We start from the raw sequence: 54,804 nt of genomic DNA, 5'->3' as shown, positions 1-54,804 counted from the left end.
CCTGGTCGACGGTGCAGTGCCTCCAGACTTGGCCGGTTACGACCGGGCGGTATTCCTGTTCGACGGACATGATGCCGGACAAGTTGAGGCTGCACGCAGCCACTGGAAGGATATGAAGAGTGCCGGCCACACCGTAACCTATTGGCAGCAGACCGCAGACCGGCGTTGGGAACGCAAGGCATGACATTGCGTAGGGGCACGCCGCACTCTATGGCATGAGCCATGCGCAAATTGTTTCTGCTTATCATCCTGGCTGGCGTTGCCCTCAGTTTTCTCTATCCGTGGGCGGTTCGAAATTTCTCCGGCGAGGATCTTGGCACCTGGCATGTCTACCAGGACGGCCGTTTCAAGCCCGCGACGGTGTCGCTCAAGGCCGGAACCGGACCGGTTCGGGTTTTCGTCGACCTGACGAGTGATACCGATCGCATCAACGCTTTCGACCGGACGGTTCTGACGCTGACAGCTTCTGCCAGCAACAAGACGGTGCTTGCCGAACGCTTAAGTTTCAGCGGCAATCCGTCGCCGCGCGAACAGAGCCCTCAGTTGACCGACAAGGTGTTTCGCGATGAAGCAGGGCTGATCGATGTGGAAGAGGCTGGCACCTATGTCTTTACCATCGGACCAGGGGACGCCGACAACATCCGGATCAAAGCCGTGGATCTTGTGTTGCGTGCTGGTGCCGCGGTCCCCGACAAGCGAGCCATTCAAATTGGTTTTGGATTGATCGCGTTTGGGCTGATCGGCCTGATGCTGGCGATCCGTTTCGGCAGGGCACGACCTTCAACTAAACCTGAAATTCCGCCCAAGCCGCGTTGGGGCAGGGGTGGCGGCGCCTGAGACATGAATTATCGCCACGCCTACCATGCCGGAAATTTCGCCGATGTCGTCAAACACATCGTGCTGGTACGCCTGATCGAATATCTGAAACGGAAGGACAAACCGTTTCGCGTCATCGATACTCATGCCGGTATCGGCCTCTATGATCTCTCCTCGAAAGAGGCCCAGAAGACGGGTGAATGGCGCGATGGTATCGCCCGATTGGCCAGGATCGATCCCGGCATTCAGGCGACCACGTTGCTCGGGCCCTATCTCGAAGCGGTCAATGCCTGCAATATGGATGGCGGCATTCGTTTCTATCCGGGGTCTCCATGGCTTGCGCGGCGACTCTTGCGCAATCAGGATCGACTGACGGCGATCGAATTGCACCCTAAGGACGCTATCCGATTGAGAGAGCAATTCGAAGGCGATTTTCAGACCCGCATTATAGAACTGGACGGCTGGCTGGCGCTTGGTGCGCACTTGCCGCCGAAGGAAAAGCGCGGTCTGGTTCTGGTTGATCCTCCTTTTGAGCTTGAAGGGGAGTTTGAGCGTCTCGCAGATGGTGTCGAAAAGGCCTACAAGCGCTGGCCGGGCGGTATCTATGCCCTCTGGTATCCGATAAAGGACCGGAGCAGCGTTGCCGATTTCCGTAAACGGCTGGCGGCATCGGGCATAAGCAAGATACTCGATATAGTCTTCGAAGCGCGGCCGGCTTCAAACAGCGAGCGGCTGGACGGTACCGGCATGGTCGTCGTGAACCCGCCTTTCACATTGGAGCAGGAACTTCGCCTCATACTGCCTGCACTGCAGGCGGCAATGGCTGAGCCCAATGCTGCCGGCTGGCGGCTCGATTGGTTGGCACGCGAGGGCGGCACCTGATTTGATCGAGGGTGATACTTCCCGGCTTGACCGTGTGACGGCAAATCCGCACAGTGCCGCCGATCAGCAATGAGGCACCGCCATGACTCGCTCGTTCAAATCCCTTCTCGCCGGACTGATTGGCCTGGCTTCAGTCCTGACTGTTGCCCCGATTGCGCAAGCCGCCGACCTTTCCAGTTATTCGGGCGATCCGGGGGTCTGCGGGGAGGCGTGGGTGCTGAATAAGATCACCAGTCGCTTTGCGCACCAGGTGCGCAACGTTCCGCACTTGCCTGATGTGCAGATCACGGACTTCCGTCGCATCAATGAGCGACGGTACCAGCCGGCTGAAGAAAACTGGCCGATCGGTCGCCGCTATTGCGACGCGAGAGTTGTGCTCTCGGACGGACACGAGCGCACCATCTGGTACCTGATCGAAGAAGGACAGGGCTTCGCAGGCGTCGGGGACAATGTCGAATTCTGCGTCTCGGGATTCGACCGCTGGTATGTCTACAACGGTGCCTGCCGCATTCTGCGCTAAAGATCAGCGCCTAAAGCATCTCCGGGATTATTGCCTGGTCTTGACCCTGCCTCTCGGCAGGGTCTTTCAATTGTGCCCGGCATCAGGACACGACCACAATGCGAGGAACCATGCCAAGCCTGCTCTACGCAACCACATCTCCTTACAGTTCCAAGGTTCGTATGGCCGCTGCTTATGCCGGCATCGCGTTGGAATTGAAGCCAGTCAAGACGGAGGAGGATCCTGCCGATTTGATTGGCGCGAACCCGCTGGGCAAGATTCCAGTGCTGGTTCTGGAAAACGGTCAATCGATCTTCGACAGCCGAGCCATCACCCAGTATCTCAACCGGCAAACCAAGAATGCGTTGTTTCCACGCAATGCCGACAAGCGTACGGAAGCCGAAGCGCTTGAGGCATTGGCGGACGGCATTTGCGATTCGGCACTGTCGATGGTCTATGAGCGGAGGGTCCGGCCCGAGGACAAGGTATTCCAGCCTTGGCTTGACAGGCAGTGGGTCAAGGTCACTCGATCACTCGATAGCCTCAACGCCAATCCACCCAAGCTGCCGAAGAAGATCACGGTCGGCCAGATCGCGCTGCGTGCCGCGCTTGGCTATCTGTCGCTGCGTTTCGCCGGCAAATGGGAGAAGGGGCGTGGCCGGTTGGTGCGCTGGGCGGCCCGTTTCGACGAGAAGTTCCCTGAATTGAAGGGCTGCATACCCTGAACTAAAAATCGTCTGTTCACCGCATTGACTGGTGTCGGTCCGCATAAAACAAAAAAGCCGGGCTCGCGCCCGGCTTTTCATGTCGATCGGATAACGATCAGAACTTCATACCGACACCGAACTGGATGCGGTTGTCGCTGCTCTTGACCTTGCCGATACCGTTGTCGAAGTTCTTGGAACCGTAGTCGGAGTAACGGTACTCGACACGACCGAAGACATTCTCCGTGAACTTGATGTCGGTACCGACACCCGCGGTCCAGCCGAACATGGTCTTGCGATCGTCGAGACCGGTGACCTCGTCGGTGACCTTCAGGCCCTGGCCGGCGCCGCCGGCAGTGCCGTAAAGCAGGATGTCGGGGCTGACGGAGTAGCCCAGACGAGCGCGGAGCGAACCTTCCAGCCCCGACTTCGACTTGAAGCCGTTTTCCGATCCCTTCGTGCCATTGTAGCCAAGGTCGCCTTCGAGACCGTACACGAAGTTATCCTGTTGCCAGTTGTAACCGGCAAAGGCACCGCCGACGAAGCCATCAGTCTTGATGCTGGTGTCGAAGTCTTCGACCTTGGTGCGGCCCGAGAAGCCATAGCCGAGATTCACACCGGCATACGCACCAGCCCAGGAAGCGACCGGCAGTTCTGCAACCGGCATCGGAGCCGGCGGTTCTTCCGAGACGACGTCCGCAGCAAAAGCTGGAACCGTGCCGAGGACGGCGAAAAGCCCGATCGCAGCAACCGACGTCCGCGCGAATTTGTGGTTGATAGACATAGTTCTTACTCCATAAAGCCAAAGACGCTGGCTTGTTCCTTGCGAACCAGACCCGCCGGGGGAGGAAACGGATCACGCGTTCAACGGTTCCGGAATTTGGGCGGCAAATGCGGCGGAAGCGAACCTGAACTTGGGTCTTTAGCTGGCGCGAATGAGGCTGAAGCATGACGTTGCACTAGTGCAACAAAGTTGTCAGGAGGGTTTGCTCGAGGATGCTGAACCCGGCTTGGTGCAAGGGGTTGCGGGCCCTATATTGGACCTTCGATCAGACTGCAGGATTCGAGTCGAGGCCTTTCACTTCAGGGCCATCGACACAATATGGCCACAGGAACGAACAGCATTTTATTATTGAGCGGTCTCATTTGCTGGCTGCCATTATCGCGTGGATGAAAGCCAGATGAAGGACAAAGCCATAACAACGGCCCTGGTGACAGGGGGAGCGAAACGGATCGGCAGGGCTATCGTCGAGGATCTTGCTGCGCACGGGTTCGCCGTCGCCATCCACTGCAATCGCTCTCGCGAGGAGGCCGAATCCCTTGCAAGCGTGGTTGTCGCTTCCGGCGGACGCGCTGCCGTGGTGGCTGCGGACCTCACCGACATGGCCATGACGGCCGGGCTGATCGAGGCTGCCACGAGGGCGCTCGGACCGGTCAACCTTCTTGTCAACAACGCATCGCTGTTCGAGGAAGACACAATCGATGATTTCAACTGGTCCGGCTGGGATCGCCATTTTGCTGTTCATGTCAAAGCGCCGGCGCTTTTGACGCAGCGTTTCGCCCAGTCCTTACCCGAGGAGGAGGACGGGCTGGTCGTCAATATGATCGACCAGCGCGTGTGGCATCCGACGCCGCGCTACTTTTCCTATAGCCTGTCTAAATCGGCATTGTGGGCCGCCACACAAACCATGGCACAGGCGCTAGCGCCGCGCGTTCGGGTCAACGCGATCGGCCCGGGACCCACTTTGAAGGGAGCGCGCCAGCAGGATCATGACTTCCAGGCCCAACTCGACGGCGTGCTGCTGAAGCGCGGCGCTGAACTTGGCGAGTTCGGCAGAACGATACGATATTTATGGAATGCGCGGTCGGTCACTGGCCAGATGATCGCGCTGGATGGCGGCCAGCATCTTGCATGGCAAACGCCCGATGTGACAGGCGTAGTGGAATGAGTTCCGGCAAAGTGAAAAACGGACGCGCGGTGGGCGAGGACTTGCCCGACGTCGATCTGGATGAAGACGAAAACGGTGAACTGGAAGTTGCTCCCTCGGGACCCGAGGTCGCCTTTACTGCGATCGACTGGACCCAGCACGTCGGTGACACCGACGGCAAGGTTGGCGCGGAAGTCATCCAAGCGTTGGTCAAACGCCTGCCCAATGCGCCGGGCGTCTATCGGATGATGAACGTGACCGGCGACGTGCTCTACGTCGGTAAGGCGCGCAGCCTGAAAAAGCGCGTAACGCAATATGCACAAGGGCGTTTTCACACCAATCGCATCGGGCGCATGGTGCGCGAGACGGCGACGATGGAGTTCGTCGTCACCCGCACCGAGATTGAAGCGCTGCTGCTGGAAGCGAATCTTATCAAGCGCTTGCGGCCGCGCTTTAACGTCCTGTTACGCGACGACAAGTCATTTCCCTATATCTTGCTGACGGGCGACCACCCGTCGCCCGGTATCTACAAACACCGTGGGGCACGTTCGCGAAAGGGCGATTATTTTGGCCCTTTCGCGTCGGCGCAAGCCGTAGGGCGCACCATCAATTCCCTGCAGAGGGCCTTCCTGCTGAGGAGCTGCACCGATTCTTTTTATGAAAATCGGACGCGACCCTGTCTGCTTTTTCAAATCAAAAGGTGCGCGGGACCGTGTACGGGTGAAATCTCGCATGGCGACTACGCCACCTTGGTTGCCGAAGCGAAGGATTTTCTGTCGGGTCGCAGCCAGAAGGTGAAGACCGAGATTTCCGCCGCCATGCAGGTCGCCGCCGAGAATCTCGATTTCGAACACGCTGCGATCTACCGAGACCGTTTGGCCGCGCTCGCTCATGTGCAGAGCCATCAAGGCATTAATCCGCAGTCGGTGGAGGAGGCCGACGTGTTTGCCATCCATCAGGAAGGCGGGCAGGTTTGCATCCAGGTGTTCTTCTTCCGCACGGGTCAGAATTGGGGCAACCGCGCCTATTTCCCAAAGGCCGACCCGGCGATGGAACCGGCCGAGGTGTTGGGTTCCTTCCTGGCCCAGTTTTACGACGACAAGCCGACACCGCGTGCGGTGCTGCTTTCGCATGCGGTGGACGAGCAGGAACTGCTTGCCGACGCGCTCTCGACCCGCGCCGGCCGCCGAGTGTCGATCTCGGTGCCTCAGCGCGGCGAGAAGAAGGACCTGACCGACCACGCGCTCCAGAATGCGCGCGAAGCGCTGGGCCGGCGGTTGGCGGAAACGTCGACGCAGGCGAGACTGTTGACCGGCTTTGCCGAGACATTCGGTTTGACAAAGCCGCCGGTGCGCATTGAGGTCTACGACAACTCGCACATCATGGGAACCAACGCCGTCGGTGCTATGGTGGTCGCGGGACCCGAGGGTTTCGTCAAGAATCAATACCGCAAGTTCAATATCCGCTCGACGGAGATCACGCCGGGCGACGACTTTGGCATGATGCGTGAGGTGATGGAGCGCCGCTTCTCGCGTCTCATCAAGGAATATGGCGACGTCACACCGGACCAAGGCGGCGAGGAGCCGGACGATCTCGTCTCCAATGGATTCCCAGCCTGGCCGGACGTCATCCTGATCGACGGCGGCCAAGGCCAGATGTCGGCAGTGCGCAAGATCTTAGCCGATCTTGGTGTCCAGGACCGGGTTGTTGCCATCGGCATCGCCAAGGGGCAGGATCGCGAGGCCGGTCGCGAACGCTTCTTCGTCGAGGGCAAGCCATCCTTCACATTGCCGGTGCGCGATCCGGTGCTCTATTTCATCCAGCGTCTGCGCGACGAAGCCCATCGTTTTGCGATCGGTTCACACCGAGCCCGTCGCAAGAAGGAGATGGTGAAAAGTCCCCTGGACGAGATCGCCGGCATCGGTCCAGGCAGGAAGCGGGCGCTGCTTCTGCACTTCGGCACCGCGAAAGCGGTCAGCCGCGCCGCGGTCGAGGACCTGATCGCGGTCGACGGGATCTCGGAGCAAATCGCGCGGCTTGTTTACAACCATTTTCACGAGAATTGACGTTCTGTGTGTTGTTTTACGCTGGCCAGTCGATTTTCAATGGTTGACCCCTGATATCGGCTTCTGATTTGAGTACGGAAGCAAAGAGAAACGACCGTGAAAGTCTCAGGCACGTATGGCGAAACACGCATTCAATCTGCCTAACATACTCACCTATGCCCGCATCATCGCGGTGCCGATGGTTGTAGTGTGCTTCTTTCTCGAGGGGCATTTGAAGTCGAGTGATTTCGCGCGCTGGCTGGCGCTGGCGATTTTCCTTGCCGCTTCCATTACGGACTATTTCGACGGCTATCTGGCGCGCGCCTGGCAGCAGACGTCCAATATCGGGAAGATGCTCGATCCGATCGCCGACAAGCTGCTGGTTTCCACATGTCTGCTTCTGTTGGCTGCCGACGCCGATGGCATTGCCGGCTGGTCGCTGTGGGCGGCTATCATCATCTTGTGTCGCGAAATCCTGGTTTCAGGACTGCGTGAATATCTCGCTGCCTTGAAGGTTTCGGTGCCGGTGACGCAACTCGCAAAATGGAAAACGACCATTCAGATGGTGGCGATCGCTTTCCTGCTTGCCGGGCCAGCCGGCGACAAGATTTTCCCCTTCACCACCGAAACCGGATTGGTGCTTCTTTGGATCGCCGCAGTGGTGACGCTATATACCGGCTATGACTATTTCCGTGCGGGATTGAAGCATATCGTCGACGAATAGCGGGAAAAGGCCATGAAACTCATTTATTTTGCCTGGGTGCGCGAGCGCGTGGGCAAATCCGAGGAAGACGTTGATCTTCCCGGGGATGTGACGACGGTGGCAGAGTTGCTTGCCTGGCTGAAATCGCGTGGCGAGGAGTATGAACACGCTTTGCAGCATCTGCGCTCCATCCGCGTCGCCATCAACCAGGAACATGTCGATCACGGCGAGAAGATCGCCGGTGCGCGCGAGATTGCGCTTTTCCCGCCGATGACGGGAGGCTGATGCGGTGGCGGTTGCCGTCCAACCGAAAATCAGCATCCAGGCTCAGGACTTCAATGTTGCTGACGAGATCGCTGCCATGGCTACAGGGCACACCGATGTCGGCGCGGTGGTAACTTTTTCTGGTCTCTGCCGCGACGAAGCAGGCACGCTGGCAGCGCTTGAGCTGGAGCATTATCCAGGCATGGCCGAAGCCGAGATCCGTCGTATAGCCATGGAGGCGGCCGGACGATGGCCGCTGCGGGGTGTGACTGTCATCCACCGGCATGGTCGCATTCGACCAGGCGAAAATATCGTCTTGGTGGTGACGGCATCCGCGCATCGGCAGGCAGCGTTCGAGGCGGCAGATTTCCTGATGGATTACCTAAAATCCCGCGCGCCCTTCTGGAAGAAGGAACATCGCGCCGACGGCACCGAAGGCGGCTGGATCGAAGCCAAGGACAGCGACGACGAGGCTGCGGCGCGCTGGCGCTAGAACTGTGCGCAAGTCGCCGTCGGGGCGTGAAAATACCCCAGATTGGCCATTGATTGTCCGTAATCGCAGCGGATTTTAGCATTGGCGTCGTGTCTCGCGCGCCAATGGAGCAGCAGCTGTATGTTGGACAGGATCACGAAATTCCTGATCTTCGGGCTTGCACCGTTAATGGTAGGTATCCTCACCACGACGGATATGTCTCTGGCGGCCGAACGCCGATTGACTGGCGAAGTGATCTATCGCGAGCGTATGATCTTGCCCGGGAATGCGGTGCTCACCGTACAATTGCTTGACACTTCGCAACCGGATGCTCCGGCGCGGATAATCTGCGAGCAAAGGGTCGCGCTTACCGGCCGGCTGCCTGTGCGTTTCACGCTGAAATTCGATAGCCGGGACATCCGCCCGAAAACGACCTATGCGGTGGATGCCAGCATCACCGTCGATGGACAGGCAGTGTTTGAAACCAACGCACGTCATTATGTCGATCCACTCGCCGACACGCCAATGACGATGGTCTTGAAGCAGGTGCAAGACCAGCAGAGTGAGGTCGGCACACCCGGCTGACGGGAAAATCCGGCGCGCACCGTGTTTCGGACGCGCAAAAAGAAAAGCCGGGCTAGGCGCCCGGCTTTCGTGAAGCTCGATTCGAAATCAGCCGACGATCTCAGTGCCCGAGAACCAGTAAGCGATTTCCTGAGCTGCAGTTTCCGGCGCGTCGGAGCCATGCACCGAATTCTCGCCGATCGACAATGCATGCACCTTGCGGATGGTGCCTTCTGCGGCGTTGGCCGGATTGGTAGCGCCCATCACTTCCCTGTTCTTGGCGATCGCGTTTTCGCCCTCCAGGACCTGCACGATCGTCGGGCCGGACGACATGAATTCGGTCAGTTCGGCGAAGAAGGGACGATCCTTGTGGACGGAGTAGAAGCCCTGGGCTTCACGCAGGCTCATCCACACACGCTTGGAAGCGACGACGCGCAGGCCGGCGTCCTCGAGCATCTTCGTGATGGCGCCCGTGAGGTTGCGCTTGGTAGCATCTGGCTTGATCATCGAGAAAGTGCGTTCGATCGCCATGGGTCGTCCTTTGGTGATGGGGGTGAGTTTGGCGGCTCTATACAAGGCGTCCGACCTATTGCCAAGGGGAGCGTCTATCATCCCGCTGACGCAAATGGCCTTGGCTTTGCCCTTCATGACATTCTAGACCAAGGGTCTCGCCGGATAGGCGCAAATTGTGTGCGGTATACCGAGGTTTGGGATGAAAAGGCATTTCATGATGTTTGCGGCCTACAATCAGTGGGCCAACAATCGTCTCTATGATGCCGCCGAGGATCTGACCGACGAAGAATTCACACGGGATAGCGGCGCTTTCTTCGGGTCGATGATGGGCACGCTCAACCATCTGCTGGTCACCGACCGTATCTGGATGAAGCGTTTCACCGGCCAGGGCGATGCCCCTGCCAGCCTTGATGCCATCATCCAGCGGGCATTGCCGGCGCTCCGAATGGCACGCGAGGTCGAAGATAGGCGCATTGTCGAATGGGTCGATGGCTTGAACGACAAGGATATTGCAGGGCGGTTTTCCTACGTGACCACGGACATGCGTACAATCTCGCAGCGTCTGGCGCCGGCACTCGATCATCTCTTCAATCATCAGACGCATCACAGAGGCCAGGCCCACATGATCCTGACCGTTCTTGGCAGGTCTTCGCTGACTTTGGATCTGATGCATTTCCAGCGTACAGAAGACGGACGCGCTTTCGCGTAAGGAAGCGATGGTCCTGCGGTACTAAACGCCGTCGATTTGTGGCCCCACAGCTCGGCAGGTCGCGGAACCTGGTCCATATCTTCGTTCGATGTTCTCCATTGCGCGGTGGCCTTGCCAATGCGAACCATGACGGACCAACCACCGCTTTGCTGGTAATCTCTTCGAGACGTCCGTGAACAGCTATTCCGAAAAGACCGGGCGCATGATTGCGCTGCTCTTGATTGCCGGTTCTGGCGTTGTCGCCATCGCCAAAGGCATGAGCCTGTCGTTCCTGGCGATCCGGCTGCAGCAGGACTTCGGACTTGGGCCGGCGGGCATCGGCGCGTTGATCGGCATAGGGCCGTTGCTTGGCGCGATGGTCAGCCCGCTGGCCGGAGCGATTTCCGATCGGCTTGGACGACGTACGGTCCTGGCCATAGCCATATCTTTTGCCGGCCTCGGCATGGCTGGCCTTGGGCTTGCCCAGTCCGTCGCCGCTTTCACATTCGCTCACATCGTGGCCTCCATTGCCGGTGCGGTCTACGAGCCGGCTGCACGCGCGATGATGAGTGATGCGGCGCCTGAAAGACTCCGATTGAAGGTGTTTTCCTGGCGCTATCTTGCCATCAATGCCGGCTGGGCGATCGGTCCGATGATCGGTCTAGCTTTCGGTGCGACTTCCGACATCCTGTTTGTCGTGGCCGGCCTGGTTCATCTTGCGTTCGGAGCAATCATTTTTCTGTTCGTACCGGAGATCGCGGCCAGTGCAGAAAATGCTGCCGTGCGGCACGTCGGCGGCTGGCGACGCCTTGTCGGTGCATTCCGCGACCCCAGGCTTATGTTCTTCGCGGGTGGCGGCACGTTGCTGGTTGCCGTCTACGGGCAATGGTCGGTGCCGCTGTCGCAATACATCATCAAAGACTTCGCCAAGGGCGTCGAGATCTTCGCCTTGTTGGTCAGCACCAATGCGGCGGCCGTACTGGTGGCCAGCACGCCGGCGCGCATCGTTATTGAGCGGATCGGCGCGCTACGCGCGCTGGTACTGGGTTGCGTGCTGTTTCTCATTGGCAATCTCGGCTTCGCCGCATCTTCCGGTGTCGAAATGCTGGTCGTCTCGATGATTGTCTTCACCGTCGGAGAGGTCTTGGTCGTCCCGGCCGAGTACATGCTGGTTGACGGCATTTCCACGGCTGCCAACAGAGGCACCTATTTCGGAGCACATTCGCTGTCCACCGTCGGCAATTTCTTCGGCCCCTTGCTGGCCGGAATGGCGCTCGGAGCCCACGGCGGAACAGGCATGTTCCTGCTTTTTGCGGTGTTTTCGGCAGGCAGCGCGCTGCTTTTCGCTATTGGTCATTCGTTGCCGCCACCACGGCGGCTCGGTGCCGGCGCTCCGACGGAAGCCGTGGATACGGCACTGAGCGACTTGTTGCGGGCTGGCCGGCTAGCGCCTGTCCGGACAGCATAGCGGCGTCGCATCGCCTCCGACCGCCGTTCACGCCGAAACAGCTGACCACATCCCCTTGCCATTGTTGGCTATACGGGCCAAAACCGCGCCGCCATGCTTATCATCAACGACCTTTCGCTCCGCATCGCCGGACGCCTGCTTCTCGATCACGCTTCGCTAACGCTGCCTACCGGCACGAAAGCGGGTCTCGTCGGCCGTAACGGCACTGGCAAGACCACGCTGTTCAAGGCGATCACCGGTGATCTTGCTTCGGAGACCGGCTCGATCAGCATTCCGAAGAACACACGCATCGGCCAGGTTGCTCAGGAAGCGCCCGGCACCGAGGATTCACTTCTGGAGATCGTGCTGGCGGCCGATAAGGAGCGTGCCGCACTGCTGGAAGAGGAGAAGACGGCGACCGATCCCAACCGGATTGCCGAAATCCATATCCGGCTGGCCGACATCGATGCCCATACAGCAGAATCGCGTGCTGCCACCATCCTCGCCGGCCTCGGCTTCGACGAAGCGGCCCAGGCGCGTCCGGCATCCTCCTTTTCGGGTGGTTGGCGCATGCGCGTTGCGCTGGCAGCTGTGCTATTCTCCGAGCCGGACCTTCTGCTGCTCGACGAGCCGACCAACTATCTCGATCTGGAAGGTACGCTCTGGCTCGAAAACTACGTGTCGAAGTACCCGCATACCGTGCTGCTCATTTCGCACGATCGCGATTTGCTGAACCGTGCGGTCAACTCGATCGTGCATCTCGACCAGCAGAAGCTGAGTTTTTGGCGCGGCGGCTACGATCAATTCGAGCGGCAGCTTTCCGAGCAGCAGGAACTGCAGGAGAAGAGCCGGATCAAGCAAGAGGCGCAGCGTAAGCACCTGCAGTCCTTCGTCGATCGCTTTCGCGCCAAAGCCTCAAAGGCAAGGCAAGCGCAGTCGCGCATCAAGGCGCTGGAGCGCATGAAGCCGATTGCGGCGCTGGTCAACGATTCCGTCAAGCCGTTTTCCTTCCCGGAGCCGGTGAAGACGGTGGCTTCACCGATCGTGGCGCTGTCCGGCGTTGAAGTCGGCTATGCGCCGGGCAAACCGATATTGAAGAAGATGACGTTGCGCATCGACGCCGACGATCGCATCGCGCTGCTTGGCGCCAACGGCAACGGCAAGTCGACCTTCGCCAAGCTGCTTGCCGGGAGGCTCAAGGCAGAAACGGGCACGATGACGATCGCCCCCGGCTTGAAAGTGGCGATCTTTGCCCAGCATCAACTCGACGACCTTCGCCCCGACGAGAATGCCTACGAACATGTGCGCCGTCTCATGCCGGATGCACCCGAGGCGAAGGTGAGGGCGCGTGTCGCCCAGTTCGGCCTGGCGACGGAGAAGATGAACACCGCCGCCAAGGACTTGTCCGGTGGTGAAAAAGCGCGCCTTTTGATGGGACTGGCTGCCTTCGATGGCCCGAACCTGTTCATTCTCGACGAACCGACCAACCATCTCGATATCGATTCCAGGGAATCGCTGATCCATGCACTCAACGATTTTCCCGGTGCGGTGATTTTGATTTCGCACGATCGCCATCTGCTCGAGGCAACGGCCGACCGCCTGTGGCTCGTAAAGGATGGCGCGGTCAATCCGTATGATGGCGATCTGGATGACTACAAGACGCTGGTAACCGGCGTTTCAGTCGATCGGCGCGAGAAGCGCGAAGCGGACAAGGCATCCAAGGCCGATCGTCGGAGGGAGGCAGCGGCAAGGCGCGCGGCATTGGAACCGCTGGCCAAGGAGATCCGCGCGACCGAGGGGTTGATGGATCGACTGCGCAAGCGCATCGACCTGATCGAGGACGAACTCGCTAATCCGGCACTCTATGAAAAGGATCCGATCAAGGCGACGCGGTTCGCCAAGGAGCGGTCAGAACTCGCAGCTCAGCTCAATGCGCATGAGGAGCGCTGGCTGACGATGTCGGCCGAATATGAGGAAGGCACCGCGGAATAGTTTGTCGGTCCTGTCACGGGGGGCCAGGACTACGGATCCGTTGGCTGCAGATTTGTAGGAAACAGATTTCCTCTGGCCCCAGCGGGAGATTGGGTTGCCTCTCATCCTTGTGCAACTGGCCCTACACTCGGAGCCGGCGAACAGGTAGAAGAGCGACATGAACACCCATGCCAAGATCCGCATCGGCCATTCTGCCTGTCCGCATGACTGTCCGTCCACCTGTGCGCTCGACGTCGAGCTGCTGGGGCCAGACCGCATAGGACGCATCCATGGCGCCAAGGACAACAGCTACACGGCGGGCGTCGTATGCGCCAAGGTCGCGCGCTATGCCGATCGCGTGCATCATCCCGACCGGCTGCTGAAGCCGCTGGTGCGCGCTGGTGCCAAGGGCGATGGCCACTGGAAGGAAGCGAGCTGGGAGGCTGCTCTCGACCTCGTCGCCGAAAAATTCGTCGCCGCGGAAGAGAAACATGGCTCCGAGACGGTCTGGCCGTATTTCTATGCCGGCACGATGGGCTTGGTACAGCGCGACGGCATAGAGCGGCTGCGGCACGCCAAGAAATATTCCGGCTTTTTCGGCTCGATCTGCACCAACCTGGCATGGACCGGGTATGTCATGGGTACAGGCGCTCTGCGCGGCTCTGATCCGCGGGAAATGGGCCGTTCGGACTGCGTCGTCATCTGGGGCACGAATGCTGTCGTCACCCAGGTCAATGTGATGACCCATGCCATCAAGGCGCGAAAGGAACGCGGCGCAAAAATCGTCGTCATCGACATCTACGAAAATGCGACGATGAAGCAGGCCGATATCGGCTTGGTGGTGAAGCCCGGCACGGACGGCGCGCTCGCCTGCGCGGTCATGCATGTGCTGTTCCGCGAGAACATGGCCGACCGTGTCTATCTCGAAAAATACACCGATGATCCAAAAGGGCTGGAGAGGCATCTCGCCGACAAGACGCCGGAATGGGCCGCGGCGATCACGGGATTGACCGTCGCCGAGATCGAAGCCTTCGCGCGGCTGGTCGGAACCACCAAACGCACATTCTTCCGGCTGGGGTACGGTTTTGCGCGCCAGCGCAATGGATCGGCCAACATGCATGCTGCTCTATCGATCGCCGCGGTGACCGGCTGCTGGCAATATGAGGGGGGTGGCGCTTTCCATTCAAATTCAGGCATTGCGGGCTTCAAGTTCAACAAGGATCTGCTTGAAGGCGACCGCTACCGCGACCCTAAGGTGCGCTATCTCGACCACTCGCGCATCGGCCCAGTCCTTACTCATGCGCCTGATGCGCTTTTCGGCGGTCCGCCGGTGACGGCACTGCTGATCCAGAACACCAACCCGATGAATGTCGCGCCCCAGCAGCGGCTGGTGAAGGAAGGATTCCTGCGCGAAGACCTGTTCACCTGCGTGCACGAGCAGTTCATGACCGATACGGCCAAGGTAGCTGACGTCGTTCTGCCGGCCACTATGTTCCTGGAGCATGACGATATCTACAAGGGTGGCGGCAACCAGCACATTACGCTCGGCCCGAAGCTGATTGAGCCGCCTGCCGGTCCACGCACCAATCATTATGTCATCGAGCAGTTGGCCGAGCGCCTGGGCGTTTCGCACATGCCCGGGTTCGGCCTGACCGAAAAAGAACACATCAATGCGCTGCTCAAGAACCGAGAACTCGATTTCGACACGTTGCGCGAACAGCGCTGGGCCGACATGCAACCGGATTTCGAGACCGCGCATTTCCTGAAAGGTTTCGGCCATCCGGACGGCAAGTTCCGTTTCAAGCCGCAATGGAACGGCGGCTATGCGCCTAATAAGCCACCCAAGAGCATGGGCATTTTCGGTCCTGTCGAACAACTGCCGGAATTTCCAGATCATGTCGACCTGATCGAGGTGGCGGATGCCCAGCATCCTTTCCGACTGGCAACGTCGCCGGCGCGTAACTTTTTGAATTCCTCCTTTGCCGAAACCCCGGTGTCGCAGGCCAAGGAAGTGCGGCCGGAACTTTTGATCCACCCGGAGGATGCAGAAGCGCTTGGACTTGTCGATGGTGCTCGCGTGGAAGTCGGCAATCCGCGTGGCGAAGTCGTGCTGCACGCAAAGCTGTTCGCAGGCCTTAAGCGCGGCGTCGTAATCGCCGAGGGTATCTGGCCGAATTCGGCGCATGAGCGCGGCGAAGGCATCAATGTGTTGACCGGTTCCGATGCACCCGCGCCTTACGGCGGAGCTGCCGTACACGACAACAAAGTTTGGGTGAGGGCGGCTTAAGGCGAAATCAGCTGTTGCTGCTTTGGTGGGAATGCGCGCCATGGTTCGATGGCGCGCATTTTCTCTGGTGAAAGCTAGGCCGCGAGTGCGCTGCTCGTCTCCCGCAGCACATCGGCGAGTGGGACAAGTCCCTTCATCGCGCCGCTGCCAATGGCCGGACGGCCATCCTCTACTGCCACCGCAAAGCGGAATGCCGGATCGGCTTCGATGCGTTGGCGCAGCGCCAGGATGCGTGGATAGTCGTTCGGATCGACGGCCTTGTGGAAGTCCACCCAGCGGGCCACGCCGGCGAACACCGCATCGGCCAGCGTCGGCTTGTCGCCGATCAGATAGGCGCTGCTGTCGCCGATCATCGCCTCCAGCTGTTCATGTCGTTTGGCGACGAAGTCACGGCCGAATTTCCGTAATGTCTCCCGCTCCTGTTCCGTTGCCTCTTCGGCTTCCAATGCCACCCAAAGTGGTGTGAATGCGCCGGTGAAGCCCGTATTCAGGAAGGCGATATACTGATGCATCCTGTCAGCTTCCGGCGTGCCGGGTTCGAAGCTGATGCGACGTTCGGTATCGCGTGCCTCCAGCCAGAGCGCGATTGCCATTGTCTCGGTGAGTACGCGGCCTTCGCCGGTGATCAGCACTGGAGTTTCCACCCTGCCGTTTAGGCGCTTGTAGGCGTCCGTGCGCATCTCGCCCAGCATGTCCACCCGGGTGAGGCGATAAGGTTTGCCAAGCCACTCGAAGGCTGCGACGAGGCCGGCCGACGAGCCGAGCGGGAAGCCGGAGGTGAAGATTGGTTCGGATGTCATGTCGTTTCTCCATTGTCGATACGATGGATATAAAGACATGGACTTTGATGCTGTAGACTGGCATTTTCGAACATAATGTCCACGAGCGTAGACTTTGATGTTAAATCTTAACGACCTTCATTTCTTCACCCAGGCGGTCGACAATGGTGGCTTTGCGGCCGCCGCCAGGCGTCTGGGGTGTCCGAAATCGACGGTGAGCAAGCGGGTCGCGGCTTTGGAAGCGGCGCTCGGTGCGCAACTGCTTTACCGAAGCTCGCGCAGTTTCACGCTGACCGATGTGGGGCGCGACGTCTACGATCATGCTAGCGCTGCGATGATCGAGGCGGGGGCAGCCGAGATGGTGGTGCAGCGGCGTCTGGCTGAGCCGAGCGGTATCGTTCGGATCACGGCTTCGGTACCGAACGCGCAATTCCGGCTTGCGCATCGCTTGCCGGAGTTGGCGCGGCAATATCCCAAGCTGACGGTCCAACTGCATGTCACCGACCGCTTCATCGACCTGGTGCAGGATGGTTTCGATATCGCCATTCGAAGCCATTTCTCACCACTGCCGGATTCCGATCTGGTACAGCGGCGAATGAGCGAGGATCCGATAACGGCAGTGGCAGCGCCATCCTATCTGGCCGAGCGCGGTGAGCCGACAACTCCCGAGATGCTGAGCGGCCATGACGGGTTGATGAGCGCGATGGTCGCGAAGGTCTGGCGCTTGAGAGATGGGCGTGGCCACACTGTGGAAGTCGCACCCCGGCCCCGGCTTCATGCCGACGAATCGGTGCCTTTGTTGAAGGCTGCCGAAGCTGGCCTCGGTATTGTCTGCCTGCCTGAATTGATCTCGGCCGACGCTGTCGGACAGGGACGGCTGGTACGGATATTGCCGGATTGGACGGCGGGCCACGTCATGACGACGATCCTGACTCCGCACAAGCGTGGGCAGCTCCCTGCAGTGCGCGCTGTGATCGATTTTCTGCTGAAGAAGGACGCAACAGAGCCGCTCCTCGCGGCATAGAGGCCGGTGCAACTGTTTGTCACGGGACGGTGCCGTGTCTTTCAACGGGTATCCATATCATTCTAGCGTAGCTGATATCCAACGTGGAGATTTCGATGAGCGGCGATCATCAGCACGGCGACCTGGAGACCACGCCGGCTTCGCGATTGTGGATGGCACTTGGGCTGACCGGGACGTTCCTCGTCGCCGAGGTCGTCGGCGGCATCGTCACCGGCAGCCTGGCGTTGATTTCCGATGCCATGCATATGGCGACCGACGCCATGGCACTGGTCATCGCGTTGATCGCGATCCGGCTTGGTCGCCGCGAAGCGGATCTTCTGCGAACCTATGGTTACGCACGCTTCGAAATCCTTGCCGCCGCCTTCAACGCCATGCTGTTGCTCGCAGTGGCGTTCTATATCCTGTACGAGGCCTATAAACGCCTGTTCGAGACCCAGGAGATCGCGTCTGTCGGCATGCTGGTGATTGCCGCCATTGGCTTGGTCGTCAACCTGATCTCGATGCGGCTGTTAACCAGCCATGCCGACAAAAGCCTCAACGTAAAAGGCGCCTACCTCGAAGTCTGGGCCGACATGCTGGGCTCGATCGGTGTCATCACCGGCGCGGTGATTATTTATCTCACGGGTTGGCAATGGGTGGATTCGTTGATTGCGGTAGGCATCGGCTTCATGGTGTTTCCCCGAACCTGGCTGCTGCTCAAGGAGTGCATCAGTATTCTGCTCGAGGGCGTGCCTCCCGGTATGAAACTGACGGAGGTCGAAGCTGCCATCAAGGGCGTTCCGGGTATAGCCTCCGTGCACGACCTGCATTTGTGGGCGATCACGCAGAGCAAGCCATCACTGAGCGCGCATGCGGTGCTGGATGAGGGGGCAGATGCAGAGACCGTGCGCCTGGACGTAGAGACCATGCTGCGTGAGAAATACGATCTTCACCACACCACGCTCCAGATGGAGCGTGAGGCTTGCACGCATAGGGAAAGCATTCACTAGCGCAGCCGAAAAAAGGGCTGTGTTTTGGCGGTCTGCTCCTATAGCCACCGGAGGAGCGGGGGTTAGCCGAGATCTTTCGGTCGAAGGAAATGCGTGAGCGTAGCCGTGCCGATGTCGAGGTCGGTCCAGTCGCCATCGAACTCGAACACTGCCAGGGCACCGGTCGGGAATTTCTTCTTCAGCAACTTCACCAGTTTGCCAGGCGAGGCCCTTCCCGTTAGGCGATCGGCCAGATCGCCGAGTCCCGGATTGTGGCCGAGCACGAGCAACGTTGCGGCGTCTCCGCCATTGCGCTGGATTTCACCGAGGATGGCCTCGGCCGGCACCTCGTAGAGTGCCTGAGAGAAATTCGGTTCGGGCCGCGACAGCCACTCGCCTGCTGCCAGACGCCAGGTCTCGCGGGTGCGTTCAGCGGTGGAGACCAGCGCGCGGTCAGGCAGCCAGTTGCGTTGCGCGATGGTGTGACCAATCAGAAGCGCTGCCTCGATGCCGCGTGGCGCGAGAGGACGCTCGATATCTGCCAGATCGGGATTATCCCAACTCGACTTGGCGTGACGCAGCAGAAGAAGCCGTTTCATGACGTGATCCTCGCGTGACGCTTTCAAGGTCGATTGGAGCAACACCCTAGCCTAAGGCGTGATGCGCGCCAATTGCTCCAGGTCAACGATGGTGCGCAGCGGGGCGGGCGCCGCAACGACCGTTTCGGCGGCCGCGTCATTGTCAGCGAAGCCTGCGAGCACGGTGCGGCCACCTTCCATGCGCGCCTTGCCTTCCGCCACAAGCTTCAACGCCATGGGATAAATCTGATGCTCGGCCTTGAGCACGCGAGCGGCGAGGCTGGCCTCATCGTCGCCCAGCATGACGGGAACCGCCGCCTGGGCGATGATCGGCCCATCGTCCATGGCAGGGGTCACGAAATGCACGGTGCAACCATGGATCCGCATGCCAGCTTCCAATGCGCGCCGGTGCGTGTCCAGCCCTTTGAAGGACGGCAGGAGGGCAGGGTGGATATTGATCATCCGGCCCTGCCATTTTTCCACGAAGGGTGTGGTGAGCAGGCGCATATAGCCGGCCAGCGCCACCAGCTCAGCGCCGAAGCCAGCCAGGGCACCGTCGATCGCTGCATCATGCGCGTCTTTGCCTGGATGATCGGCGCGGGCAACGACCTTTGTTGGAATGCCTCGCGCGATTGCGACGCCGAGGCCCGCTGCATCCGGCTTGTCGGAAATCACACCGACGATCTCGGCCGGGAAATCCGGGTCGCTCGCGGCTGCGATCAGCGCGGTCATGTTGGAACCGCGGCCAGAAATCAGAATCGCCGTGCGCTTGCGCTGTATCATAGGTTGATCGAGCCCCGGTAGATGACGCCGGTGTCGCGGCGCGGCACGATGCGGCCGATCGGCGCGACCGTCTCGCCGGCCTCCTGCAGAACGGCGGCGACCTGCGCAGCCTGGCCCGAGGCCACGACGACGATCATGCCGATGCCGCAGTTGAAGGTACGCATCATCTCCGCCGGCACAACCCCGCCCGTCTTGGCGAGCCAGGAGAACACCGGCGGCACGTCAATGGCATCGAGATCGAGTTCGGCGGAGAAATCCTTGGGCAGGACACGCGGAATGTTATCGGGGAAGCCGCCGCCGGTGATGTGGGCAAGCGCCTTGATGCCATGGGTGTTGCGGATCGCCTTCAGGATTGACTTCACATAGATGCGGGTGGGCTCGAGCAGCGCTTCCGCCAGCGTCAGACCCGGCGCGAACGGCGCTCCGGCATCCCAGGCGAGGCCACTGGCAGCGACGATGCGGCGGATCAACGAATATCCATTGGAATGGGGACCGGAAGAAGCAAGGCCAAGCAGAACGTCACCCTCGACGACATCGTCGGTCGGCAGCAGCTGGCCGCGCTCGGCAGCGCCTACGGCAAAACCAGCGAGATCGTAGTCCTTCTCCTGGTACATGCCGGGCATTTCAGCAGTCTCTCCACCGATCAACGCGCAACCGGCCTGACGGCAACCTTCGGCGATGCCGCTGACGATCGCGACACCCTGATCGGGATCGAGTTTGCCGGTGGCAAAGTAATCGAGGAAGAAGAGCGGTTCGGCGCCCTGGACGACGAGGTCGTTCACACACATGGCGACGAGATCGATGCCGATGGTGTCGTGTTTGCCAGCGTCGATGGCGATCTTGAGCTTCGTGCCGACCCCGTCATTGGCTGCGACCAGAACCGGATCGGTGAAGCCGGCCGCTTTCAGGTCGAAAAGACCGCCGAAGCCACCGATCTCGCCATCCGCACCCGGCCGGCGGGTGGCGCGCACCAGCGGCTTGATCTTCTCCACCATCAGATTTCCGGCGTCGATGTCGACGCCCGCATCGGCGTAGGTGAGCCCGTTGGTTTGTTCGTTCATCGCTGTTCCCTGCTTGGGCCTGCGCAACCGCCGAGACCACTTTAGCGCGTCACGCGGCTCTTCGCACGAACAGTCCTGGCTCGCAACTACAAGAGAAAGGTCTGCGGCTTCATAAGTGTTCTGTATGTCCAGTCAAATGTGCCCCGTGCTTTCCAATATCTGGCCTGGTGCGATATCCCTCGTGGGATAGCCTCCCATTTTCCAGTATCGCAGACTCGACAATTCAGTGGATAGAGCCTCGCATTTGTTGCTCTCTTGCGGTTCGGGCAGCCTTCGCCCATGTATCGGCTGGAAACAAGAACGAGCCGCCTGTTGGTAACCATCCCCAACCTGATCTCCATCCTGCGCCTGCTGCTGGTCCCCCTCGTGGTGCTGGCCATGCTGCAAGCGCGCTGGGAATGGGCTTTAGCCGGCTTCGTGATCGCCGGCGTATCGGATGGGATCGATGGCTTCATCGCGCGCCATTTCAACCAGCACTCCCGGCTGGGTGCTTATCTAGACCCGATAGCGGACAAGCTGCTGCTGGTTTCCGTCTTCATCGTGCTCGGCATTAGTGGGGAACTGCCGCTTTGGCTGGTGGTGGCAATGGTTTCGCGCGACGGGCTGATCATTTGCGCGGTGGTCCTTTCGTCCGTCATGGGACACCCCGTCGAGGTCAAGCCACTTCTGGTTTCCAAGGTCAACACCGCCGTGCAGATTGTCCTGGCTGCCGAAGTGCTGGCAGAACTGACCTTTGACATGCACCTCGATCCGTTGCGCACCACTTTGATAATGCTCTCCGGGCTCTTGACCGTGGCTTCCGCGGCAGCCTATCTCGTGGCCTGGCTGAGGCATATGAGCGGTAATGGCGAAGGCAGCACTCCCTGATCACGACGCGGCCGAGGCAGCCGCTGCAGCAGCATTCCGGCGCCAACTGCGGTTCTGGCTGGCCGGCGCCGTCATTCTTGTCGTCTTCCTTTACCTTTTCAGCGACATCCTGCTGCCTTTCGTGGCCGGCATGGTGTTGGCTTATTTTCTCGACCCCGTTGCCGATCGGCTGGAACGGCTCGGCCTGTCGCGTGTGATGGCGACGGTGGTGATCCTGATTGCGTTCATCGTCTCTCTGGTGCTGGCCTTCGTCATCCTGGTGCCGGTGTTGGCCTCGCAGATGGCAGGATTTGCCGAGAAGTTGCCGGAATATCTGACCCGGCTGCAGGCCTTGGTCACCAACTTTGATCCGAAATGGCTGGAACAGCGCTTTGGCGTCGATGCGGCAGGCCTGAGGGACGGGCTGAACTCCGTATTAAGCTCCGGCTTCGGCCTGGTGACGACCGTGTTCCAATCACTCTGGAGTTCCGGCAAGGCACTGGTTTCAGTGGTGTCGCTCTTCGTCGTGACACCGGTGGTGGCTTTTTACATGCTGCTCGATTGGGATCGTATGGTGGCGACGGTGGACAGCTGGGTGCCGCGCGACCATGTCGAGACGGTTCGCCAGATTTCCGTCGATATCAATACCGCCACTGCCGGATTCGTGCGGGGGCAAGGTACGCTCTGCCTGGTGCTGGGCGCCATGTATGCAGTCGGATTGACGCTGACCGGGCTGAATTTCGGAATACTCATTGGCCTGTTCGCCGGTCTGATTTCCTTTATCCCCTATGTCGGCTCGCTGACCGGACTGGTCCTGGCGATCGGTGTCGCCATTGTGCAGTTCTGGCCTGACTGGACGATGATCGTTGCTGTCGGAGCGGTGTTCTTCATCGGCCAGTTCATCGAGGGCAACATCCTGTCACCCAAGCTGGTCGGCAAGAGTGTCGGCCTGCATCCGGTCTGGTTGATGTTTGCGCTGTTCGCCTTCGGCGCATTGTTCGGTTTCGTCGGTCTGCTGATCGCGGTGCCGGCCGCGGCGGCAGTTGCCGTTCTCGTACGATTTGCCATTTCGCGCTATCTGGAATCGCCGCTCTACAAGGGGCACGGCATCGAGCCGCCACCTCTGCAAAGCAAGCGGGCCAGGTCGCGCCGCGGATAACCCATGGAACGGCCCCGTCAGCTTCCGCTCGATCTCGGGCACGGCACTGCATATTCGCGTGACGATCTCGTCGTATCGGCTTCGAATTCGCAGGCGGCTGCTCTTGTCGACCGCTGGCCGGATTGGCCCGCGCCGGTCGTCGTGCTGGCCGGACCGGCTGGGTCCGGCAAGACGCACCTCGCCGAAATCTGGCGCCAGGCGGCGAATGCGGTCGTCGTCGATGCGGGCAAAATCGCGCAAAGCGTAGCTGCCTTCGACGGCCGGCCAGTGCTGATCGACGACATCGATGGTGAGGCTTTCGACCAGCAGGGACTATTCCATCTGATCAACAGCGTGAGGGGAGCCGGATCGCATCTTTTGCTTACCGCGCGCCGTTTTCCCTCCGCATGGGGTGCGACCTTGCCGGACCTTGTCTCTCGGCTGAAAGCAGCAGCAACCGTCGAGATCCACGAGCCCGACGACGTGTTGCTGGCAAGCGTCATCACAAAACTCTTCGCCGACCGCCAGGTCGAGGTCGAGCCGCATGTCGTGCAATATCTGGTACGTCGTATCGAGCGCTCGCTGGCTGCCGCCATGCGGGTCGTGGAACGGCTCGACCGCATGGCGTTGGAACAGAAGGCACGCATTACGCGCGCCATGGCCGCCGACGCGGTCAGCGCGATGGACGAAGGGCAGGGCGAGTTCGAACTGTAGGTGGTTCGCGTCGGTTCAGGTGCCCGGCTCGATCCGATTGCCGCTGACTGGATCGAAGATATGCTGTGCGCTCCGGTCCACGGCAAGGCGCACCTCGTGTCCCGGGGCCAGAACGGGCCGGCCAATGGCATAGATGCGCAACTGCTCGCCGGCCAGGCGCACATAATATTGCGTCGACATGCCGAGTGGCTCGACCACCTCGACCACGGCCTTGAGTGGACCATCGTCAACGATCTTGATGTCTTCGGGCCGCATGCCGACGGTGAGCACATCTCCATCCTGCAGCGGCAAACCATCGGGCAGACGCAATTTCTGGCCGTCCCCGAAAACCGCCTCGGCGACACTTTGCCTGGCAACCGTTGCCGGCAAGAAATTCATGGCCGGTGAGCCGATAAATCCGGCGACGAACATATTGGATGGACGGTCGTAGAGCTCCAGCGGCGCGCCGACTTGCTGGACATTGCCGTTGTGCATGACGACGATGCGGTCGGCCATGGTCATGGCCTCGGTCTGATCATGCGTCACATAGATCGATGTGGTCTTGAGCTGCTGGTGAAGCGCCTTGATTTCCGTGCGCATGTGGGTGCGCAGCTTGGCATCGAGATTCGACAAAGGTTCGTCGAACAGGAAGGCCTGAGGGTCCCGAACAATCGCGCGGCCCATGGCGACACGTTGGCGCTGGCCGCCGGAAAGCTGGCGCGGCAGGCGCTGCAGCAGAGGATCCAGCCCCAGCCGCTTCGCAGCGCCCTCGACCCGGGTCTCGATGGCCGCCTTTTCGGTCTTCCGCAACATCAGGCTGAAGCCCATGTTGGAAGAGACATTCATATGCGGATAAAGCGCATAGGACTGGAACACCATGGCGATGTCACGATCCTTCGGCGCGACGTCGTTGACGATGCGCTCGCCGATGCGGATGTCTCCCCCCGAAACTTCCTCGAGGCCGGCGATCATGCGCAGAAGCGTAGACTTGCCGCAGCCGGATGGACCGACCAGCACCACGAATTCTCCGTCTGCGATTTTAAGATCGACCTCGTTCAGGACCCGGACGACGCCATAGTCCTTCTTGACCTTTTCCAGCGTAACGGAAGCCATGATCACCCTTTGACTGCACCGGCGGTGAGACCGGTGACGAGATAGCGTTGCAGGAAGGCGAAGAAGATGCAGACCGGGATCAGCGCCAGCACCGATGCGGCCATCATCTGTCCCCAGTCGACGGCGAATTTGCCGATAAAGGTCAGCAAGCCCACCGCGAAAGTTTTTTGATCCTCGCTGGAGATCAGCATCAGTGCAAAGAGCAGCTCGCTCCAGGCCGCCGTGAAGACGAAGCCGAGCGTCGCACCCATGCCGGGCAGAGTCAGCGGCACGATGACCTGGCGCATGGCCTGGCTGCGCGTGCAGCCGTCGATCATCGCGGCCTCTTCCAGATCCTTCGGGATGCCGTCGAAGAAGGACTGCATCAGGAAGGTGGCGAAGGCGGTGTTGAAGGCGGTGTAGATGATCACCAATCCGGTGAGCGAGTTTGTCAGCCCGATCTGGCCCATGATGCGGTAGATCGGCGGGATTACCATCACCAGCGGGAAAGTCTGGGTAAGCAGAAGCGCAATGGACACCAGCGCCTTGCCACGGAAAGTGAAACGGCTCATCGCATAACCGGCAAGCGTGGCGACCACCGTCACCAGCGCCGCCGTCGCAACGGAAACGATGACACTGTTGAGGAAATAGCGCGGAAAGTCGGAAGCCGCGAGCACTGTGCGGAAGTTCTCCAGCGTCATGCGCGATGGCCAAAGGGTGATACCTTCGGCGTAGAGCAGGTCGCCTGGGGTTACGGAGATTTTCAGCGTCCAATAGATCGGAAAGAGTGCAAAGATCACGTAGACGACAATCGCCGCGTAGTGGCCGACGCCACCCCAAAGACGGGAGGATGAAGAGCGACCGGCGATCATCACATATGCCTCACGAGAGAGCGCCGGATGCCGATGAGGACGAAGGCATAGGCGATGAGCAGGATGAGCAGGAGTACGGCGATCGCCGATGCGTAACCTTTGTCCAACGATTTGAAGGCGCTGACGTAGATATAGACCGGCACGGTGCTGGTCGAACCCGCCGGCCCGCCTTCGGTCATCACGTAGATCAGGTCAGCGAAGGTGGCGATCCAGATGGTTCGCAGCATGACAGTGATCGCGATGGTCGGCGCAAGGAACGGCAGCGTGACCTTGCTGAAGCGCTGCCAGGGGGACGCCCCGTCGATCGCCGCCGCCTCATGCAGTTCGGACGGGATCGATTTCAGCGCAGCCAGCAGCGTAATCGCGAAGAATGGCACACCGAACCAGACATTCGCGACGATCGGTCCCCACATCGCGGTCGAGGGGTCGGAAAGCACGTTGGTCGGCTCAGCTTTCAGCCCAAGAGCATAGAGCCAATGTGGCAGGGGGCCGATAATCGGGTTGAATAGCCAAGCCCAGGTTAGGCCGGAAAGAAATGTAGGGACGGCCCAAGGCAGGAAAACCACCGCCTGTACGACCTTGCGTCCGGTGAACTCCTTGTCGAGCAGCAGCGCGAGGCCGAGGCCAAGAAAAAACTGGAAGAACAGGCTGGCGACGGTCCACCACAGGGTGTTCCATAGCGCCTGATGCAGTACCGCGTCCGAAAACATCGCCTGATACTGGGCGAAACCGACGAATTCCGATTTGAATGCGGAAAACTTGCGGAAGGAATAGCTTATACCGACGATCAGCGGCACAAGCAGCACCGTAACCAGCAGCACGATAGCCGGGCTGAGGTAGAGCCATGGCTCAACGCGCGTGAAGGCACGGCCGTTGCGGCGACGCGGCGGCGGCGCGATGTCTGCGACTGCGTAGGTCATTCTAATGATCACAAATCGGTCAAATCTCAGTGGCCGGAACGCCCAGCATTTGGCGAAGCGATTGCGGGCAAGGACGAGAGACGGCGCATTGCTGGAAGGTTGCCTTCGCCGCCCCTCATGGACCCCTCAGGGCTGTCCCTTAGAGCGGGCGAATGGCTACTTCTTATTCTTTGCCAGCCAGTCCTGTTGCTCCTTGGTCAGGAAGGCAGCCCATTCGTCGGCGACGGTCTTGGCGTCCTTCTGGCCGAGCAGCACTTCCTGGAAGTTCTTGATCGCCACCTGGTCGACGAAGTTGCCGAGATTTTCCAGATGCACCGGCGGCGTCACGAACTCGTACTTCGCCGAATCGTTCAATTCGTCGAACCAGCCCTTGAATTGCTCGGTCGCGAAGTGCGGATCCTTGTCCGCCCCGTTGTGGATCGGGATGACCCCTACCGTCTTGGCCCATTCGAGATTTGCCTCCGGTGCGGTCAGCGCGCCGATCAGCTTGGCGCTTTCTTCCTTGTGCTCGCTGTCGGCGAACATCGACCAACCAGCATAGCCGAGCGTCGGATAGGATTTGCCATTGGGGCCGACCGGCATCGGCGCAACCGCGAAGTCTTCCGCCGGCATCTTCTCCGCCACGCCGATCAGCGCATCTGGATCCTGGTCGAGCATAGCGCAGGTTCCCGAATAGAAGCCCGTGACGATCTCGTTGAAGCCCCAGGACACGCTGTCCTTCGGCGCATAGCCGTTCTTGTAGAGATCGGCCAGCATCTGCAGCCCCTTCACCGCGCCCTCGGAATTGGCGGTCGAGGTGCCGTCCTCGGTGAACTGCGCGCCGTTTCCGGCGGCGATGTTCATGAACATGTTGACGCCGGTATAGGAGCCCGGCCCACCGCGCAGGCAGTAGCCGTATTTGCCCTGGATCGCCGATATCTTCTTCGACGCCTCGACGAACTCGTCCATCGTTGCCGGCGGCTTGTCCATGCCGGCTTCCTTGAACAGCTTCTTGTTCCAGAACATGGCGCGGATATAGTAGCCGTAGGGCAGCATATATTGCTTGCCGCCGGCCACCGAGCCGAAGGTCTTGGCCCGCTCGCCGATCGTGCCAGCGTCCGGCCATTTGGCCATATAGGGTGCGAGGTCTTCAAGCTGGCCGTTGTTGGCATAGAGCGCCAGCCAGCGTTCCGGCATCTCGACCACATCGGGCGTGTCACCTGCCTGCACCATGGTCAGGAATTTCTCAAATGCCTGGCCCCAGGGCAGCGAGACGAGCTCGACCTTGATGCCGGGGTTGGCCGCTTCGAACTCGGCGATCTGCTTCTTCAGCAACTCGGTGCGCGGCGGGCTGGTGATGACCTCGACCATCTTGATCGTGGTGTCAGCCATCGCCGCACTTGCCGAAATCGCCAGGCCGGCCACGGCTGCAAGCAGTGTCTTCAACGTTCCCATGTCTTCCACTCCCATTTCGTTCGACAGGTTTATTTTCTTGCTTTTTCAAGGGCCTGTGCAATGTCGTTCCACAAGTCCTCGACATTCTCCAATCCGACATTGAGCCGAATAGTTCTTGGGCTGACGCCAAAGCGCGCCATGGAATTCACGCCTGGCGTCTGTTCCAACGATGCCTTGGCCGGCACGACCAAGCTCTCATGACCACCCCAGGATACGCCGATGCGGAAGTAGTTCAGCGCATCGGTGAAAACCGCGATGTCGATCTCCTCGGTTACCTCGAAGGAGAAGAGCCCGGCATAGCCGGCAAGCGTCGTCTTGCCAGGGTGGTTCGAATAGACGGGATGATTGACCCGCTCGACCATGCCATGCGCCTGCAGCCGCTCGGCAATGGTGAGTCCGCTTTTCATGTGGTGGGGCAGGCGCAGAGGCAGCGTGCGCAGGCCACGCAGCAGCAGCCATGCCTCGAAAGGTGACAGTTTTCCGCCGAGATAAGAGTAGGTCTGTTCGTTGATGCGGCGGATGTTTTCGGACGAGCCGGCGACCACGCCGGCAACGGTGTCACTGTGGCCGCCGAGATATTTGGAGGCCGAATGCAGCACCAGATCGACCCCATGAGCGATCGGCTTCTGGAAGATCGGGGTTGCCCAGGAATTGTCGATCGTGGTGACGATGCCGTGCTCTTTCGCCAGCCGGGTCAGATGCGGCAGGTCCTGTAGCTCGAACATCATCGAGGTCGGGCTTTCGAGATAAAGCAGCTTAGCGCCCGGCAGCGCGGCAGCGACAGCGTCGGGGTCAGAGCCGTCGACATAGTCGACCGTGATGTGGAGGCGTGGAAACAGCCGTTCAAACAGGCGATAGGCGTCGCCGTAGCAGTTGCGCACCACCACGATACGGTCGCCCGCGCCGACAAAGGCCAGCACGGTGGCGCTGATCGCTGCCATGCCGGACGAGAAACCGCGCGCCGCCTCGGCGCCTTCGAGCGCCGCCACACGTTTTTCGAACTCCATGACGGTCGGGTTGTCGCCGCGCGAATAGATCGGCTGACGGCGTTTGCCGGCAAAAGTGTCGGCCATCTCCGCATAGCTGGCGAAGGTGAAGAGCGAGGTCTGGTAGATCGGAGGAACCACTGCGCCGCCGACGAACGGGTCGTCATGGGCGAGCAGCGTGGCTGCCTCGGCAATGGGATCGCTATCGAGATACGGGCGATGGTCGTTCATGCGTGTCGTGCCTGGTTGCGTGCTGCTTCGCCGCGCCGCAAATCAGCTTCGACGGTGGCAATCAGTTTCAGGGCTTCGGCGCGTGCGCCCTCGGCGTCGCGGGCTGCGATGCGCTCGTAAATGGTGCGATGGTAGGGGAACGAGGCGTGGCCAAAGTCGCGCACGCCGAGCGGATGCTCCCAGAAGCGATGGAACATTTCATGCATGGCAGCGATCAACTGCTCGAACAGCGGGTTTCCGCTCGCCCGGTAGATCGCCTGATGGAATTCCCAATCTTCTTCCGATGACATGCCAGCACGGCTGTGGAATGCCTCCTCCATCACCTCAAGCTTGCGTTGGATGAAACTGAGCTCTTGCGGGCCGGTGCGTACGGCGCACAGGGCGACGGCCTCGGCCTCGAGGGCGCGGCGCACTTCCAGTGTTTGCATGAGGCTGGCGAAATCGTTGCCGCCAGCAAGTGTCAGCGGCATATGCAGCATATGCGGGGAAACAGCTGCCTTCAGGAAAGTGCCGCTGCCCTGCAGACGCTCGACGAGACCAAGTCCTTCCCAGCGCGTCAAGGCTTCTCGGACCGTGTTGCGACTGACCTTCAGCCGCTCGGCCAGGATGCGCTCCGTAGGTAGCTTGTCGCCCGGCTTCAGCCCTTCCTGCTGAACGAAACCAGCCAGAGCTGCCAGCACCGCATCGTCGCGCGCCGTTGTCTGGATCGGAGGAAGGCGAACCTGGCTCATTTGATATCCAAATGGATCAATGGTCCAACCAATTGCATGGTGGAAAAATGGAGTCAACCGCCGATTGGTGCTCAAGCGGGATTGGGAAACCTGTGAGAACTTATGAAGCGCATGTTCGGGTGGCCTCAATCGCCCCCGCATCCTCCACCACAACTGCTGCCGCAGCCGCCGCCACCACCACAGCCGCTATTGCTGTCGGACTTCTTTCGGCGACCTTTGCTGGGGCTCAAATATTCAACCGCCATAATCGCAACAGCGACAAGGGAGAAAACCATCGCGACGGATGATTGGCCACCTTCACTGGTTACAACCAGAGCCAGGGCAATCAGCAAAAGAAGCCCTGCGAGTATGAGAGGGATGTCGATGCCCAGGATCGTTGAGGATGCGTTGCCATTCTGGGTTGCTTCATTGAAGCGCAGTTCTGGCGTCGGCCAGATGTCGGATGGCGGTTCGGTGTTGAATTCCTCGGCGTAGCGCTCCTTGGTGCGCTGGTATGCATATCGGAATCTGATGTCCTCAGCAGCGCCGCCTTCTGTCGGCGTATGGTGGATTTCCCTGCCGAGTGTCGCGGCGCAGAAATCGTCCCAATATTCACGCGTGTAGACGAGGTGCAGATGCCAGACTTCGTCGACCTCTTGCGAGGGTGTGAGTGTCTCGTTCGAGACGCAGATCAGATAGATGAATTTCTTATATTCCTCGATTGCCTGCCGTGAAAACTCTAAGGTCCATCCGTTTTCTTGGGCGAGCCTTGCCGAGAAGGGCAGGCTGACAGAAGGGTAATCGAGATCATAGGCCTGTATGCGATTCCAGAGTTCAGGATCGCTTGGCTTCCGCATGAACACTCCCATCGGTGTTTATCGACAGGACTATTATAGCAGATGGGGCACGTTGCCCCGGCAAGCTGTCAAGCCCGACCGGCGTATGGGTTTCTGGAGAGGCAGGAAAGATGGTCGGAGTGGCAGGATTCGAACCTGCGACCCCCTGATCCCAAATCAGGTGCGCTACCAGGCTGCGCTACACTCCGAGGCCGCGTGTTGCCTAGTGGGTCGCACGCCGCAAAGCAAGCCCTAAAACCATCGGTCTTGCGGTTATTTCCATTGCGCAGTAAGCACCGAGGAGAAAACGGCGTCATGCCGAGCAACGAGGTTTCCATGTCCGCACGCATCTTCAGCCCAGCCAAGACCGCTATGCAGTCCGGCAAGGCCAGAACTGGCAACTGGGTGCTGGAGTTCGACCCGGAAAAGCCGCGCAAGATCGATCCTTTGATGGGTTATACCACCTCAGGCGACATGAAGAGCCAGATCCGGCTTTCCTTCGAGACGCGCGAGGAAGCGATTGCCTATGCCGAGAAGCAGGGCCTTGCGTTTCGAGTTGAAGAGCCCAAGGAAACCAAGCGCCGGCAGATTTCCTACTCGGACAATTTCCGCTATGACCGCCGCACCCCGTGGACGCATTGATTGCTGATTGTTCGGCATACGTCGTCGACAGCCCGCTTTGACTTTGCTACCCCCAGTGGGGTTAGCCAGCGGTCCCGTAGCTCAGCTGGATAGAGCACCGGCCTTCTAAGCCGATGGTCACAGGTTCGAATCCTGTCGGGATCGCCATATTTTTCAATGGCTTACGCTTCGCACCTGAAAGCGAAAACACGTCCCGCTACGCCATCGTGGCGTCTTGATCAGTCGTCCGCGACCATCGCATCGATCACCTCTCGGCCCGTATGCTGTGGGCTGATCAGTTTTTCCAGATCGAAGCCTTGGCGGCGGGCTTCCTCCAAATATTCCATTTTGGTCTCTTCGGAAATTTTCGGCTGCCGGGCGAGGACCCAAAGATACTTGCGATCTGGAGTGCCGACCAAGGCCGTACGATATGCGGGGTCGATCTTCAGAACCCAATAGTCGCCCTTTGTAAAAGGCAACCATCGGACGAATTCCGGGAGGAACGTCACCTTCAGTTGTGCATTCGAGGTTCCAGCGACAGGCGTCGCCTCGCCGACAGCCTGTGCAGGCGAGCCGTCCTCGTCAAAACAGCGATTGTCGACGCGAACGGTGCCGTCTTCATTGAGCGAATATGTAGCCGTAATGTCTGTGGCGGTTTCATCCTCCCACTTCAGCGGCAGGCGGCATATTTCATACCACCGCCCAAGATACTTCTTGAGATCCAGGTGGGGAACGCTCGTCACAACGGCCATATCTTGTTCTCCAGTGCTCGCATTCAACGCGGCCGGTTTTCACGAGTTCCAGAGGAGAGGTCGATGGCTGGCTATGGGAAGCGGCGATGGTTGGCAGGTTGGCTTGCTGCCAACGGCTACAGCCTAGCCGCGGAGAAGCGCTCCACGGCGGACCTCGCGTGTGATCGGATTGATGAAATTGAGCGCCTGTTGAGCCAGGGCGTTGCCCTCATCGGAGCTCTGCTTGCACCGCGCTGGGAGGCGAAGCCGCTTTTCTCGCTGGGGACTGGTTTGGGCTGAGGATAGAATGAGACTGGATACATCGAAACCGGTCCGAAGGCCCGGTTTCGATGTATTTTGGCGCGCGTAGTTCGTGCTCGACGAAAGTCAGGCTGCGTCGTTCGAACGTTTCTTTTTTTCGTTCGTGCGGGTGGCGCTCTTTTCCCGCTCCCGCTTCTTAACGATCTCCTGCAGGATCTGATATGCGGCCTCTGCTTCGCTTTTGCTCAATCCGGCAAGCAGTTGATTGGCAAATACCACGGGCTGATCGGTCTCGTTGTCCCAGATCGTCCAGAGATCCGTCGGGTCCAGCACTAACTCAAAACGTTCCTTCACAATCGCCTCCGTTTTCCCCACGCCTGGCACGGCGAGAGTGGTGCGCGATTCTGTTCAACGAAACATGAGTAAAATCAGTAGGATAAGATTAGAATTTTATCGAATGATCGAGTTCGCCGGCAAATTGGCCAGGCAATCTTGATCAATGGCTAAAGATCAACGAAACAAATCCGCCGGCATGGCGCTCAAGACGGCCGGCAAGATCGAGCTCCAGCAGAACCATCGCGACCTGGGCCGGATGCAAGCCGGTGTGTCGGATGATTTCATCAATATTTACAGGAGCTTGCCCTAGAGATTCGATGACGCGTTCGCGTTCATTTTCGCTAGGCGGTGGTGTCGCCGAAAGATCCGAAGGTTCTTCCAAGGACGTGTTCGATCTGAAGCGCGTGCCGATCAACGGTTTCAGTGCATTAAGTATGTCTGCGGTTTCGGTCACGAGAGTGGCGCCATCCTTAATAAGACCATTCGTGCCACGGGCGCGCGGATCGAGCGGAGAACCAGGGACGGCAAACACCAGGCGGCCCATCTCCGTGGCCAGCCGCGCGCTGATCAGCGATCCGGAACGCTCTGCAGCTTCGACCACGACAAGCCCGTATGCCAGGCCCGCGACCAGCCGGTTACGCCGCGGGAAATCCTGCGCGCGAGGCTGCCAGCCGAACGGCATTTCGGAAATCACAGCGCCGCGTTCTGCAATCTCGTCGCTCAGCCCGGCATTCTCAGGCGGATAGACCTGGTCGAGCCCGCCTGCCAACACGGCGATGGTACCGGTGGGAAGACTGCTCTGATGCGCCGCGGTGTCGATGCCCCGGGCGAGGCCGGATACGACTGCATAGCCTTCGCGGCCTAATTCTGCCGCCAGCATGCGCGCCATCTTGATGCCGGCGATCGAGGCATTGCGTGCTCCGACGATGGCGACGGTCGGCAGAGCGAAGACAGCGCCGGGGCCTTTCATGGCAAGGACAGGTGGCGGATTATCCATATGCTTGAGCAGAGGCGGATAGTCTGGTTCACCGATGCAGACGAAGCGTGCGCCGGCGCGCCTTGCTGCCTGCATCTCCGCCTCGATCTCGGCGACGGCCGGGATCCTGACCATGCGGGTGGCGCCACCTGAAAGCGTCAGTTCAGGCAGGATTTCAAGTGCTGCTTCGGCCGAGCCGAAACGGTTGACGAGATCGCGGAAGGAGGCCGGCCCGACATTCGGTGTGCGGATAAGGCGCAGCCAATTCAGCCGTTGCCGGTCGCTGAGGCGCAGCCCGACAACGGGCCTGCTCATCCTTTGGCCCCGATGCGGCCCTCTGTGCCAGCTCTCAGCCGTTCGATGTTGGCGCGATGCTTATAGAAGATCAGCACGCTCATCAGGGCAAATGCCAGTGCGTATTGCGCGTGGCCGAGAAAGAACAGCGCGATTGGCACGACGACGCAGGTTACGAGCGCGGCCAGCGAGGAATAGCGGAACAACACCGCCATGGCGAGCCAAACGGCCGCAAAGATCAGTGCCACTTGCCAGGCCAGGCCGATGAGCACACCAAGGTAGGTCGCAACGCCCTTGCCGCCCTTGAAACCGAGCCAGACCGGGAAAATGTGCCCAATGAAGGCGCCAACGCCAGCCATCGCGCCAGCTTCCGCGCCGTAGCTCGCGAAGATCAGTGCGGGAATGGTGCCTTTCAGCGCATCAAGCACCAGTGTGGCTGCAGCGAGGCCTTTGTTACCGGTGCGCAGTACGTTGGTGGCGCCGATATTGCCGGAACCGATGCTGCGCACGTCGCCAAGGCCGGCTGCACGAGTCAAAAGCAGCCCGAAGGGGATCGAACCGCACAAATAGCCGACGATCGGTGCAAGAATAGAAATCAGCGACATTGATCCCCCGTTGCCGCGTGCCCGCCGAGCGTTAGTTGGTAAATACTGTGCGGCCCGCGACCAACGTTTGCAAGACCTTGCCCTGCAGCCGTGCACCTTCGAAGCAGGTGTTTTTTGAACGCGAGCGGATGCCGGCCTCGCTGACAATCCAGGGTTCGTCGAGGTCGACGAGGGCGAGATCCGCCGATGCGCCGGGCTTCAGCGTGCCTCCCGGCAAGCCGAACAGCCGGGCTGGGGCAGTCGAGAGCACTTCGACCAGCCTCAGCAGCGACATGTCCTCGTTGTGATAAAGGCGCAGGGCGACAGAAAGCAGCGTTTCCAGCCCAACAGCCCCTGCTGCGGCGTCCGCGAACGGCAGCCGCTTGGTGTCGACGTCCTGGGGATCGTGCGAGGAAACGGCGATGTCGATCGTGCCGTCTTTCAGCGCTTCGATCATGGCCGACCGGTCCTCCTCGTTGCGCAGCGGCGGTGCGAGGCGGAAGAAGGTGCGGTATTGCCCGACGTCGTTTTCGTTGAGCGCCAGATTGTGGATGGCCACGCCGGCCGTCACACGGGCGCCGTCTGCCTTGGCGCGGGCAATCGCGGCGGCCGACATCGCAGTCGAGATCTTGGCGGCGTGGTAGTTGCCTCTGGTCAGGCGGGCGAGGGCGAGATCACGTTCCAGCGGGATCAACTCAGCTTCGCGCGGAATGCCGGAGAGGCCGAGCCAGCTGGCGTAGAGCCCTTCATTCATGACGCCAGCCGAAGCAAGGTCGGCATCCTGTGTTTCATGTGCGATGACTGCGCCGAAGTCCCGGGCGTAAGTGAGCGCACGCCGCATCACCAGCGCATTGGCAATGGTATGGCGGCCATCGGTGAAAGCGACGGCACCGGCCTCGCGCAGCAGGCCGAATTCGGTCATCTCACGGCCGTGCAGGCCCTTGGTGACTGCGGCGGCAGGGAAAACGTTGACGCTTGCCGTGTCGCGGGCGGTGCGCAGCACGAATTCGACCAGCGCTACCGTGTCGATGGTCGGATCGGTATCGGGCATCATCACCAGCGAGGTGACGCCGCCGGCGGCAGCCGCCTGGCTTGCCGAGTGGATGGTTTCGCGGTGCTCGCCGCCGGGCTCGCCGATGAAGACGCGCGCATCGACGAGACCTGGGATGATCGCTTTTCCGGTACAGTCGATGACGGTAGCGCCGTCCGGAGTGCCCTGATTGAGCGCTTCAGCACCGGCGGCGACGATCGTCTTACCATGGACGATGACCGTGCCGATCTCATCCATGCCACGCGACGGGTCGATGATGCGCGCGCGCTGGAAAACCGTCTTGCTCATGCGCCGCGACCTTCCTGATTGCGACGCGGGTCCAGTAGCGCTTCCATCACCGCCATGCGCACGGCGACGCCCATCTCGACCTGCTCCTGGATGACGCTTTGCGGCCCGTCAGCGACTTCCGAGGCGATCTCGACGCCGCGATTCATCGGCCCCGGATGCATGACGAGCGCATCATCCTTTGCGGCCTTCAGTTTCTCCGCATCCAGGCCGAAATAACGAAAATACTCGCGCACCGAAGGCACGAAAGCACCTTCCATACGCTCGCGCTGCAGACGTAGCATCATCACCACGTCGGCATCCTTCAGGCCTTCGGCCATCGACGGTGCGACGATGACGCCCATGCGTTCAATGCCGGAAGGGAGAAGTGTTGACGGCGCGACGACGCGTACCTGGGCGCCCAGCGCATTGAGCAGGATGATGTTGGAGCGGGCGACGCGCGAATGCAGGATGTCGCCGCAGATCGCCACGATAAGCTTGGAAAGCGGGCCCTTGGCGCGGCGGATGGTGAGCGCGTCGAGCAGTGCCTGCGTGGGGTGCTCGTGCGTGCCGTCGCCGGCATTGACGACGGAACAGCCCACCTTCTGCGCAAGCAGCGCGGCTGCGCCGGCCGACTGGTGGCGGATGATTAGGATGTCGGGGCGCATGGCGTTCAACGTGATCGCCGTATCGATCAGCGTCTCCCCCTTCTTTACCGACGAGGACGCGACCGACATGTTCATGACGTCGGCGCCAAGCCTTTTTCCCGCGAGTTCGAAGGACGACTGCGTGCGGGTCGAGGCTTCGTAGAAAAGGTTGATCTGCGTGCGCCCGCGTAGCGTCGACGTTTTCTTTTCGGACTGGCGCGAAATCGCCACTGCACGGTCGGCGCGTTCCAGAAGGATCTCGATGTCGGTGGGAGAAAGGTCGCTGATGCCCAGAAGATGGCGGTGTGGAAACAGCGGAAGGGACGAAGCGTCGGTCATCTCAAGGCGCTGCTATAGGGCGGGTACGATCCTCCCGCAAGCGCCTGGAATGGAAACCGCGGCTTTCCACCGGTATTTTCGTCGCCTATGCGCGACAGCTTCGTTATAAACCGGCGGCGGTCCCGGATTCGAAGAGACTGACAGCGGAGCGATACGAAAGGGAAAGCGTGGCCGACGACGTGATAAACCAGCCGCCGCCGCTTGCCGGCGGCAATGCCTGGCGAGGCGACCCGCTTCTGATTCAGCTGGCCGAGCGGTTTTCCGAGCCTGTTCGCAAGGATCTCGATCAACTCGGCCGCTTCGTGCTGACGCAGGAAGCGCAGGATCTCGCACGACTGGTCAACATCGAAACGCCAAAGCTCAGAACGCATGATCGCCAGGGCCGACGCATCGATCTGGTCGAATATCATCCCGCCTATCACGCTTTGATGCGCCGTTCGGTCGCCAATGGCCTGCATTCGTCCGTCTGGGAAAACGGCGACGCAGAAATCGGTCGCCGCCACCAGATACGGGCGGCACGGTTCTATCTCACCGCAGAACTGGAAACCGGGCATCTCTGCCCCATCACCATGACCAGTGCTTCACTGGCCGCGCTGATGGCCAACCCGAAGATATTCCGCGAATGGGCACCGCGCGTGACAACGCGCAAATACGACCAGGCGCAGAAGCCTCCGGTTGAAAAGACCGGGCTGACGCTCGGCATGGGTATGACCGAGAAGCAGGGTGGCACCGACGTCCGCGCCAACATCACCAAGGCGGAGCGCGCCGGCTCCAGCGGCTTCTACCGATTGTCCGGTCACAAGTGGTTCATGTCGGCACCGATGTCTGATGCATTCCTGGTGCTGGGACAGGCTTCGGAAGGACTGTCCTGTTTCCTGGTGCCGCGCATTCTCGGTGACGGCTCGGGCAACGGTTTCCGTTTCCAGCGTCTCAAGGACAAGCTCGGCAACCGCTCAAATGCCTCATCGGAGGTGGAATTCGAAAATGCCATCGGCGAAATGGTGGGCGAGCCGGGGCAGGGCATCAAGACCATCATGGATATGGTCACGCTGACTCGCCTTGACTGCGCAGTCGCTTCCGCTGCGATCATGCGGGCAGGGCTGGCAGAGGCGGTTCACCACACCCGTCACCGCAAGGTGTTCGGCGCCAATCTGGTTGACCAGCCGCTGATGCAGCGCGTGCTTGCCGATATAGCGCTGGATGTTGCCGCTGCCACGGCGCTCTCGTTCCGCCTCGCGCGTTCGTTCGACGAAGCGGCCGCGGATCGCGGCGAAGCGGCCTTCGCGCGCGCCATGACGCCTGTGGTTAAATACTGGGTCTGCAAGATTGCGCCGTCGGTGCTTTACGAGGCGATGGAATGTCTTGGCGGCAACGGCTACGTCGAGGAAGCGCCGTTGGCCCGCTATTATCGCGAGGCACCGGTCAACGCCATCTGGGAGGGATCAGGCAACGTCATGGCGCTCGACGTGCTGCGCGTGCTCGGACGTGCGCCGGCGCTGTTCGAAGAGGTTTTGGCTGGCATCGACCGTGACCTTGGTGCCAACGGGCATGGCACGATCGGTGTACTCAAGGCAGCTATGCAGGTGGCTTCGACCGACGAGGGCTCCGCACGGTTCTTGACCGAACAGCTGGCGTTGGCGGCGGCCGCCGCCGAGCTGAAGCGGCTGGGGGCAGGGCGCATCGCCGATGCCTTCATCGAGACCAGGCTGGCCGGCCAATGGCGCACGACTTATGGCATGCTCGATTCGCGTCATGACGCCCGCATGATTCTCGACACGCTTTATCCGGTGACGAGCTAGCGGCTCAATCCTTGGGGCACTTTCCGTCTCCTGTCGAGAGGGGCTGTTGTCCACAGGGATGCGTCCGCGATCCGGCTGTTAACCTTAACAAATGGTTTCCATTGCGGTGAAGGGCGGCAAGCGCCACTGTCTCTTCTCAATCGTGGGAAGACCATGCGTAGTCCGTCGCAACCGCTCGAAAGCCAGGAAAAGACCGCCCATCGGGCGGTGGGGGTCGAGCCATGGGCAGGTCTGCGTTTCCCGGCGGCAGGAAAGGCTGGCTGATGCGCGCCTTGTTGCTGCTGTGGATCGTACCGCTGAGTTTGTTCTGGGGTTGGTATTTCCTGTCGCTCAACGACATGAACTTCGGTTACGTCATGTTGAGCCGACAACTGCACGACCTGGTTTTCCAGCTTTACGGCGAGATCCTTGGCGTCGATCCCGGGCTGATTCCGGGAATGGTTGCCAAGGCCTGCGTCTTCGATTCCTTTCTGGTCGCAGGTATTGTGGCTTTCCGTCGACGCCGCCAGATCGCCGCATGGTGGCGTGAGCGGCGTGCCGGCAAACCTCCGCTCAGCCGGATCGAGCGAGTGTTCTCAGACGGTCCAAGGCTCCCTGCAGAATAAAGGCAGCCGCGGCTGAATCGATGCGCGTCTCGCGCTTGGCGCGCGAAACGTCCATTTCGAGCAAAGCGCGTTCCGCCGCGACGGTCGACAGGCGTTCGTCCCAGAAAATGAAAGGCAGCGGGCTGAGCGGCGCCATATTGCGCACGAAGGCGCGCGATTTTTGCGCGCGCGGTCCTTCGGAGCCATCCATGTTGATGGGCAGGCCGATCACGATAGCAGCGACATTGTCCTTGCCGAGAAGCGCCAGCAGTGCCGCCGCGTCGAGCGAGAACTTCCTGCGCATGATGACGGGGCGCGGATGGGCGAAGGACAGGCCGCGATCGGAAACTGCGACGCCGATCGTCTTGTCGCCCAAATCAATGCCTGCCAGCGTGCCGCCGTTCGCCAGCAGTTGGGGCAGTTCTTCGATTGCGATGGTGCTCAAGCGCTTTCCTTTGACATGACCAGCCGCCGTTCTATTTTCCTGTCATCATAAAATCGAGGAGAGGCTGATGAAACTCACCTGGTACGGGCACTCGGCATTTCGTGTCGAGGCAGGCGACGCGACGATCCTGATCGATCCCTTCCTGGTGGGCAATCCCTCTTGGGGAGGAGGATGGGAAGGGGTGGCCCAAGGTGCCACCCACGTTCTGCTGACCCATGGTCACGACGATCACGTCGGCAGCTCGGTGGACATACTGAAGAAGAGCGGGGCCATGCTGGTCGCCAATTTCGAGATATGCATGCATCTGGTCAGCAAGGGCGTATCGGGCGACAGGATCAACCCCGGCAACATCGGCGGCACTGTCGACTGCGGCGGCTTCACCACCACGTTTGTGCAGGCCTTGCATTCATCTTCGCTGTCGGGCGAGGCCGGCGCCAACACCTATCTCGGCAATCCCGGCGGACTGGTGCTGCATTTTCCCGACGACCAGACGCTCTACCACATGGGCGATACCGACATCTTCTCCGACATGGCGCTGATCAATGAACTCCACGAGCCTAAGATCGGCCTTGTGCCGGTCGGCGACCGCTTCACCATGGGCGGCGCGGTGGCTGCGCTTGCCTGCCGGCGTTTCTTCAAGTTCGACACCGTGGTGCCTTGTCATTTCGGCAGTTTTCCGATGATCGACCAGTCGGCGGACAAGTTCGTGGCGGGAATGGAAGGTTCTGGTACGAAAGTAGCGCTGCCACAGGTGGGAGAGACTATTTCACTTTAACGCTGTCCCGATCCGTACCGATCCAGGTTGCGCGCAGGACGGCGCGCGGCTATAGCCGCCTGATCTTTTCCGACACGATCGCCGAGGCGCCCATGTCCGTTGACATCCAAACCGTCAAGCGCGTCGCGCGCCTTGCCCGCATTGCCGTGAGCGAGGACGACGCTGCACGCATGACGGGCGAGCTGAACACCATTCTCGGGTTCGTCGAGCAATTAAACGAAGTCGACGTGACCGGCGTGGAGCCGATGACCTCGGTCACGCCGATGGCCATGAAGAAACGCGAAGACGTGGTGACTGACGGTAACAAGGCTGTCGACATTGTCGCCAACGCGCCGGCGACAGAAGAAAACTTCTTCCTTGTACCGAAGGTGGTCGAGTAGCCGACAGAACCCGGTTCTGAATTCGGCCATTCCAGATTTACGAAAAGAAGCTTGCCTGATGAGCGACCTGACCAGACTGACCATTGCCGAAGCACGCGCCAAGCTGCGGGCCAAGGAGATTTCAGCAACGGAGATCACCGACGCCTATCTTGCGGCGATCGATCAAGCCAATCCGCTGCTCAACGCCTATGTGGCGGTTACCCACGACAAGGCGCGCAACATGGCCAAGGCTTCCGACGCTCGGATCGCCAAGGGCGAGGGTAAGGCGCTGGAGGGTATTCCGCTCGGCATCAAGGATCTGTTTGCCACGGAAGGTGTGCACACGCAGGCTTGCAGCCATGTGCTGGACGGTTTCAGGCCGCGTTATGAATCGACCGTGACGTCCAATTTGTGGGCCGACGGTGCCGTGATGCTCGGCAAGCTCAATATGGATGAGTTCGCGATGGGCTCATCCAACGAGACTTCCTATTACGGCCCAGTGATCAATCCTTGGCGCCGTTCGCGTGTGCAGACAACGGTCAAGCCAACGTTCCATGACGGCAGTGCCGGCTTCATCAAGCCGGGCGGCGTCGAGGAAAACCGCAGCTATGATAACATGCAACTGGTTCCAGGCGGTTCTTCCGGCGGTTCGGCCGCGGCAGTTTCGGCATTCCTGTGTGCCGGCGCCACTGCCACCGATACAGGCGGTTCGATCCGCCAGCCGGCGGCCTTTACCGGCACGGTCGGCATCAAGCCAACTTACGGCCGTGTATCGCGCTGGGGTGTCGTAGCCTTTGCATCCTCGCTCGATCAAGCGGGACCAATTGCGCGCGACGTGCGCGATGCTGCTATCCTGTTGAAATCCATGGCGTCGGTGGATCCTAAGGACACGACGTCCGTCGACCGTCCAGTGCCGGATTATGAAGCCGCACTCGGCCGACCGATCAAGGGCATGAAGGTAGGCATTCCGAAGGAATACCGTGTCGACGGCATGCCGCAGGAGATCGAGGCGCTGTGGCAGCAGGGTATCGCCTGGCTGAAGGAGGCGGGTGCCGAGATCGTCGACATCTCGCTTCCGCACACAAAATATGCACTGCCGGCTTATTACATCGTTGCGCCTGCGGAAGCCTCGTCGAACCTCGCTCGCTACGACGGCGTTCGCTACGGTCTTCGGGTGCCGGGCAAAGACATTGTCGATATGTACGAGAAGACCCGAGCCGCCGGTTTCGGCCAGGAGGTCAAGCGCCGCATCATGATCGGCACATATGTGCTCTCCGCCGGTTACTACGATGCCTATTACCTGCAGGCGCAGAAGGTTCGCACCCTCATCAAGAAGGATTTCGAAGACGTTTTCGCGGCGGGTGTCGATGTGATCCTGACGCCTGCGACGCCGTCTGCCGCATTTGGCGTGGCCGATCAGGATATGGCTGCCGATCCGGTCAAGATGTATCTCAACGACGTCTTCACCGTGACGGTGAACATGGCTGGCTTGCCAGGCATTTCCGTACCGGCCGGCCTCGATTCGCACGGCCTGCCGCTCGGCTTGCAGCTCATCGGACGGCCATTCGACGAGGAGACGCTTTTCCAGACCGCCCATGTCATCGAGAAGGCCGCCGGTCGCTTCGAAGCCAATCAGTGGTGGTAAGCGGTCGAAATTCCCGATCTTGGACTGAATTCCAAGACGGAACAGTTGTCATTCCGCAGTTTCGCCTGAATCCCAAGAAAGCACTGGCTTAGGTAGGGGCGAATCCCCGCCTGTCGAGGGAGGACTGGGGTTCGGCCTTCGGACACGACTGGGGCCGTCTGATGTTCTTCTTTCTTTCCAAAGTTTTCTGGTTTCTTGCTCAACCACTCAACCTGGCGATCCTGCTATTGCTCGCCGGTCTCGTCGCTGGTTTCTTCGGCAGCCGCAGGCTGCTGAAGACCGGTGCTTTCCTGGCGACACTCATCCTCGTCCTGTCGGTATGGACATCGTTCGGCGCGATGATCATGACACCGCTGGAGGAGCGCTATCAGCGCCCGGCCGCGCCACAGAATGTCGACGGTATCGTCGTTCTCGGGGGAGGCATGGAAGGTGCGATCAATCTGGCCCGTGGCGGTTATGAACTCAGCACTGCTGGGGATCGTTTTGTCGAGACTGCGATCCTTGCCAGGCGTTATCCGGGCGCCAAAGTGGTGGTTTCAGGCGGCACCGGCGAATTGATCCTCGAAGGGGAGGGCGATGCCATCACCGCGAAACGGCTGCTGACCGCGCTTGGCGTGGCGCCGGAACGGTTGGTGCTGGAAAGCGAATCCCGCAACACCTATGAGAATGCAGTCTTCACACGCAGGCTGGTGACGCCGAAAGGGGGCGAAACCTGGCTCCTGGTGACGTCGGCCTTCCACATGCCGCGTTCCAAGGCACTGTTCGACAAGGCCGGTTTCGAAACTCTGCCATGGCCGGTTGACTACCGCACGTCCGGTCGCGAGGGCATCGGCCTTTTCACGGATAACCCTGTCGATTCACTGAAGACGACCACCATGGCGATCAAGGAGTGGATCGGCCTGTTTGTCTACTGGGCTACCGGCAAGATCGATCGCTTGTATCCGGGGCCGGCTTAGAGCGGTTTCGCGGAACTCAAAACCGCGGCGCGGGCGTTCGAGAAGAATTGGCGCCGCACCAGAACCGCCAGAAGAATCAGAGTGGTGGCAGCGAACACGCCGGCGTTTGCAAACCAGCCGAGATAGGCAAGGGAGAAGAAGATGCCACGCAGGCCGGCGTTGAAGTGCTTGCCGGCGAGAATGTTCATCTTGGCCGCCCTCATCACCGCAGCTTCGGTCTCATGCGGGGCTACGATACCTTCCTGGGTGGTCGGCACCGCGCCGATGAGGATCGAGCAATAGTTGAAGAGCCTGTATGACCAGCCGAACTTGAAAAACGCGTAGGCGAGGAGAGCGATCAAGCCGACAATCTTCGCCTCGAACACGCCTTGCGGTGGCGTGCCGACATAGGGAAGCGTCGATACCACCGCCAGCACATGGTCGGAGGCGCCGAGCAGCGCGAAGCAGCCGCCGATGGCGAAGATCGAGCTGGAAGCAAAGAACGCAGTGCCTTGCTGCAGGCCAATCATGATCGAGGTGTCGATCATGCGCAGTTCGCGCTTGGCCATGGTGCGCATCCAGGCTTCGCGCTGTGCATTCATCGCCGTGGTCAACGAAATCCGTTGAAAGACCTTTCCGTCGGCGGCGAGTGCAAAGAACACCCAGACCCCGAGGAAAAGACCCAGTGCCAGAAGATCATTCAGCGAAAACAGAAAAGAATCGCTCATAGACACTATCTAATACATAGAACGCCATGGAATGCCCTATCCTGCCACGCTTGCGTGTCGATGTCGCTTGCAGTGAAACAGGTGTCGGGCGGCGCCTAGCGCGCCAATGGCGAATAGCGGAATGATCGATCAGAGTGGGCCAGTCATCTGACTGCGCCCGAGGAGCTTGGAAGCGTGTTTCTTTCGGTTTTCGACCTGTTCAAGATTGGTATCGGTCCCTCGAGTTCGCACACGATGGGGCCAATGACTGCGGCAGCGCGCTTTCTCGAAGAACTTGAAAGCAATGAGTGGCCGCGTCCAGCGGGCGTGAAAGTGGAGCGGGTTGGCGCCAGCCTGCATGGGTCGCTCGCTTATACGGGCATAGGACATGGCACGGACCGTGCCGTGATCCTTGGATTGGCTGGCCAGATTCCGCAGACCGTCGACCCCGACAAGGCGGAGGCCATCATCGCTGCGGTGACGGCCGAGAAACGCGTTTCGCCACCTGGGCGCTCGTCCTACCACTTCGACCCGGCCAAGGACCTTGTGCTCGACAAGAAAACGCCATTGACCGGTCATGCGAACGGTATGGCTTTTTACGCCTATGACGGGGCTGATCGGCTGCTTTTGAAGCGTATCTACTATTCGATCGGCGGCGGCTTTGTCGTTTCGGACGAAGAATTGCAGCGCAAGAAATCGAGGGGGACCGTCACAACAGAAGGCAAGAAAGTGCCTTATCCGTTCAAGAATGCCGTCGAAATGTTGAAGATGGCCGAGAAGAGTGGACTATCGATTGCCGAGATGAAGCGGGTCAACGAAGAAACGCACATGTCACGCGAGGACCTCGACGCCGGCCTCGATGCGGTATGGAGCGCGATGCTCGGCTGTATCGAGCGTGGCCTGACCCAGGAAGGCATCATGCCGGGCGGGTTGAAGGTGCGCCGACGGGCGCGCCAGCTGCACGACAAGCTTCAGGAGCAATGGCAGCAGAACAAGCCCAATCCGCTGCTCGCCAACGACTGGCTGTCGATCTACGCCATGGCGGTGAACGAGGAGAACGCTGCCGGCGGGCGGGTCGTGACCGCGCCGACCAATGGTGCAGCCGGTACCCTCCCGGCAGTACTGCGCTATTGGCTGCACTTCCATCCCGAGGCCGATCAGGCATCGATCCGAGATTTCCTCCTCACTGCCGCTGCGGTCGGCGGGATCATCAAGTCGAATGCGTCCATTTCCGGTGCCGAGGTCGGTTGCCAAGGCGAGGTGGGGTCGGCTTCCGCGATGGCTGCCGCCGGTCTCTGTGCCGTCATGGGCGGAACGCCGGAGCAGGTGGAAAATGCTGCCGAGATTGCGCTGGAACATCATCTCGGCATGACCTGCGATCCCATAGCCGGTCTCGTTCAAGTGCCTTGCATCGAGCGCAATGCGTTGGGTGCGGTAAAGGCGGTGACCGCTGCATCCCTCGCCATCAAGGGCGACGGCAAGCATTTCGTGCCGCTGGACGCCGCCATCGAGACGATGCGCCAAACCGGGCTCGACATGAGCGAGAAATATAAGGAAACCAGCCTTGGTGGTCTGGCGGTCAATGTGGTGGAATGCTGAGGATCGGCATCTGGCATTGTGGAGAAGTCGTCGAGGCCGTTGACCCGAGCCGTTGGCATACTACCTTCCATCCATGGTTCTCAATCTCATAAAACTCTGCGTCGGCTGCGACAGTGTCGAAGATCTCGAGGAGTGGATCGCCGATCGCCTCGACGACAAGCGCCGGGCGGGCGAGCCGGTGGAGCAGTATCACACCACGCGCATGGTACCGACGAGGGTTGCCGAGATCGTCGACGGCGGTTCGCTCTATTGGGTTATCAAGGGTAGCGTGCAGTGCCGGCAATTGATCACCGAGATCAGGCCGTTCACGGACAAGGACGGGATCGGCCGCTGCCATCTGGTGTTGGATCCTCAGGTGGTTCGTACTGAATGGCAACCGCGTCGCGCGTTCCAGGGCTGGCGTTATCTGAAGCAGGCCGACGCTCCGGTCGATCTCGGCAAAGGCAGGGTAGGTTGGGCGGAAATGCCTCCGAAGCTCAGGCAAGAGCTTGCGGAACTTGGTCTGCTCTGAGGCCGTTTCTCAACTCGTACAGCTGTTTCCAGCCGGATGATTTGCCGGCATGTTGGTGGCGTGCTCGGATCGCGGTATGTTTCGCTGAGCCAGGGTGGGAAAGCCATGGGTATTGTGATCATTGTCGCTGCGATAGCGCTGGCTCTTGGGGGAGTGATGGCGCTTTTTCTGCGTGCCGATCCCAAAGCCATGGCTGCTAATGCGCGCGCTGCTTTGCCGATCTTTCTGGGTTTTTCCGGACTCGCCATCCTTGCAGCCGGCCGTGCCGGTTTTGGACTGCTTGCCCTAGCTGCAGCCGGCTCATTTTACATGATGTTTCGCAAGGAACGCCCGGTGAAGACGCCTGAAGCGCGCCATTCCCTTGTGCGTACTGCCGCTTTGGAAATGGAACTCGACCACGATACCGGCCGATTGGAAGGGCTGGTTTTGGCAGGCGGTAGTGAAGGCAAGATGCTGTGCGCCATGGGGCTGGCCGAATTAGGGCAGCTCTATCATGAATTGGCAGTCGATCCCGATAGCACGCAGCTTCTAGAGACGTATCTTGACGGCCGTTTTCCCACCTGGCGCCTCGACACGCAGACGTATCGTGGCGAGCGGCTGGGCGTTGCGCCAGGTCCGGGCGCCATGACTAAGGAGGAGGCCTACAAGATCCTTGGTCTTGAAGCGGGCGCCGCCGCGACGGATGTCCGCAAGGCGCACCGCCGCTTGATGCAGCGCCTGCACCCCGATGTCGGAAACGCGTCGTTCCTGGCGGCGCGGATCAACGAAGCCAAGGACGTCCTGCTCTCCAATCACCACTAATCTCCTTCGATAAGATACGTTTCCGGGAGAATCCGATTACTGCTGGACGGCAAAGCAGGAGATGCTCTTCCGCTTGAGCGCGTTGCAGGCCTTCCACGCCGCTTCCTTGGTTTCGAAGCCGAAGCGGGCGCGATAATAGGTGGTGCCGTCCTTGTCGAAGGCGACTGTATAGCCGGAAGCCTTGGCCAGCAGGCGCCCAGCCTGCTTGGCGACCTTGTCCAACTGCGCCTTGGCATCTTCCTCGCGCGGCGCCGATGCGATCTGCACAGCCCAGCCGTTGGAAGAGATTGCACTTGGGGTGACCGAAGCGGTTGCGAGACGATCGATGGGGTTTTCCTCTACAGGCGCATAGGCCTGAAAGACCGGAAGCTCGCTCGGAATGGGCGAGTCGACAGCAGACGCGGTCACAGGAGCGGCGGCTGCTATCACCTTCTTGCGCGACGGCTTGGTCTTCGGAGTCTCGACAACCGCTTCAGCGACAACTTCATTGGCGACGGTTTCGTCGGCGGAAGCGACGAGCGTTTCAGGCTTTTCATCCGGAGTCGGGGCATTTTTCTTGGGCAGGAACACATTGGTAATCGCCGCGACTGCCGTATCGCTGGAGGCGCGCGCCACGAGCGGACCAGAGCCGCGGGTCGAGGTCTGCGGCATATAGGTCTGGATCAGCGAAGCCATTTGCTTATCGCGAGCACCGCCGGAGGAGCCGCCCATCACCACGGCGACGAGCTTGCGGTTGCCGTCGGCGACCGAAGAAACCAGGTTGAAGCCGGAGGCGCGTGTGTAACCGGTCTTGATGCCGTCGACACCCTTTATGCGGCCCAGCAGCCGGTTGTGACCGTTGATCCGACGATTGCCGTAGGCGAAGGAGCGCGTGGAGAAATAGCCATAATATTGTGGAAAATGCTCACGCAACGCCATGCCGAGAACCGCCATATCGTGCGCGGTCGTGAACTGACCGGGATCAGGCAAGCCGTTGGCATTGCGGAAAACCGTCGCCTTCATGCCGAGCGCGCGCGCCTTGGACGTCATCATGCGGGCGAAATTAGCTTCCGAGCCACCGAGCATTTCGGCAAGCGCAGTCGACGAATCGTTCGCCGACTTGGTGACCATCGAAAGGATTGCGGTTTCAACGGTGACTGCGCCGCCCTTACGGACGCCCAGTTTCGTCGGCGGTTCGGCGGCAGCTTTGGCCGAAAAGATAACCGGGGTGTTCTTGTTGATTTTCCCGGCGGCGAGCGCCTCGAAGGTTAGGTAAAGCGTCATCATTTTGGTCAGCGACGCTGGATATCGACGCGCATTGGCATCCTTGGAATAGAGCGTCTTACCCGTTTTGGCGTCCACCACGATCGCTGAGGAAGGGGCGGCAAATGCAGAAGCAACATCCGCCACAGCGAAAGTCAGCGCCAACGAAGCGACCATTGAGGTTTTGAGGAGAGAAGAAACGGACTTGGACACGATGCCTGTTAACGCCTGACGCACTGCTGCTTCCTTTGAATTTTGCTTGCACCCCAGGGAGTCGGCAAAGGTCCGACCCCGCATTTGGCCAACCTACTTTAACGCTCGTTACCAATCCGTTTATGGTAACCGCCTCGTTCACCATTTCAGGTGCAGTTGAGGCGAGCTTTATTCGAATCTTAGGAGATGACGGTGCATTCGCGCGGAATTGACTTTTTGTGCAGCGCAACATACATCTTATGCATCGCACAATTCAGCAATCCGCCCGAAAGGAATGCCAGATGAGCCAGACCTACGAGGATTTCAGCAAATACGGCAAGGAATTTGCCGACACCGGCCTGAAGAGCTTCGCTTCGCTCTCTACGGGCGTACAGGCGATCGCCGCCGAAGCAACCGAATACACCAAGAAGAGCTTCGAGAACGGCGCTGCTCATTTCGAGAAGCTGCTTTCGGCCAAGTCGCTGGAAAGCGCGATCGAAATCCAGACCGACTACGCCAAGCAGGCGTATGAGGCTTTCGTGGCAGAAGCCACTAAGATCAGTGAACTCTATGCTGATCTCGCAAAGGACGCCTACAAGCCTTTCGAATCGCTGACGGCGAAGGTGAGGTAAGCATCATTCTCGCCGATTTGTGGGTTTTCCGACCCCACTCAACCAGCCCGGTTGCGCTAGCGCAGCCGGGTTTTTTCATATCCGCCGGCGCGATATCTTCACGTTTGCTAAAAACGATACTGAATGAGGACCTAGCCATATTGTCAGCTAACCAGAAGGGCTTAAAATCCTGCATCGATACCCTACATGTCGGGTTCTGATGGGGATTCGATCCGGAAGGCAGAAATACGTGACCACGGGTAAGACTGCCACGAGCGTGGCGCGAATGCAGAACGGCAGCGACGGTAACGGTACCGGTCGCGGAACAGCCGTCATCACGCGCACCAAAACCAAGACCAAGAAACCCAGCCTTTATCGGGTTCTGATCCTCAACGATGACTATACCCCGATGGAATTCGTGGTTCATGTTCTGGAGCGTTTTTTCCAGAAGGATCGCGAAGCCGCCACGCGCATTATGCTCCATGTCCACAATCACGGTGTGGGCGAATGCGGGGTCTACACCTACGAAGTGGCCGAGACCAAAGTGTCTCAGGTCATGGATTTCGCCCGACAGAACCAACATCCGCTGCAATGCGTGATGGAGAAGAAGTGAGGTAACATGCCGGCTTTCTCCCAAGGCCTGGAAAAGGCGCTGCATCAGGCGCTGACCTTCGCCAACGAACGTCATCATGAATATGCGACGCTCGAACACCTTCTGCTGGCCTTGATCGACGACAACGAGGCAGCCGCGGTCATGCGCGCCTGCAATGTCGATCTCGACGAACTGAAGCAGACCGTTTTGACCTATATCGACACCGAACTCGACAATCTCGTCACAGGTTATGACGAGGATTCAAAGCCGACGGCAGGTTTTCAGCGCGTTATCCAGCGCGCGGTCATCCATGTGCAGTCGTCCGGCCGCGAGGAGGTCTCGGGCGCCAACGTGCTCGTTGCGATCTTCGCCGAGCGCGAAAGCCATGCTGCCTACTTCCTGCAGGAACAGCAGATGACCCGTTACGACGCGGTCAACTACATCTCGCACGGTATCGCCAAACGCCCCGGGGCGTCGGAAAACCGCTCACCGCGCGGTGCGGAAGAAGAGCAGAACGGCGCCAATGGTGCTGAACAGCAGGACGACGGCGGCAAGAAGAAGCAGCAGGACGCGCTGACGGCTTATTGCGTCAATCTCAACAACAAGGCAAAGGCTGGCCGCATCGACCCGCTGATCGGCCGAGCGTCCGAAATCAACCGCACGATCCAGGTATTGTGCCGCCGTTCCAAGAACAATCCGCTCTATGTCGGTGACCCGGGCGTCGGCAAGACTGCGATCGCAGAAGGCCTCGCCAAGCGGATCGTCGAAGGAGACGTGCCGGAAGTTCTGTCCGACGCCACCATCTTCGCGCTCGACATGGGCACGCTGCTGGCCGGTACGCGTTATCGCGGCGATTTCGAGGAACGTCTGAAGCAGGTCGTGAAGGAACTCGAGGACTATCCGGGTGCTATCTTGTTCATCGACGAGATTCACACGGTGATTGGCGCCGGTGCGACCTCGGGCGGTGCGATGGATGCTTCGAACCTGCTCAAGCCGGCTCTGTCGTCTGGGGCGATTCGCTGCATCGGTTCAACGACTTACAAGGAGTTTCGTCAGTTCTTCGAAAAGGACCGTGCGCTCGTGCGCCGGTTCCAGAAGATCGACGTCAACGAGCCGACCGTCGAGGATGCCATCGAGATCATGAAGGGCCTGAAGCCCTATTTCGAGGAGTTCCACAAGGTGAAGTACACCACCGATGCCATAAAGGCTTCGGTAGAGCTTTCGGCGCGTTACATCAACGACCGCAAGCTGCCTGACAAGGCGATCGATGTCATCGATGAGACCGGCGCCTCACAGATGTTGTTGCCCGAGGGCAAGCGCAAGAAGACCATCGGTATCAAGGAGATCGAGGCAACGATCGCCACCATGGCGCGCATCCCGCCGAAGACGGTTTCCGCGGACGACGAGAAGGTGCTTGCCGGCCTCGATGTCGAGCTGAAGCGTGTGGTCTACGGTCAGGATACCGCGATTACCGCGCTCACTTCGGCAATCAAATTGGCACGTGCCGGGTTGCGCGAACCGGAGAAGCCGATCGGTTCCTACCTGTTCTCCGGCCCGACTGGCGTCGGCAAGACCGAGGTGGCCAAGCAGCTTGCCGCTTCGCTTGGCGTGGAGTTGCTGCGCTTCGACATGTCGGAATACATGGAGCGTCATACGGTCTCGCGGCTGATCGGCGCGCCTCCCGGCTATGTCGGATTCGATCAGGGCGGGCTGTTGACCGACGGCGTCGATCAGCATCCGCATTGCGTGCTCCTGCTCGACGAGGTCGAAAAGGCGCATCCGGACCTGTTCAACATCCTGTTGCAGGTCATGGACCACGGCAAACTGACCGACCATAACGGCAAGCAGATCGACTTCCGCAACGTGATCTTGATCATGACCACGAATGCGGGCGCCGCAGATGCGCAACGGGCTGCGATCGGCTTCGGTTCGACTAAGCGCGAGGGTGACGACGTCGAGGCGATCAACCGGCTGTTCACGCCGGAATTCCGCAACCGTCTCGATGCCATTATTCCGTTCGGCTCGCTGCCGGTCCCGGTGGTGCATCAGGTCGTTCAGAAGTTCGTCATGCAACTGGAAGCTCAGCTTTCGGAGCGTGGCGTCACATTCGACCTGTCGAAGGAAGCGATCGCCTGGCTGGCAGACAAGGGCTACGACGAGCGCATGGGCGCGCGTCCGCTCGGCCGCGTCATCCAGGAGCACATCAAGAAGCCGCTGGCCGACGAGGTGTTGTTCGGCAAGTTGAAGCATGGCGGCACAGTGCGCGTCACCGTTGAGAAGAAGGAGACCGGCGAGGCCGGGCTCAAACTCGAGACGCTGGCTGACGAGGCACCGGTGAAACCGAAGAAGGAACCCGAGGAGGACGCGCCGAAGCCACGCAAAGCGGCGGCTAAGAAGGCGGTTGCCAAAAAGTCGGTTGCTTCCAAGCCGGAGCCCAAGGGCAAGGACGGCGGTAAGCGTAGCCTAGTGCCGCAACTGCCGCGCAAAGGTTGATCTGCCTCGAGCAAAAAAAGCCCCGGCAACGGGGCTTTTTTCTTGCCGGGGAATCCAAAATCCGAACCCATCGGAAGGTCGGTCATCGGTACTTGAGCTTTGCGTAGTCGGCAATGCAGCCGTAGCCGCTACGCGCGTCTCCGCCACAATCAGCCATGGGTTCAATTGGCGCTTCGTTGACGAAGCCAGGCTACGACAAAAGGGCGGCTTGCTCACAGATTTCCTGGATTAATGGAAAGGCTGGATGCCGCCTTCCGGTGCGGTCGCATCGGCTGGCTGCACATGCTATGGCCGGTTCATGTCGTTCCCGACCTCCGACGTCGTATCGTCTCACTCGATCTGGTTTCTGCGCGGTGTGCGCGCCGCCGCCTCGCTTCCAGGCCTTATTCTCGTCAGTTCCTTCGTCGGTTTCGCGGCCTTGGCGAAAGATGCCGGCGTTACCGTGACGCAGGCCGCCTTCATGACGGGTTCGGTCTGGGCACTGCCGTCCATGGTCGTACTGGTCGGGGCCATCGTTTCTGGAGCGACACTGCCGGCGGCCGCGCTGGCGGTGACGTTGTCAGCCATACGGCTCATGCCGATGGTGGTCGCACTGGTGCCGGAAATGCGCGCTGAGAGGACACGGCCGTGGGTGCTCTATCTGCTTTCGCATTTCGTGGCAGTAACCTCCTGGGTGGTGGCCATGGACCGGCTAAAGTCCATACCTCGGGAGATGCGCACGGCTTTCTATGCCGGTATCGGCGGCGCGCTGGTGATGGCCAACATCATCGTGGTCACGGCCGTCTATGCAGTGGCGGATGCACTACCATCGACCGTTTCGGCGGCATTGCTAATGCTGACCCCAATGTATTTTCTGACCTCGCTGTGGGGATCGGCGCGGGAGCGGGCAGGGCATGTCGCGATGGTTCTCGGTCTTGGTCTCGGTCCGCTTTTTCATGTGTTGCTGCCGCAATTCGACCTGCTCGCGGCAGGACTGATCGGTGGAGCTGCCGCCTATGCTTGGCATCTGTGGCGGCGCAAGGATCGTGGCGCATGAGCTATTTTTCCAACAACAGTTGGTGGTGGCCCTATGTTTTCATCCTCGTCGGCGGGTTCGCGGCCACCGACTTCTGGCGCTTCCTCGGCGTCTATCTCGGCGGCAAGATTTCCGAAGATTCCGATGTTCTGGTGCTTGTCCGCACCATGGCCACCGCGCTTGTGGCAGCCGTCATAGGCAATCTCATTGTCTTTCCAGGCGGCGCGCTGGCGCACACTTCACCTGCTTTGCGTGTCGCCGCGGCTGCCCTGGGCTTTGCCGCCTATCTGATATCGGGCAAGCGCATGATCATCGGCATCCTGGCAGCCGAGCTTATCCTGGTGCTCGGTCTCCAGCTCGCTCTGTAATCACAGCCGGATGCTGGTCTTCAGATTTCAGCCAAGCTTGCCGGTGTCCGCCGTTGCAGGACAAAACCGGTGACTTTCCAGGTCACTGCCGCCAGCAACGCTCCAGCATATCCATCCACGGCATAGTGCCAACCAAGCACAACTGAACCCACCATGATCACCGCAGCGAACATCCACAGCAAAGCTCCTGCCAGCCGCGAGCGGCGTATCGCATAGAGTGCAATCAGAACGGCAGTTGCCACATGCATGGACGGGAAGGCCGAAATACCGGCGCTGCCCGGGCGAGCGCCGGTATAGCCGTCCCATAGCGTATCCTGCGTCGAAAGAGCCCAGATCGGATAATGGCGATTGGCGGTCTCAAGGGCAGTCATCAGCGGCTGGTAATCTAAGCTGAGGCCGAGTCGGGCAAGGAAGCATGGGCCGGCGGAGGAGAATACCGTCGCAAGAAAGAAGCCGCCGCCCAGCCAAAGCAGCATCAAACTCCACAGAAAGCGATGCCGCAGCCGGCTATCATGTGCTGCGAAGGACGTTGCGAACATGGCCGCGAGCAGCACCACGAACCAGAAATTATAAGCGAAATTGACCAGCCACAGAACGAACGGCGCGCCGGTCAACCAGGGCAACCATTCGTAAGGTGCTCTACCGAAATGCAGAACCTTGTCGGCAGAATCCAGTGTAAGATCCCAGGAAAAGGGATGAAATAGGACTATCGCGCCCTTCAGTGTGGAAAACGATATCGCGAATAGGGTCAGCACAACAAACCCATTGATGCCGTTGGCGAGTCTCTCGCCATCGGCAAAGACCGGACCAAACGAACGGATGAAGGCGCCCAGCGGTGCCGGATGGCGCTCGACAACTGCAAGCTGGAACAGGCGGATAAGTGCAAAGATGCAACCACAGATCCAGGCCGCGGACAAAAAATAGAATCCGTAATCGAGAACGATAGCCACGTCCGGCATATTGCCGGTTTTCAGCCAAGCGGCGGTTGCCAGTCCAAATGTCGCAGCAGCGAAACCATGCAACTTGCGGTGTTGCCAGACAGCGCGCGTCAGATGGTTGCCGAATATTCGATGAAGCGGCAAGGCCCCGTCCGCCTGCATCGCACACCCCTTTCATGAGCCCCGTAAGGTGAAAGGTTGCAGATCGGCTTTACAATTCCCCTAACGAGGAGGTGCAACTTCTTCGCTTTGCTGGCTTTTGCGGCATTGAGGAATAGGCGCGCCGGGAGACGCAGCTCATTACGCCGTTCTCAGAGCCGACTTGATCTTCTCGGCATCGGCAGCCAGCACGTCC

General features: G+C 60.1%; 60 protein-coding genes and 2 tRNA genes (2 of these 62 cut by a window edge). 37 read left to right on the top strand and 25 right to left on the bottom strand.

Going from position 1 to position 54,804, the window contains the following annotated elements:
- The 5 genes from L4923_RS02405 to L4923_RS02385 all read left to right on the top strand — a co-directional run.
- Window positions 1–184: the end of a DNA polymerase III subunit chi gene (locus L4923_RS02405; RefSeq protein ID WP_239361807.1), read on the top strand. The gene continues 266 nt to the left of window position 1, outside the view; the window shows 184 of its 450 coding nt (coding positions 267–450); the start codon falls outside the window, past its left edge; its stop codon occupies window positions 182–184.
- Between the two features lie 38 nt (window positions 185–222).
- Complete coding sequence (locus tag L4923_RS02400; RefSeq protein WP_239361806.1) at window positions 223–837, top strand: hypothetical protein; 615 nt, start codon at window positions 223–225, stop codon at window positions 835–837.
- 3 nt (window positions 838–840) lie between these two features.
- Complete coding sequence (locus L4923_RS02395; protein WP_239361804.1) at window positions 841–1,698, top strand: 23S rRNA (adenine(2030)-N(6))-methyltransferase RlmJ; 858 nt, start codon at window positions 841–843, stop codon at window positions 1,696–1,698.
- Between the two features lie 82 nt (window positions 1,699–1,780).
- Window positions 1,781–2,218, top strand: coding sequence for a hypothetical protein (locus L4923_RS02390; protein WP_239361802.1), 438 nt, complete (start codon window positions 1,781–1,783; stop codon window positions 2,216–2,218).
- A 110-nt stretch (window positions 2,219–2,328) separates the two neighbouring features.
- On the top strand, window positions 2,329–2,922 hold the full coding sequence (locus L4923_RS02385) for a glutathione S-transferase (protein ID WP_239362057.1): 594 nt from the start codon (window positions 2,329–2,331) through the stop codon (window positions 2,920–2,922).
- A 97-nt stretch (window positions 2,923–3,019) separates the two neighbouring features.
- On the opposite strand, the gene L4923_RS02380 is transcribed toward L4923_RS02385, so the two are convergent.
- The gene (locus tag L4923_RS02380; RefSeq protein ID WP_239361800.1) at window positions 3,020–3,685 is read right to left on the bottom strand and encodes an outer membrane protein; all 666 of its coding nucleotides are present in this window, start codon (window positions 3,683–3,685) and stop codon (window positions 3,020–3,022) included.
- A 397-nt stretch (window positions 3,686–4,082) separates the two neighbouring features.
- Between L4923_RS02380 and L4923_RS02375 the strand changes: the two genes are divergently transcribed.
- The 6 genes from L4923_RS02375 (at window position 4,083) to L4923_RS02350 (ending at window position 8,898) form a co-directional block, all read left to right on the top strand.
- The gene (locus L4923_RS02375; protein WP_239361798.1) at window positions 4,083–4,850 is read left to right on the top strand and encodes an SDR family oxidoreductase; all 768 of its coding nucleotides are present in this window, start codon (window positions 4,083–4,085) and stop codon (window positions 4,848–4,850) included.
- The gene (gene uvrC / locus L4923_RS02370; RefSeq protein WP_239361796.1) at window positions 4,847–6,895 is read left to right on the top strand and encodes an excinuclease ABC subunit UvrC; all 2,049 of its coding nucleotides are present in this window, start codon (window positions 4,847–4,849) and stop codon (window positions 6,893–6,895) included. The genes L4923_RS02375 and uvrC overlap by 4 nt, the downstream gene beginning before the upstream one ends.
- Window positions 6,896–7,010: 115 nt before the next feature.
- Window positions 7,011–7,598, top strand: coding sequence for a CDP-diacylglycerol--glycerol-3-phosphate 3-phosphatidyltransferase (gene pgsA, locus L4923_RS02365; protein ID WP_239361794.1), 588 nt, complete (start codon window positions 7,011–7,013; stop codon window positions 7,596–7,598).
- 12 nt (window positions 7,599–7,610) lie between these two features.
- Complete coding sequence (gene moaD, locus L4923_RS02360; protein WP_239361793.1) at window positions 7,611–7,862, top strand: molybdopterin converting factor subunit 1; 252 nt, start codon at window positions 7,611–7,613, stop codon at window positions 7,860–7,862.
- Window positions 7,863–7,866: 4 nt separating this feature from the next.
- Window positions 7,867–8,334, top strand: coding sequence for a molybdenum cofactor biosynthesis protein MoaE (locus tag L4923_RS02355; protein ID WP_239361792.1), 468 nt, complete (start codon window positions 7,867–7,869; stop codon window positions 8,332–8,334).
- 120 nt (window positions 8,335–8,454) lie between these two features.
- Window positions 8,455–8,898: a YbaY family lipoprotein gene (locus tag L4923_RS02350; protein WP_239361791.1), complete on the top strand. Its 444-nt coding sequence runs from the start codon at window positions 8,455–8,457 to the stop codon at window positions 8,896–8,898.
- Between the two features lie 87 nt (window positions 8,899–8,985).
- Here the strand turns inward: L4923_RS02350 and ndk are convergent, their stop codons facing one another.
- Window positions 8,986–9,408 carry a nucleoside-diphosphate kinase gene (gene ndk, locus L4923_RS02345; protein ID WP_239361790.1) on the bottom strand — a complete coding sequence of 141 codons (423 nt, stop codon included), beginning with the start codon at window positions 9,406–9,408 and terminating at the stop codon, window positions 8,986–8,988.
- A 181-nt stretch (window positions 9,409–9,589) separates the two neighbouring features.
- Between ndk and L4923_RS02340 the strand changes: the two genes are divergently transcribed.
- The 4 genes from L4923_RS02340 (at window position 9,590) to L4923_RS02325 (ending at window position 15,783) form a co-directional block, all read left to right on the top strand.
- Entirely contained in the window at window positions 9,590–10,099 is a 510-nt protein-coding gene (locus tag L4923_RS02340; protein WP_239361789.1) for a DinB family protein, read from the top strand.
- Window positions 10,100–10,271: 172 nt separating this feature from the next.
- Window positions 10,272–11,546, top strand: coding sequence for an MFS transporter (locus L4923_RS02335; RefSeq protein WP_239361788.1), 1,275 nt, complete (start codon window positions 10,272–10,274; stop codon window positions 11,544–11,546).
- Between the two features lie 93 nt (window positions 11,547–11,639).
- Entirely contained in the window at window positions 11,640–13,517 is a 1,878-nt protein-coding gene (locus L4923_RS02330) for an ABC-F family ATP-binding cassette domain-containing protein (protein WP_239361787.1), read from the top strand.
- A 157-nt stretch (window positions 13,518–13,674) separates the two neighbouring features.
- The gene (locus L4923_RS02325) at window positions 13,675–15,783 is read left to right on the top strand and encodes a molybdopterin-containing oxidoreductase family protein (RefSeq protein ID WP_239361786.1); all 2,109 of its coding nucleotides are present in this window, start codon (window positions 13,675–13,677) and stop codon (window positions 15,781–15,783) included.
- A 74-nt stretch (window positions 15,784–15,857) separates the two neighbouring features.
- Here the strand turns inward: L4923_RS02325 and L4923_RS02320 are convergent, their stop codons facing one another.
- On the bottom strand, window positions 15,858–16,583 hold the full coding sequence (locus L4923_RS02320) for a glutathione S-transferase family protein (RefSeq protein WP_239361785.1): 726 nt from the start codon (window positions 16,581–16,583) through the stop codon (window positions 15,858–15,860).
- Between the two features lie 97 nt (window positions 16,584–16,680).
- Between L4923_RS02320 and L4923_RS02315 the strand changes: the two genes are divergently transcribed.
- Entirely contained in the window at window positions 16,681–17,586 is a 906-nt protein-coding gene (locus L4923_RS02315; RefSeq protein WP_239361784.1) for a LysR substrate-binding domain-containing protein, read from the top strand.
- A 95-nt stretch (window positions 17,587–17,681) separates the two neighbouring features.
- Window positions 17,682–18,575 carry a cation diffusion facilitator family transporter gene (locus L4923_RS02310; protein ID WP_239361783.1) on the top strand — a complete coding sequence of 298 codons (894 nt, stop codon included), beginning with the start codon at window positions 17,682–17,684 and terminating at the stop codon, window positions 18,573–18,575.
- 62 nt (window positions 18,576–18,637) lie between these two features.
- On the opposite strand, the gene L4923_RS02305 is transcribed toward L4923_RS02310, so the two are convergent.
- The 3 genes from L4923_RS02305 to purM are packed head-to-tail and all read right to left on the bottom strand — an operon-like array spanning window position 18,638 to window position 20,976.
- The gene (locus tag L4923_RS02305) at window positions 18,638–19,153 is read right to left on the bottom strand and encodes a SixA phosphatase family protein (RefSeq protein WP_239361782.1); all 516 of its coding nucleotides are present in this window, start codon (window positions 19,151–19,153) and stop codon (window positions 18,638–18,640) included.
- A gap of 51 nt (window positions 19,154–19,204) precedes the next feature.
- Window positions 19,205–19,915, bottom strand: a complete 711-nt coding sequence (gene purN, locus L4923_RS02300) for a phosphoribosylglycinamide formyltransferase (protein WP_239361781.1) — start codon at window positions 19,913–19,915, stop codon at window positions 19,205–19,207.
- Window positions 19,912–20,976: a phosphoribosylformylglycinamidine cyclo-ligase gene (purM, locus tag L4923_RS02295; RefSeq protein ID WP_239361780.1), complete on the bottom strand. Its 1,065-nt coding sequence runs from the start codon at window positions 20,974–20,976 to the stop codon at window positions 19,912–19,914. Before purM ends, purN begins: the two co-directional genes overlap by 4 nt.
- Before the next feature lie 312 nt (window positions 20,977–21,288).
- On the opposite strand from purM, the gene L4923_RS02290 reads away from it, so the two are divergent.
- Genes L4923_RS02290 through hdaA form a run of 3 tightly spaced genes read left to right on the top strand, consistent with a single transcriptional unit; the run spans window position 21,289 to window position 23,674 of the window.
- Window positions 21,289–21,843, top strand: a complete 555-nt coding sequence (locus L4923_RS02290; protein WP_275448197.1) for a CDP-alcohol phosphatidyltransferase family protein — start codon at window positions 21,289–21,291, stop codon at window positions 21,841–21,843.
- Entirely contained in the window at window positions 21,821–22,981 is a 1,161-nt protein-coding gene (locus L4923_RS02285) for an AI-2E family transporter (RefSeq protein ID WP_239361779.1), read from the top strand. Before L4923_RS02290 ends, L4923_RS02285 begins: the two co-directional genes overlap by 23 nt.
- Before the next feature lie 3 nt (window positions 22,982–22,984).
- Window positions 22,985–23,674 carry a DnaA regulatory inactivator HdaA gene (gene hdaA / locus L4923_RS02280; RefSeq protein ID WP_239361778.1) on the top strand — a complete coding sequence of 230 codons (690 nt, stop codon included), beginning with the start codon at window positions 22,985–22,987 and terminating at the stop codon, window positions 23,672–23,674.
- A gap of 15 nt (window positions 23,675–23,689) precedes the next feature.
- On the opposite strand, the gene L4923_RS02275 is transcribed toward hdaA, so the two are convergent.
- From L4923_RS02275 to L4923_RS02240, 8 genes are all read right to left on the bottom strand, one after another.
- Complete coding sequence (locus L4923_RS02275) at window positions 23,690–24,766, bottom strand: ABC transporter ATP-binding protein (protein ID WP_239361777.1); 1,077 nt, start codon at window positions 24,764–24,766, stop codon at window positions 23,690–23,692.
- A 2-nt stretch (window positions 24,767–24,768) separates the two neighbouring features.
- Complete coding sequence (locus tag L4923_RS02270) at window positions 24,769–25,617, bottom strand: carbohydrate ABC transporter permease (protein WP_239361776.1); 849 nt, start codon at window positions 25,615–25,617, stop codon at window positions 24,769–24,771.
- Window positions 25,617–26,537: a carbohydrate ABC transporter permease gene (locus L4923_RS02265; RefSeq protein ID WP_239361775.1), complete on the bottom strand. Its 921-nt coding sequence runs from the start codon at window positions 26,535–26,537 to the stop codon at window positions 25,617–25,619. The genes L4923_RS02270 and L4923_RS02265 overlap by 1 nt, the downstream gene beginning before the upstream one ends.
- 156 nt (window positions 26,538–26,693) lie before the next feature.
- A complete protein-coding gene (locus L4923_RS02260) occupies window positions 26,694–27,986 on the bottom strand; it encodes an ABC transporter substrate-binding protein (RefSeq protein ID WP_425530891.1) in 1,293 nt (430 codons plus the stop codon).
- Window positions 27,987–28,000: 14 nt separating this feature from the next.
- On the bottom strand, window positions 28,001–29,188 hold the full coding sequence (locus L4923_RS02255; protein WP_239361773.1) for a PLP-dependent transferase: 1,188 nt from the start codon (window positions 29,186–29,188) through the stop codon (window positions 28,001–28,003).
- A complete protein-coding gene (locus L4923_RS02250) occupies window positions 29,185–29,919 on the bottom strand; it encodes a FadR/GntR family transcriptional regulator (RefSeq protein WP_239361772.1) in 735 nt (244 codons plus the stop codon). The genes L4923_RS02255 and L4923_RS02250 overlap by 4 nt, the downstream gene beginning before the upstream one ends.
- Before the next feature lie 125 nt (window positions 29,920–30,044).
- The gene (locus tag L4923_RS02245) at window positions 30,045–30,755 is read right to left on the bottom strand and encodes a glycine-rich domain-containing protein (protein ID WP_239361771.1); all 711 of its coding nucleotides are present in this window, start codon (window positions 30,753–30,755) and stop codon (window positions 30,045–30,047) included.
- Between the two features lie 111 nt (window positions 30,756–30,866).
- Window positions 30,867–30,943 (bottom strand) — tRNA-Pro (locus L4923_RS02240).
- Between the two features lie 127 nt (window positions 30,944–31,070).
- Between L4923_RS02240 and L4923_RS02235 the strand changes: the two genes are divergently transcribed.
- Window positions 31,071–31,376: an ETC complex I subunit gene (locus tag L4923_RS02235; protein WP_239361769.1), complete on the top strand. Its 306-nt coding sequence runs from the start codon at window positions 31,071–31,073 to the stop codon at window positions 31,374–31,376.
- 70 nt (window positions 31,377–31,446) lie between these two features.
- Window positions 31,447–31,523: transfer RNA gene (locus tag L4923_RS02230), tRNA-Arg, on the top strand.
- Between the two features lie 71 nt (window positions 31,524–31,594).
- Here the strand turns inward: L4923_RS02230 and L4923_RS02225 are convergent.
- A complete protein-coding gene (locus L4923_RS02225; RefSeq protein ID WP_239361768.1) occupies window positions 31,595–32,107 on the bottom strand; it encodes a lipocalin family protein in 513 nt (170 codons plus the stop codon).
- 63 nt (window positions 32,108–32,170) lie between these two features.
- Between L4923_RS02225 and L4923_RS02220 the strand changes: the two genes are divergently transcribed.
- Window positions 32,171–32,386, top strand: coding sequence for a hypothetical protein (locus L4923_RS02220; protein ID WP_239361767.1), 216 nt, complete (start codon window positions 32,171–32,173; stop codon window positions 32,384–32,386).
- Between the two features lie 87 nt (window positions 32,387–32,473).
- Here L4923_RS02220 and L4923_RS02215 read toward each other — a convergent pair whose 3' ends face one another.
- From L4923_RS02215 to L4923_RS02195, 5 genes are all read right to left on the bottom strand, one after another.
- Window positions 32,474–32,701, bottom strand: coding sequence for a hypothetical protein (locus L4923_RS02215; RefSeq protein ID WP_239361766.1), 228 nt, complete (start codon window positions 32,699–32,701; stop codon window positions 32,474–32,476).
- 142 nt (window positions 32,702–32,843) lie between these two features.
- Entirely contained in the window at window positions 32,844–33,974 is a 1,131-nt protein-coding gene (gene dprA, locus L4923_RS02210) for a DNA-processing protein DprA (RefSeq protein WP_239361765.1), read from the bottom strand.
- On the bottom strand, window positions 33,971–34,558 hold the full coding sequence (gene plsY / locus L4923_RS02205) for a glycerol-3-phosphate 1-O-acyltransferase PlsY (protein WP_239361764.1): 588 nt from the start codon (window positions 34,556–34,558) through the stop codon (window positions 33,971–33,973). The genes dprA and plsY overlap by 4 nt, the downstream gene beginning before the upstream one ends.
- A 31-nt stretch (window positions 34,559–34,589) precedes the next feature.
- Entirely contained in the window at window positions 34,590–35,876 is a 1,287-nt protein-coding gene (locus tag L4923_RS02200; RefSeq protein ID WP_239361763.1) for a dihydroorotase, read from the bottom strand.
- Window positions 35,873–36,838 (bottom strand): aspartate carbamoyltransferase catalytic subunit, encoded by a 966-nt coding sequence (locus L4923_RS02195; RefSeq protein ID WP_239361762.1) that lies wholly within the window; start codon window positions 36,836–36,838, stop codon window positions 35,873–35,875. The genes L4923_RS02200 and L4923_RS02195 overlap by 4 nt, the downstream gene beginning before the upstream one ends.
- A gap of 167 nt (window positions 36,839–37,005) precedes the next feature.
- On the opposite strand from L4923_RS02195, the gene L4923_RS02190 reads away from it, so the two are divergent.
- Together L4923_RS02190 and L4923_RS02185 are read left to right on the top strand one after the other, a co-directional pair.
- Entirely contained in the window at window positions 37,006–38,637 is a 1,632-nt protein-coding gene (locus tag L4923_RS02190) for a DNA alkylation response protein (protein ID WP_239361761.1), read from the top strand.
- Between the two features lie 263 nt (window positions 38,638–38,900).
- Window positions 38,901–39,242 (top strand): DUF6105 family protein, encoded by a 342-nt coding sequence (locus L4923_RS02185; protein WP_239362055.1) that lies wholly within the window; start codon window positions 38,901–38,903, stop codon window positions 39,240–39,242.
- On the opposite strand, the gene ruvX is transcribed toward L4923_RS02185, so the two are convergent.
- Window positions 39,190–39,666: a Holliday junction resolvase RuvX gene (ruvX, locus tag L4923_RS02180; RefSeq protein ID WP_239361760.1), complete on the bottom strand. Its 477-nt coding sequence runs from the start codon at window positions 39,664–39,666 to the stop codon at window positions 39,190–39,192. The two genes, L4923_RS02185 and ruvX, sit on opposite strands and share 53 nt — an antisense overlap.
- A gap of 67 nt (window positions 39,667–39,733) precedes the next feature.
- Between ruvX and L4923_RS02175 the strand changes: the two genes are divergently transcribed.
- The 4 genes from L4923_RS02175 (at window position 39,734) to L4923_RS02160 (ending at window position 43,401) form a co-directional block, all read left to right on the top strand.
- The gene (locus tag L4923_RS02175) at window positions 39,734–40,441 is read left to right on the top strand and encodes a metal-dependent hydrolase (protein WP_239361759.1); all 708 of its coding nucleotides are present in this window, start codon (window positions 39,734–39,736) and stop codon (window positions 40,439–40,441) included.
- Window positions 40,442–40,533: 92 nt separating this feature from the next.
- Window positions 40,534–40,821 (top strand): Asp-tRNA(Asn)/Glu-tRNA(Gln) amidotransferase subunit GatC, encoded by a 288-nt coding sequence (gene gatC, locus L4923_RS02170; RefSeq protein WP_239361758.1) that lies wholly within the window; start codon window positions 40,534–40,536, stop codon window positions 40,819–40,821.
- Window positions 40,822–40,879: 58 nt separating this feature from the next.
- Window positions 40,880–42,445 carry an amidase gene (locus L4923_RS02165; RefSeq protein ID WP_239361757.1) on the top strand — a complete coding sequence of 522 codons (1,566 nt, stop codon included), beginning with the start codon at window positions 40,880–40,882 and terminating at the stop codon, window positions 42,443–42,445.
- A gap of 161 nt (window positions 42,446–42,606) precedes the next feature.
- Window positions 42,607–43,401, top strand: a complete 795-nt coding sequence (locus tag L4923_RS02160; protein WP_239361756.1) for a YdcF family protein — start codon at window positions 42,607–42,609, stop codon at window positions 43,399–43,401.
- Here the strand turns inward: L4923_RS02160 and L4923_RS02155 are convergent.
- On the bottom strand, window positions 43,398–44,108 hold the full coding sequence (locus tag L4923_RS02155) for a DUF599 domain-containing protein (RefSeq protein ID WP_239361755.1): 711 nt from the start codon (window positions 44,106–44,108) through the stop codon (window positions 43,398–43,400). The genes L4923_RS02160 and L4923_RS02155 overlap by 4 nt on opposite strands.
- Before the next feature lie 174 nt (window positions 44,109–44,282).
- Here L4923_RS02155 and L4923_RS02150 point away from each other — a divergent pair, with 174 nt between their 5' ends.
- The 3 genes from L4923_RS02150 to L4923_RS02140 all read left to right on the top strand — a co-directional run bounded on the left by L4923_RS02150 (window position 44,283) and on the right by L4923_RS02140 (window position 46,998).
- Window positions 44,283–45,686, top strand: a complete 1,404-nt coding sequence (locus tag L4923_RS02150; protein ID WP_239361754.1) for an L-serine ammonia-lyase — start codon at window positions 44,283–44,285, stop codon at window positions 45,684–45,686.
- A 73-nt stretch (window positions 45,687–45,759) separates the two neighbouring features.
- Window positions 45,760–46,197, top strand: a complete 438-nt coding sequence (locus L4923_RS02145) for a DUF1489 family protein (protein WP_239362054.1) — start codon at window positions 45,760–45,762, stop codon at window positions 46,195–46,197.
- Window positions 46,198–46,302: 105 nt separating this feature from the next.
- Window positions 46,303–46,998: a DnaJ domain-containing protein gene (locus tag L4923_RS02140; RefSeq protein ID WP_239361753.1), complete on the top strand. Its 696-nt coding sequence runs from the start codon at window positions 46,303–46,305 to the stop codon at window positions 46,996–46,998.
- A gap of 36 nt (window positions 46,999–47,034) precedes the next feature.
- Here the strand turns inward: L4923_RS02140 and L4923_RS02135 are convergent, their stop codons facing one another.
- Window positions 47,035–48,477 (bottom strand): SPOR domain-containing protein, encoded by a 1,443-nt coding sequence (locus L4923_RS02135; RefSeq protein ID WP_239361752.1) that lies wholly within the window; start codon window positions 48,475–48,477, stop codon window positions 47,035–47,037.
- 257 nt (window positions 48,478–48,734) lie between these two features.
- On the opposite strand from L4923_RS02135, the gene L4923_RS02130 reads away from it, so the two are divergent.
- The 5 genes from L4923_RS02130 (at window position 48,735) to L4923_RS02110 (ending at window position 53,511) form a co-directional block, all read left to right on the top strand.
- A complete protein-coding gene (locus L4923_RS02130; RefSeq protein ID WP_239361750.1) occupies window positions 48,735–49,064 on the top strand; it encodes a phasin family protein in 330 nt (109 codons plus the stop codon).
- Between the two features lie 265 nt (window positions 49,065–49,329).
- Window positions 49,330–49,656, top strand: a complete 327-nt coding sequence (gene clpS / locus L4923_RS02125) for an ATP-dependent Clp protease adapter ClpS (protein WP_165358363.1) — start codon at window positions 49,330–49,332, stop codon at window positions 49,654–49,656.
- 6 nt (window positions 49,657–49,662) lie between these two features.
- Entirely contained in the window at window positions 49,663–52,128 is a 2,466-nt protein-coding gene (clpA, locus tag L4923_RS02120; RefSeq protein WP_239361748.1) for an ATP-dependent Clp protease ATP-binding subunit ClpA, read from the top strand.
- Window positions 52,129–52,426: 298 nt separating this feature from the next.
- On the top strand, window positions 52,427–53,164 hold the full coding sequence (locus tag L4923_RS02115) for an AzlC family ABC transporter permease (RefSeq protein ID WP_239362053.1): 738 nt from the start codon (window positions 52,427–52,429) through the stop codon (window positions 53,162–53,164).
- A complete protein-coding gene (locus L4923_RS02110) occupies window positions 53,161–53,511 on the top strand; it encodes an AzlD domain-containing protein (protein WP_239361746.1) in 351 nt (116 codons plus the stop codon). The genes L4923_RS02115 and L4923_RS02110 overlap by 4 nt, the downstream gene beginning before the upstream one ends.
- Window positions 53,512–53,531: 20 nt before the next feature.
- Here the strand turns inward: L4923_RS02110 and L4923_RS02105 are convergent, their stop codons facing one another.
- Complete coding sequence (locus L4923_RS02105) at window positions 53,532–54,611, bottom strand: phosphatase PAP2 family protein (RefSeq protein ID WP_239361744.1); 1,080 nt, start codon at window positions 54,609–54,611, stop codon at window positions 53,532–53,534.
- Window positions 54,612–54,749: 138 nt separating this feature from the next.
- Window positions 54,750–54,804: the end of an HIT family protein gene (locus tag L4923_RS02100; RefSeq protein WP_239361742.1), read on the bottom strand. It continues 371 nt past the right edge of the window; only the last 55 of its 426 coding nucleotides appear in the window; the start codon falls outside the window, past its right edge — the gene reads right to left on this strand; the stop codon is at window positions 54,750–54,752.

Source organism: Terribium retamae (assembly GCF_022347545.1).
GTDB lineage: Bacteria > Pseudomonadota > Alphaproteobacteria > Rhizobiales > Rhizobiaceae > Mesorhizobium > Mesorhizobium retamae.
Note: the sequence above shows the minus strand (reverse complement) of the source record. Positions and strands in the feature narration are given on the sequence as shown.

Bases quoted from the DNA above. Each gene is read 5' to 3' on its own strand.
- L4923_RS02400 (WP_239361806.1), top strand. From the start codon at position 223: ATGCGCAAATTGTTTCTGCTTATCATCCTGGCTGGCGTTGCCCTCAGT.
- L4923_RS02395 (WP_239361804.1), top strand. From the start codon at position 841: ATGAATTATCGCCACGCCTACCATGCCGGAAATTTCGCCGATGTCGTC.
- L4923_RS02390 (WP_239361802.1), top strand. From the start codon at position 1,781: ATGACTCGCTCGTTCAAATCCCTTCTCGCCGGACTGATTGGCCTGGCT.
- L4923_RS02385 (WP_239362057.1), top strand. From the start codon at position 2,329: ATGCCAAGCCTGCTCTACGCAACCACATCTCCTTACAGTTCCAAGGTT.
- L4923_RS02380 (WP_239361800.1), bottom strand. From the start codon at position 3,685: ATGTCTATCAACCACAAATTCGCGCGGACGTCGGTTGCTGCGATCGGG.
- L4923_RS02375 (WP_239361798.1), top strand. From the start codon at position 4,083: ATGAAGGACAAAGCCATAACAACGGCCCTGGTGACAGGGGGAGCGAAA.
- uvrC (WP_239361796.1), top strand. From the start codon at position 4,847: ATGAGTTCCGGCAAAGTGAAAAACGGACGCGCGGTGGGCGAGGACTTG.
- pgsA (WP_239361794.1), top strand. From the start codon at position 7,011: ATGGCGAAACACGCATTCAATCTGCCTAACATACTCACCTATGCCCGC.
- moaD (WP_239361793.1), top strand. From the start codon at position 7,611: ATGAAACTCATTTATTTTGCCTGGGTGCGCGAGCGCGTGGGCAAATCC.
- L4923_RS02350 (WP_239361791.1), top strand. From the start codon at position 8,455: ATGTTGGACAGGATCACGAAATTCCTGATCTTCGGGCTTGCACCGTTA.
- ndk (WP_239361790.1), bottom strand. From the start codon at position 9,408: ATGGCGATCGAACGCACTTTCTCGATGATCAAGCCAGATGCTACCAAG.
- L4923_RS02340 (WP_239361789.1), top strand. From the start codon at position 9,590: ATGAAAAGGCATTTCATGATGTTTGCGGCCTACAATCAGTGGGCCAAC.
- L4923_RS02330 (WP_239361787.1), top strand. From the start codon at position 11,640: ATGCTTATCATCAACGACCTTTCGCTCCGCATCGCCGGACGCCTGCTT.
- L4923_RS02325 (WP_239361786.1), top strand. From the start codon at position 13,675: ATGAACACCCATGCCAAGATCCGCATCGGCCATTCTGCCTGTCCGCAT.
- L4923_RS02320 (WP_239361785.1), bottom strand. From the start codon at position 16,583: ATGACATCCGAACCAATCTTCACCTCCGGCTTCCCGCTCGGCTCGTCG.
- L4923_RS02315 (WP_239361784.1), top strand. From the start codon at position 16,681: ATGTTAAATCTTAACGACCTTCATTTCTTCACCCAGGCGGTCGACAAT.
- L4923_RS02310 (WP_239361783.1), top strand. From the start codon at position 17,682: ATGAGCGGCGATCATCAGCACGGCGACCTGGAGACCACGCCGGCTTCG.
- L4923_RS02305 (WP_239361782.1), bottom strand. From the start codon at position 19,153: ATGAAACGGCTTCTTCTGCTGCGTCACGCCAAGTCGAGTTGGGATAAT.
- purN (WP_239361781.1), bottom strand. From the start codon at position 19,915: ATGATACAGCGCAAGCGCACGGCGATTCTGATTTCTGGCCGCGGTTCC.
- purM (WP_239361780.1), bottom strand. From the start codon at position 20,976: ATGAACGAACAAACCAACGGGCTCACCTACGCCGATGCGGGCGTCGAC.
- L4923_RS02285 (WP_239361779.1), top strand. From the start codon at position 21,821: ATGGCGAAGGCAGCACTCCCTGATCACGACGCGGCCGAGGCAGCCGCT.
- hdaA (WP_239361778.1), top strand. From the start codon at position 22,985: ATGGAACGGCCCCGTCAGCTTCCGCTCGATCTCGGGCACGGCACTGCA.
- L4923_RS02275 (WP_239361777.1), bottom strand. From the start codon at position 24,766: ATGGCTTCCGTTACGCTGGAAAAGGTCAAGAAGGACTATGGCGTCGTC.
- L4923_RS02270 (WP_239361776.1), bottom strand. From the start codon at position 25,617: ATGATCGCCGGTCGCTCTTCATCCTCCCGTCTTTGGGGTGGCGTCGGC.
- L4923_RS02265 (WP_239361775.1), bottom strand. From the start codon at position 26,537: ATGACCTACGCAGTCGCAGACATCGCGCCGCCGCCGCGTCGCCGCAAC.
- L4923_RS02260 (WP_425530891.1), bottom strand. From the start codon at position 27,986: ATGGGAGTGGAAGACATGGGAACGTTGAAGACACTGCTTGCAGCCGTG.
- L4923_RS02255 (WP_239361773.1), bottom strand. From the start codon at position 29,188: ATGAACGACCATCGCCCGTATCTCGATAGCGATCCCATTGCCGAGGCA.
- L4923_RS02250 (WP_239361772.1), bottom strand. From the start codon at position 29,919: ATGAGCCAGGTTCGCCTTCCTCCGATCCAGACAACGGCGCGCGACGAT.
- L4923_RS02245 (WP_239361771.1), bottom strand. From the start codon at position 30,755: ATGCGGAAGCCAAGCGATCCTGAACTCTGGAATCGCATACAGGCCTAT.
- L4923_RS02235 (WP_239361769.1), top strand. From the start codon at position 31,071: ATGTCCGCACGCATCTTCAGCCCAGCCAAGACCGCTATGCAGTCCGGC.
- L4923_RS02225 (WP_239361768.1), bottom strand. From the start codon at position 32,107: ATGGCCGTTGTGACGAGCGTTCCCCACCTGGATCTCAAGAAGTATCTT.
- L4923_RS02220 (WP_239361767.1), top strand. From the start codon at position 32,171: ATGGCTGGCTATGGGAAGCGGCGATGGTTGGCAGGTTGGCTTGCTGCC.
- dprA (WP_239361765.1), bottom strand. From the start codon at position 33,974: ATGAGCAGGCCCGTTGTCGGGCTGCGCCTCAGCGACCGGCAACGGCTG.
- plsY (WP_239361764.1), bottom strand. From the start codon at position 34,558: ATGTCGCTGATTTCTATTCTTGCACCGATCGTCGGCTATTTGTGCGGT.
- L4923_RS02200 (WP_239361763.1), bottom strand. From the start codon at position 35,876: ATGAGCAAGACGGTTTTCCAGCGCGCGCGCATCATCGACCCGTCGCGT.
- L4923_RS02195 (WP_239361762.1), bottom strand. From the start codon at position 36,838: ATGACCGACGCTTCGTCCCTTCCGCTGTTTCCACACCGCCATCTTCTG.
- L4923_RS02185 (WP_239362055.1), top strand. From the start codon at position 38,901: ATGCGCGCCTTGTTGCTGCTGTGGATCGTACCGCTGAGTTTGTTCTGG.
- L4923_RS02175 (WP_239361759.1), top strand. From the start codon at position 39,734: ATGAAACTCACCTGGTACGGGCACTCGGCATTTCGTGTCGAGGCAGGC.
- gatC (WP_239361758.1), top strand. From the start codon at position 40,534: ATGTCCGTTGACATCCAAACCGTCAAGCGCGTCGCGCGCCTTGCCCGC.
- L4923_RS02165 (WP_239361757.1), top strand. From the start codon at position 40,880: ATGAGCGACCTGACCAGACTGACCATTGCCGAAGCACGCGCCAAGCTG.
- L4923_RS02160 (WP_239361756.1), top strand. From the start codon at position 42,607: ATGTTCTTCTTTCTTTCCAAAGTTTTCTGGTTTCTTGCTCAACCACTC.
- L4923_RS02155 (WP_239361755.1), bottom strand. From the start codon at position 44,108: ATGAGCGATTCTTTTCTGTTTTCGCTGAATGATCTTCTGGCACTGGGT.
- L4923_RS02145 (WP_239362054.1), top strand. From the start codon at position 45,760: ATGGTTCTCAATCTCATAAAACTCTGCGTCGGCTGCGACAGTGTCGAA.
- L4923_RS02140 (WP_239361753.1), top strand. From the start codon at position 46,303: ATGGGTATTGTGATCATTGTCGCTGCGATAGCGCTGGCTCTTGGGGGA.
- L4923_RS02130 (WP_239361750.1), top strand. From the start codon at position 48,735: ATGAGCCAGACCTACGAGGATTTCAGCAAATACGGCAAGGAATTTGCC.
- clpS (WP_165358363.1), top strand. From the start codon at position 49,330: ATGCAGAACGGCAGCGACGGTAACGGTACCGGTCGCGGAACAGCCGTC.
- clpA (WP_239361748.1), top strand. From the start codon at position 49,663: ATGCCGGCTTTCTCCCAAGGCCTGGAAAAGGCGCTGCATCAGGCGCTG.
- L4923_RS02115 (WP_239362053.1), top strand. From the start codon at position 52,427: ATGTCGTTCCCGACCTCCGACGTCGTATCGTCTCACTCGATCTGGTTT.
- L4923_RS02110 (WP_239361746.1), top strand. From the start codon at position 53,161: ATGAGCTATTTTTCCAACAACAGTTGGTGGTGGCCCTATGTTTTCATC.
- L4923_RS02105 (WP_239361744.1), bottom strand. From the start codon at position 54,611: ATGCAGGCGGACGGGGCCTTGCCGCTTCATCGAATATTCGGCAACCAT.